General features: G+C 64.6%; 55 protein-coding genes (2 of these 55 only partly in view). 33 read left to right on the forward strand and 22 right to left on the reverse strand.

The genetic code is table 11. The annotated features are described in order from the left end of the window. The 8 genes from phnK to phnE (RFM98_RS18895) form a co-directional block, all read left to right on the forward strand. A protein-coding gene (gene phnK, locus RFM98_RS18860) for a phosphonate C-P lyase system protein PhnK (RefSeq protein ID WP_320310288.1) crosses the window boundary here: on the forward strand, positions 1–23 show its end. Its footprint begins 754 nt before the window's first position; the window shows 23 of its 777 coding nt (coding positions 755–777); its start codon lies off the left edge, out of view; it ends in the stop codon at positions 21–23. Positions 24–231: 208 nt separating this feature from the next. Then, complete coding sequence (gene phnL / locus RFM98_RS18865; RefSeq protein WP_320310289.1) at positions 232–939, forward strand: phosphonate C-P lyase system protein PhnL; 708 nt, start codon at positions 232–234, stop codon at positions 937–939. Beyond that, on the forward strand, positions 936–1,550 hold the full coding sequence (locus tag RFM98_RS18870; RefSeq protein ID WP_320310290.1) for a DapH/DapD/GlmU-related protein: 615 nt from the start codon (positions 936–938) through the stop codon (positions 1,548–1,550). The genes phnL and RFM98_RS18870 overlap by 4 nt, the downstream gene beginning before the upstream one ends. Positions 1,551–1,616: 66 nt before the next feature. Next, positions 1,617–2,327: a DUF1868 domain-containing protein gene (locus RFM98_RS18875; protein WP_320310291.1), complete on the forward strand. Its 711-nt coding sequence runs from the start codon at positions 1,617–1,619 to the stop codon at positions 2,325–2,327. Between the two features lie 176 nt (positions 2,328–2,503). Then, entirely contained in the window at positions 2,504–3,361 is an 858-nt protein-coding gene (phnC, locus tag RFM98_RS18880; protein WP_320310292.1) for a phosphonate ABC transporter ATP-binding protein, read from the forward strand. A 141-nt stretch (positions 3,362–3,502) separates the two neighbouring features. Beyond that, positions 3,503–4,411, forward strand: a complete 909-nt coding sequence (gene phnD, locus RFM98_RS18885; RefSeq protein WP_224518348.1) for a phosphonate ABC transporter substrate-binding protein — start codon at positions 3,503–3,505, stop codon at positions 4,409–4,411. Between the two features lie 163 nt (positions 4,412–4,574). After that, the gene (gene phnE / locus RFM98_RS18890) at positions 4,575–5,534 is read left to right on the forward strand and encodes a phosphonate ABC transporter, permease protein PhnE (protein WP_320310293.1); all 960 of its coding nucleotides are present in this window, start codon (positions 4,575–4,577) and stop codon (positions 5,532–5,534) included. 1 nt (position 5,535) lies between these two features. Next, on the forward strand, positions 5,536–6,900 hold the full coding sequence (phnE, locus tag RFM98_RS18895) for a phosphonate ABC transporter, permease protein PhnE (protein ID WP_320310294.1): 1,365 nt from the start codon (positions 5,536–5,538) through the stop codon (positions 6,898–6,900). 208 nt (positions 6,901–7,108) lie between these two features. Here phnE (RFM98_RS18895) and RFM98_RS18900 read toward each other — a convergent pair whose 3' ends face one another. The 3 genes from RFM98_RS18900 to RFM98_RS18910 form a co-directional block, all read right to left on the reverse strand. Further along, positions 7,109–7,960 carry a sugar phosphate isomerase/epimerase family protein gene (locus RFM98_RS18900; RefSeq protein ID WP_320310295.1) on the reverse strand — a complete coding sequence of 284 codons (852 nt, stop codon included), beginning with the start codon at positions 7,958–7,960 and terminating at the stop codon, positions 7,109–7,111. A 224-nt stretch (positions 7,961–8,184) separates the two neighbouring features. Further along, positions 8,185–9,372, reverse strand: a complete 1,188-nt coding sequence (locus tag RFM98_RS18905; protein ID WP_320310296.1) for a Gfo/Idh/MocA family protein — start codon at positions 9,370–9,372, stop codon at positions 8,185–8,187. A 132-nt stretch (positions 9,373–9,504) separates the two neighbouring features. Next, on the reverse strand, positions 9,505–10,560 hold the full coding sequence (locus tag RFM98_RS18910) for a sugar phosphate isomerase/epimerase family protein (RefSeq protein ID WP_320310297.1): 1,056 nt from the start codon (positions 10,558–10,560) through the stop codon (positions 9,505–9,507). Positions 10,561–10,960: 400 nt separating this feature from the next. Here RFM98_RS18910 and RFM98_RS18915 point away from each other — a divergent pair, with 400 nt between their 5' ends. From RFM98_RS18915 to RFM98_RS18930, 4 genes are all read left to right on the forward strand, one after another. Then, entirely contained in the window at positions 10,961–11,848 is an 888-nt protein-coding gene (locus RFM98_RS18915; RefSeq protein ID WP_320216913.1) for a sugar phosphate isomerase/epimerase family protein, read from the forward strand. Positions 11,849–11,905: 57 nt separating this feature from the next. Then, positions 11,906–13,075 carry a mandelate racemase/muconate lactonizing enzyme family protein gene (locus RFM98_RS18920; RefSeq protein WP_320310298.1) on the forward strand — a complete coding sequence of 390 codons (1,170 nt, stop codon included), beginning with the start codon at positions 11,906–11,908 and terminating at the stop codon, positions 13,073–13,075. A 2-nt stretch (positions 13,076–13,077) separates the two neighbouring features. Then, complete coding sequence (locus RFM98_RS18925; RefSeq protein WP_320310299.1) at positions 13,078–13,794, forward strand: FadR/GntR family transcriptional regulator; 717 nt, start codon at positions 13,078–13,080, stop codon at positions 13,792–13,794. Between the two features lie 168 nt (positions 13,795–13,962). After that, positions 13,963–14,943 (forward strand): hydroxyacid dehydrogenase, encoded by a 981-nt coding sequence (locus RFM98_RS18930; protein ID WP_320310300.1) that lies wholly within the window; start codon positions 13,963–13,965, stop codon positions 14,941–14,943. Positions 14,944–15,026: 83 nt separating this feature from the next. On the opposite strand, the gene RFM98_RS18935 is transcribed toward RFM98_RS18930, so the two are convergent. Continuing rightward, positions 15,027–16,322, reverse strand: a complete 1,296-nt coding sequence (locus RFM98_RS18935) for an amidase (RefSeq protein WP_320310301.1) — start codon at positions 16,320–16,322, stop codon at positions 15,027–15,029. Between the two features lie 173 nt (positions 16,323–16,495). Between RFM98_RS18935 and RFM98_RS18940 the strand changes: the two genes are divergently transcribed. Next, positions 16,496–16,843 carry a GFA family protein gene (locus RFM98_RS18940; RefSeq protein WP_320310302.1) on the forward strand — a complete coding sequence of 116 codons (348 nt, stop codon included), beginning with the start codon at positions 16,496–16,498 and terminating at the stop codon, positions 16,841–16,843. Between the two features lie 97 nt (positions 16,844–16,940). Here the strand turns inward: RFM98_RS18940 and RFM98_RS18945 are convergent, their stop codons facing one another. Beyond that, on the reverse strand, positions 16,941–18,155 hold the full coding sequence (locus RFM98_RS18945; protein WP_320310303.1) for an MFS transporter: 1,215 nt from the start codon (positions 18,153–18,155) through the stop codon (positions 16,941–16,943). Positions 18,156–18,327: 172 nt separating this feature from the next. Between RFM98_RS18945 and RFM98_RS18950 the strand changes: the two genes are divergently transcribed. Continuing rightward, a complete protein-coding gene (locus RFM98_RS18950; RefSeq protein WP_320310304.1) occupies positions 18,328–19,299 on the forward strand; it encodes an AraC family transcriptional regulator in 972 nt (323 codons plus the stop codon). A gap of 108 nt (positions 19,300–19,407) precedes the next feature. Then, entirely contained in the window at positions 19,408–19,839 is a 432-nt protein-coding gene (locus RFM98_RS18955; protein ID WP_320310305.1) for a DUF4437 domain-containing protein, read from the forward strand. A 41-nt stretch (positions 19,840–19,880) separates the two neighbouring features. Here RFM98_RS18955 and RFM98_RS18960 read toward each other — a convergent pair whose 3' ends face one another. The 7 genes from RFM98_RS18960 to RFM98_RS18990 form a co-directional block, all read right to left on the reverse strand. Beyond that, positions 19,881–20,966: an ABC transporter ATP-binding protein gene (locus tag RFM98_RS18960; protein ID WP_320310306.1), complete on the reverse strand. Its 1,086-nt coding sequence runs from the start codon at positions 20,964–20,966 to the stop codon at positions 19,881–19,883. Then, the gene (locus tag RFM98_RS18965) at positions 20,966–22,069 is read right to left on the reverse strand and encodes an ABC transporter ATP-binding protein (protein WP_320310307.1); all 1,104 of its coding nucleotides are present in this window, start codon (positions 22,067–22,069) and stop codon (positions 20,966–20,968) included. Before RFM98_RS18965 ends, RFM98_RS18960 begins: the two co-directional genes overlap by 1 nt. Then, positions 22,066–22,287, reverse strand: coding sequence for a hypothetical protein (locus RFM98_RS18970; protein WP_320310308.1), 222 nt, complete (start codon positions 22,285–22,287; stop codon positions 22,066–22,068). Before RFM98_RS18970 ends, RFM98_RS18965 begins: the two co-directional genes overlap by 4 nt. Then, positions 22,284–23,240, reverse strand: coding sequence for a carbohydrate ABC transporter permease (locus RFM98_RS18975; RefSeq protein WP_320310309.1), 957 nt, complete (start codon positions 23,238–23,240; stop codon positions 22,284–22,286). Before RFM98_RS18975 ends, RFM98_RS18970 begins: the two co-directional genes overlap by 4 nt. 3 nt (positions 23,241–23,243) lie before the next feature. Then, a complete protein-coding gene (locus RFM98_RS18980; RefSeq protein WP_140820817.1) occupies positions 23,244–24,149 on the reverse strand; it encodes a carbohydrate ABC transporter permease in 906 nt (301 codons plus the stop codon). Between the two features lie 66 nt (positions 24,150–24,215). Continuing rightward, positions 24,216–25,532 (reverse strand): ABC transporter substrate-binding protein, encoded by a 1,317-nt coding sequence (locus RFM98_RS18985; protein WP_320310310.1) that lies wholly within the window; start codon positions 25,530–25,532, stop codon positions 24,216–24,218. 352 nt (positions 25,533–25,884) lie between these two features. Continuing rightward, complete coding sequence (locus RFM98_RS18990; protein WP_320310311.1) at positions 25,885–26,580, reverse strand: helix-turn-helix domain-containing protein; 696 nt, start codon at positions 26,578–26,580, stop codon at positions 25,885–25,887. 155 nt (positions 26,581–26,735) lie between these two features. Here RFM98_RS18990 and RFM98_RS18995 point away from each other — a divergent pair, with 155 nt between their 5' ends. From RFM98_RS18995 to RFM98_RS19005, 3 genes are read left to right on the forward strand one after another with little or no spacing between them, the layout of a single operon-like run. Then, positions 26,736–27,932 carry a Tm-1-like ATP-binding domain-containing protein gene (locus RFM98_RS18995; protein ID WP_320310312.1) on the forward strand — a complete coding sequence of 399 codons (1,197 nt, stop codon included), beginning with the start codon at positions 26,736–26,738 and terminating at the stop codon, positions 27,930–27,932. A gap of 11 nt (positions 27,933–27,943) precedes the next feature. After that, entirely contained in the window at positions 27,944–28,807 is an 864-nt protein-coding gene (locus RFM98_RS19000; RefSeq protein ID WP_320310313.1) for a phosphoenolpyruvate hydrolase family protein, read from the forward strand. A 3-nt stretch (positions 28,808–28,810) separates the two neighbouring features. Then, complete coding sequence (locus RFM98_RS19005; RefSeq protein ID WP_320310314.1) at positions 28,811–29,227, forward strand: cupin domain-containing protein; 417 nt, start codon at positions 28,811–28,813, stop codon at positions 29,225–29,227. Positions 29,228–29,400: 173 nt separating this feature from the next. On the opposite strand, the gene RFM98_RS19010 is transcribed toward RFM98_RS19005, so the two are convergent. Continuing rightward, the gene (locus RFM98_RS19010) at positions 29,401–30,591 is read right to left on the reverse strand and encodes a M24 family metallopeptidase (protein ID WP_320310315.1); all 1,191 of its coding nucleotides are present in this window, start codon (positions 30,589–30,591) and stop codon (positions 29,401–29,403) included. 332 nt (positions 30,592–30,923) lie between these two features. Between RFM98_RS19010 and RFM98_RS19015 the strand changes: the two genes are divergently transcribed. The 6 genes from RFM98_RS19015 to RFM98_RS19040 all read left to right on the forward strand — a co-directional run bounded on the left by RFM98_RS19015 (position 30,924) and on the right by RFM98_RS19040 (position 36,951). Beyond that, positions 30,924–32,534, forward strand: coding sequence for an ABC transporter substrate-binding protein (locus tag RFM98_RS19015; RefSeq protein WP_320310316.1), 1,611 nt, complete (start codon positions 30,924–30,926; stop codon positions 32,532–32,534). Between the two features lie 273 nt (positions 32,535–32,807). Then, positions 32,808–33,794, forward strand: coding sequence for an ABC transporter permease (locus RFM98_RS19020; RefSeq protein WP_320310317.1), 987 nt, complete (start codon positions 32,808–32,810; stop codon positions 33,792–33,794). Then, positions 33,791–34,621 (forward strand): ABC transporter permease, encoded by an 831-nt coding sequence (locus RFM98_RS19025; protein ID WP_320310318.1) that lies wholly within the window; start codon positions 33,791–33,793, stop codon positions 34,619–34,621. Before RFM98_RS19020 ends, RFM98_RS19025 begins: the two co-directional genes overlap by 4 nt. Beyond that, on the forward strand, positions 34,618–35,610 hold the full coding sequence (locus RFM98_RS19030) for an ATP-binding cassette domain-containing protein (RefSeq protein WP_320310319.1): 993 nt from the start codon (positions 34,618–34,620) through the stop codon (positions 35,608–35,610). The genes RFM98_RS19025 and RFM98_RS19030 overlap by 4 nt, the downstream gene beginning before the upstream one ends. After that, on the forward strand, positions 35,607–36,383 hold the full coding sequence (locus RFM98_RS19035; RefSeq protein ID WP_320310320.1) for an ABC transporter ATP-binding protein: 777 nt from the start codon (positions 35,607–35,609) through the stop codon (positions 36,381–36,383). Before RFM98_RS19030 ends, RFM98_RS19035 begins: the two co-directional genes overlap by 4 nt. A 64-nt stretch (positions 36,384–36,447) precedes the next feature. After that, positions 36,448–36,951, forward strand: coding sequence for an L-2-amino-thiazoline-4-carboxylic acid hydrolase (locus tag RFM98_RS19040; protein ID WP_320310321.1), 504 nt, complete (start codon positions 36,448–36,450; stop codon positions 36,949–36,951). 11 nt (positions 36,952–36,962) lie between these two features. On the opposite strand, the gene RFM98_RS19045 is transcribed toward RFM98_RS19040, so the two are convergent. The 8 genes from RFM98_RS19045 to RFM98_RS19080 all read right to left on the reverse strand — a co-directional run bounded on the left by RFM98_RS19045 (position 36,963) and on the right by RFM98_RS19080 (position 45,685). Beyond that, entirely contained in the window at positions 36,963–37,751 is a 789-nt protein-coding gene (locus tag RFM98_RS19045; protein WP_320310322.1) for a DeoR/GlpR family DNA-binding transcription regulator, read from the reverse strand. A gap of 68 nt (positions 37,752–37,819) precedes the next feature. After that, entirely contained in the window at positions 37,820–39,118 is a 1,299-nt protein-coding gene (locus tag RFM98_RS19050; RefSeq protein WP_320310323.1) for an NAD(P)/FAD-dependent oxidoreductase, read from the reverse strand. A 2-nt stretch (positions 39,119–39,120) separates the two neighbouring features. Further along, positions 39,121–40,491 (reverse strand): glutamine synthetase family protein, encoded by a 1,371-nt coding sequence (locus tag RFM98_RS19055; protein ID WP_320310324.1) that lies wholly within the window; start codon positions 40,489–40,491, stop codon positions 39,121–39,123. A gap of 387 nt (positions 40,492–40,878) precedes the next feature. Then, positions 40,879–41,640 carry an SDR family NAD(P)-dependent oxidoreductase gene (locus RFM98_RS19060; RefSeq protein WP_320310325.1) on the reverse strand — a complete coding sequence of 254 codons (762 nt, stop codon included), beginning with the start codon at positions 41,638–41,640 and terminating at the stop codon, positions 40,879–40,881. Between the two features lie 11 nt (positions 41,641–41,651). Then, positions 41,652–42,464 carry an ABC transporter permease gene (locus tag RFM98_RS19065; protein ID WP_320216941.1) on the reverse strand — a complete coding sequence of 271 codons (813 nt, stop codon included), beginning with the start codon at positions 42,462–42,464 and terminating at the stop codon, positions 41,652–41,654. Then, entirely contained in the window at positions 42,464–43,327 is an 864-nt protein-coding gene (locus tag RFM98_RS19070) for an ABC transporter permease (RefSeq protein ID WP_320310326.1), read from the reverse strand. The genes RFM98_RS19065 and RFM98_RS19070 overlap by 1 nt, the downstream gene beginning before the upstream one ends. A gap of 77 nt (positions 43,328–43,404) precedes the next feature. Then, the gene (locus RFM98_RS19075; protein WP_320310327.1) at positions 43,405–44,568 is read right to left on the reverse strand and encodes an ABC transporter substrate-binding protein; all 1,164 of its coding nucleotides are present in this window, start codon (positions 44,566–44,568) and stop codon (positions 43,405–43,407) included. Further along, the gene (locus RFM98_RS19080; RefSeq protein ID WP_320310328.1) at positions 44,549–45,685 is read right to left on the reverse strand and encodes an ABC transporter ATP-binding protein; all 1,137 of its coding nucleotides are present in this window, start codon (positions 45,683–45,685) and stop codon (positions 44,549–44,551) included. Before RFM98_RS19080 ends, RFM98_RS19075 begins: the two co-directional genes overlap by 20 nt. A 118-nt stretch (positions 45,686–45,803) precedes the next feature. Here RFM98_RS19080 and RFM98_RS19085 point away from each other — a divergent pair, with 118 nt between their 5' ends. Further along, positions 45,804–46,616 (forward strand): helix-turn-helix transcriptional regulator, encoded by an 813-nt coding sequence (locus RFM98_RS19085; RefSeq protein WP_320310329.1) that lies wholly within the window; start codon positions 45,804–45,806, stop codon positions 46,614–46,616. Here the strand turns inward: RFM98_RS19085 and RFM98_RS19090 are convergent. Next, entirely contained in the window at positions 46,594–47,247 is a 654-nt protein-coding gene (locus tag RFM98_RS19090; RefSeq protein WP_320310429.1) for a GntR family transcriptional regulator, read from the reverse strand. The two genes, RFM98_RS19085 and RFM98_RS19090, sit on opposite strands and share 23 nt — an antisense overlap. Positions 47,248–47,586: 339 nt before the next feature. Here RFM98_RS19090 and RFM98_RS19095 point away from each other — a divergent pair, with 339 nt between their 5' ends. The 8 genes in view from RFM98_RS19095 to atzF are tightly spaced (at most 42 nt apart) and all read left to right on the forward strand, a layout consistent with a single transcriptional unit that may run on beyond the window. Then, entirely contained in the window at positions 47,587–48,714 is a 1,128-nt protein-coding gene (locus RFM98_RS19095; protein WP_320310330.1) for a BMP family ABC transporter substrate-binding protein, read from the forward strand. 21 nt (positions 48,715–48,735) lie between these two features. Next, on the forward strand, positions 48,736–49,860 hold the full coding sequence (locus RFM98_RS19100) for an ABC transporter permease (protein ID WP_320310331.1): 1,125 nt from the start codon (positions 48,736–48,738) through the stop codon (positions 49,858–49,860). After that, positions 49,860–50,786, forward strand: coding sequence for an ABC transporter permease (locus RFM98_RS19105; protein WP_320310332.1), 927 nt, complete (start codon positions 49,860–49,862; stop codon positions 50,784–50,786). The genes RFM98_RS19100 and RFM98_RS19105 overlap by 1 nt, the downstream gene beginning before the upstream one ends. A gap of 42 nt (positions 50,787–50,828) precedes the next feature. Then, the gene (gene biuH, locus RFM98_RS19110; RefSeq protein WP_320310333.1) at positions 50,829–51,530 is read left to right on the forward strand and encodes a biuret amidohydrolase; all 702 of its coding nucleotides are present in this window, start codon (positions 50,829–50,831) and stop codon (positions 51,528–51,530) included. A gap of 10 nt (positions 51,531–51,540) precedes the next feature. Further along, on the forward strand, positions 51,541–53,073 hold the full coding sequence (locus RFM98_RS19115) for an ABC transporter ATP-binding protein (RefSeq protein WP_320310334.1): 1,533 nt from the start codon (positions 51,541–51,543) through the stop codon (positions 53,071–53,073). After that, complete coding sequence (locus RFM98_RS19120) at positions 53,073–53,741, forward strand: cysteine hydrolase family protein (RefSeq protein WP_320310335.1); 669 nt, start codon at positions 53,073–53,075, stop codon at positions 53,739–53,741. The genes RFM98_RS19115 and RFM98_RS19120 overlap by 1 nt, the downstream gene beginning before the upstream one ends. Then, positions 53,734–54,084, forward strand: coding sequence for a cupin domain-containing protein (locus RFM98_RS19125; protein ID WP_320310336.1), 351 nt, complete (start codon positions 53,734–53,736; stop codon positions 54,082–54,084). The genes RFM98_RS19120 and RFM98_RS19125 overlap by 8 nt, the downstream gene beginning before the upstream one ends. Further along, positions 54,081–55,808, forward strand: partial view of an allophanate hydrolase gene (gene atzF, locus RFM98_RS19130; protein WP_320310337.1) — the 5' portion only. Its footprint extends 105 nt past the window's final position; 1,728 of the gene's 1,833 nt are visible here — the first part of the coding sequence; the start codon lies at positions 54,081–54,083; its stop codon lies beyond the right edge, outside the window. The genes RFM98_RS19125 and atzF overlap by 4 nt, the downstream gene beginning before the upstream one ends.

A 55,808-nucleotide genomic window follows, 5' to 3' on the forward strand; every position in this document is an offset into this window, starting at 1 on the left:
TTTCTTCGATTTTGCAGGTGTGATGATGGCGCTTGAGCACCCCCCTCTGGCCTGCCGGCCATCTCCCCCTCAAGGAGGGAGATCAGCAGCTTTCATGCCCCGCTCGTTCTGCAACGCGGGCGAGTGGCGAAACCGAATGCGACAGCCGATCTCCCCCCTAGAGGGGGAGATGCCTGGCAAGGCAGAGGGGGGTGCTGTCCTGCCAACGAATGACGATTGGAGGACCTTCTGATGGCTACGCCTCTTGTCGTTTCAGACGTCGCAAAGAGCTTCACCATGCATCTGCGCGAAGGTGTCACGCTGCCGGTGGTGGCGGGTGTCTCCTTCTCGATCCGCGCCGGCGAATGCGCCGTGCTCGGCGGTCCGTCCGGTGCCGGAAAGAGCTCGATCCTGAAGATGCTTTACGGCAACTACGCCGTCGATGAAGGCCAGATCATCGTCCAACATGGCGGCGGCTTGATCGACCTTGCTTCCGCCAGCCCGCGCACCGTGCTTTCCGTGCGCCGCCACACCATAGGCTATGTCAGTCAGTTCCTGCGCACCGTGCCGCGCGTCTCGGCGCTCGACGTCGTCGCCGAGCCTCTGGTCGAGCGCGGCGAGGACAGGGAAATCGCGCGGGCCAAGGCTCGTTCCTTGCTGGCGCAGCTCAATTTGCCGGAAAAGCTCTGGGCCCTGCCGCCTGCGACCTTCTCCGGCGGCGAGCAACAGCGCGTCAACATCGCGCGCGGCTTCATCACCGAGCATCCGATCCTGCTGCTCGACGAACCGACCGCCTCGCTCGACGCGAAGAACCGCGATGTCGTGATCGAACTCATCGCCGCCAAGAAGGCGGCGGGCGTTGCCCTGCTCGGCATCTTCCATGATCTCGATGTGCGTGACGCGGTCTCCGATCGCGTCATCGACGTCACCGCTTTCGCGGCGGGCAAGGTAGCCGCATGATGAAGCTTTCGGAGACGCCGCTGATCCATCCGACGGCCCAGGTCGAAAACTCGACGCTCGGCCGCTGGACCGAAATCGCCGAGCGCAGCCGTGTCGCCGAATGCGAGCTCGGCGACTATTCCTACATGATGCAGGATTGCGCCGTCTGGTGCGCGACCATTGGCAAGTTCTCCAACATAGCGGCAAGCGTGCGCATCAACGCCACCAACCATCCGACCTGGCGGCCGACGCTGCACCACTTCACCTACCGCGCCTCCGACTATTGGGACGACGCCGAGCATGAGAGCGAGTTTTTCGCTGAGCGCCGCGCCAAACGCGTCACGATCGGCCACGACACCTGGCTCGGCCACGGCTCGACCATCCTGCCCGGCGTGACGGTCGGCGACGGCGCCGCGGTCGGCGCGGGCGCGGTGGTGTCGAAGGACGTCGCGCCCTATACCATCGTCGGCGGCGTGCCGGCAAAGCCGATCCGTGAACGCTTCGACCGCCGCACCGCCGAGCGCTACCAGGCGCTCGCCTGGTGGGACTGGGATCATGCAAGGCTGCGCTCAGCGCTCGACGATTTTCGCGAGTTGTCGGCCGAAGCATTTCTCGAAAAGCACGGCGGCTGACAGGGCTTGCGTTCATACCCTTGACACATGACTCGGACAGTAGGCGATCTCCCCTGGGAGATCGCCATGCTCGACACAGTCAGATCCTCGCTCGCCGCCTTCTTCGAAGGATCCAATCCGACGCCGCCGACGCATCTCGGCACCCGATATGACACGTCAGGCGACTTCCTGCTCGAACCCGGCAACACGGTGGTCTGCCATCTTGTCGAGGGTTCGCCCTCGGAAGCCGCCGTCATCGAAGTGCGCGAACGCATGCTGGCCATGCCCGACGCGGATCGCCTCGCCTTCACGCCGATCTCCAGCCTGCACATGACGCTGTTCCAGGGCATCATCGAATACCGGCGCCGTCTTCCCTACTGGCCGTCGGACGTGCCGCTCGACACCGGCATCGACGACATGACGCGCCTCTATCTCGAACGCCTGCAAGGCTTCGAGGACCACGGTCCCTTCAAGATCAAAGTTGTCGAAGTCGTGCCGACCGGCCTGACCGTCGCCGGCGCTTCCGAACAGGACCGCCAGACCCTGAAAGCCTGGCGCGACGCCCTTTCAGCGCCGCTCGGCTACCGCCACCCGGACCACGACGCATACGTCTTCCATATTACCTTTGCCTATCAGGTCCGCCGCCTCGCCGACGAGCGGGCCGGAGCCTGGCAGACATTGTTCGATGACTGCCTGTCGTTCCTCGAGCGCGAGGCTCCGGTGATCGAGCTGAAGGCACCGGCCTTCTGCAATTTCAAGGACATGAAGCATTTCGAGGAATTGCTCTTGCTCGAATGATACCGATGCATATCGCCCAAAAATGCGCAGCGGTTTTGGGATGACGACATCCATCAACGAGAAATCCAGCCTGTGGGACGTAACAAAACTGACATCAATCCGACACCCCAGCTTCATCGGCCTGCGATAGCGAAGGTTAACAGACCTTCAAAACCGCGACGGACTGGAGCTTTGGTATGTCAGCATCATCGGCCACGCTGGAAATCCGCGGCGTAACCCGACGATTTGGCAAGAACACCGCTGTCAGCGACATCAACGTCTCGATTCCGCGCGGTCAGATGGTCGGCATCATCGGCCGCTCCGGCGCCGGCAAGTCGACGTTGCTGCGCATGATCAATCGTCTCATCGATCCCAGCCAGGGGTCGATTTTTTTTGACGGCGCCGAGGTCTCCAGCCTGCATGGTTCGCCGCTGCGCCGCTGGCAGCGCGACTGCGCCATGATCTTTCAGCAGTTCAACCTCGTGCCGCGCCTCGACGTTTTGACCAACGTCCTGCTTGGCCGCCTCAATCACCGCTCCACGATGTCCAATCTGCTCGGCATGTTCACCCGCACCGAATGTGCCGAAGCGGTGGCCGCCCTCGAACGCCTCGACATCGCACGCACCGCGCTGCAGCCGGCCGGCACGTTGTCCGGCGGTCAGCAGCAGCGTGTCGCGATCGCCCGCGCCATGATGCAGCAGCCGAAGGTGCTTCTGGCCGACGAGCCGATCGCCTCGCTCGATCCGCTCAATGCCAAGGTGGTGATGGACTCGCTGCGCGACATCAACCTGCGCGAAGGCATCACCGTCGTCACCAACCTGCACACGCTGGACACCGCCCGCGCTTATTGCACCCGCATCATCGGCATGGCCGCCGGCAAGGTCGTCTTCGACGGCGGTCCGGACGACCTCGACCGCAACGCCGTGCGTACGGTCTATGGCGCCGATGCCGGCGGCGCCGAGATCTCCGAGGCCATCACGTCGACCAGCGTCACCATCAAGCCGAAGATCACCGCATCCGCCGGACCGCTCGAACCAGCATTCCCTGGCTACTGAACCCACCCCCCGGCCCCAGGCGGTCCGGGCAAATCGTGGATGTCAGCAGAGCAACCCGGATCGCCCGCCAGCGTCAAAGGCAAGACTTGAAAAATCAGAACGCCGCCGGCGCGCAGCCGGAACAACAGGAGAGAGATCAAAATGTTCAGGAAGATGGTTTTTGGGGCGGTTTCGCTGCTCGCCATGGCGGCAAGCGCCGCGCACGCCGCCGACATCAAGGAATTCCGCGTCGGCATCCTCGGCGGTGAGAACGAGACCGACCGCCTGCGCAACTACCAGTGCCTCGCCGACCACCTGAAGTCGGAATTCGGCTTCGAGAAGGTTTCGCTGTTCCCGGCCGCCGACTATGACGGCGTCATTCAGGGCCTGCTCGGCGGCACGCTCGACTTCGCCGAGCTCGGCGCATCGGGTTATGCCAGCGTCTATCTCAAGGATCCGAAGGCCGTCACCCCGATCCTCACCACCAAGCAGACCGACGGCTCCACCGGCTACTATTCGATCGGCCTGGCGCTCAAGACTTCCGGCATCACCGACATCAAGTCGGCCAAGGGCAAGAAGCTCGGCTACGCCGATCCGGATTCGACCTCGGGTTACCTGATCCCGCTGACCCAGATTCCGAAGGACACCGGCGCTTCCAACGAGACCTACTTCGCCTCGACCCAGTTCAACGGCGGCCATGAGAACAACGTGCTGGCCGTCCGCGACGGCAAGGTTGATGTGGCGGTGGATGATTCCTCGGGCATCGGCGACTTCAAGAACGGCTACACCTCGGGCACCTTCCACAAGGAAGTCGCCAAGGGCGCCGTCGACCCCAACGACTTCGTCGAAGTCTGGCGCTCGGGCCTGATCCCGAACGGCCCGCTGGTCGTTCGCACCGCGCTCGGCGACGACATGACCGCCAAGCTGACCGCCTTCTTTACCGCTCTGCCGGCCAAGGACAAGGCGTGTTTCGAAGGCGTCGAAGGCGGCGATTTTACCGGCTATGTGCCCGTGAAGCCGGACTTCTACAGCGTTATCGTCGAAGCCCGCAAAGCCGCTATCGGCGGCTAAAAGGCAAGATCAGAAAGGGCGGTGTGCCTCTAAAGCGACGTGCGTCCACTTGGACGCACAAACTACGCTTTAGCACTTGGGATGGCCGCATCGGTCATTCCCGAAAATCGGACTTCGATTTTCGGGCAGATGCGGCGCACCGCCTTTTTTGCATGTTCCGATCATGACAGCCTCAGCGACGATCCTTTCCAACGCCACCCGCCAGCAGGCGGAGGCCTGGCAGCGCCAGACATCGCTGCGCCGGCTCTACACGGTGCTCGGCGTCGGCCTGCTGCTCGCGGCGATGGTCGCCAGCATGTGGTTCGCCGACGAAGCCAATGCTGGCCACTTCTTCGAGCGCCTGCCGCATCTCCTCGATTTCCTGAGCTGGTTGGTCCCGAAGGACTGGAACGACGTGTGGCGGGCGCTGTTCGATATTGCCTCGCCGAACGACAAGGGCACGCAGGAATTCAACTTCCCGCTCGGCCGTGTCCATGTCTGGGGCGGCTTCTATATCCCCGAATATTTCGAGCTCATGCTGACCACCGTCAACGTTGCGCTGGTCTCGACCTTCATCGGCTTCGTCTTCGCCGTACCCTTCTCCTTCATCGCCGCGCGCAATCTGACACCGCACCCGGCTCTGAGGCTCGTCGTCAAGCGCTTCATGGAACTGCTGCGCGCCTTCCCCGAGATCGTTATTGCCGGCCTGTTCGCGGCAATCGTCTCGACCGGCCCGATAGCCGCCATCATCGCCATCGGCCTGCATTCGATCGGCGCGCTGGGCAAGCTGTTCTACGAGATCAACGAGAACATCGATATGCGGGCCGAGGAAGGACTGCGGGCCGTCGGCGCCAACTGGTTCGAGCGCGTGCGCTTCGCCGACTTGCCGCAGGTGCTCCCCAATTTCATGTCCTACACGCTGCTTCGCGTGGAGATCAACGTACGCGCTTCGACCATCATCGGCGCCGTCGGCGGCGGCGGCATCGGCGAGGAGTTGAAGCTGTCCATCTCGCGCGGCTTCGGCGCCAAAACGCTGGCGCTGGTGCTGCTTCTGTTCACGACCATCTTCCTCATCGACCAGTTCTCCGCCTGGCTGCGGCGCAAGCTGGTCGGCGAGCAGGCTTTCCTATTGGGAGCCGCCTGACATGGCTATGACTGCTGACGAAGTACGGGCGATAGAGGAACGCTTCCCGCAGGTGTTCCAGCGCCCGGCCTACAAGCGCTTCTGGCCGCTGTTCCTGGTTGCCGGCACCATTTTGTACCTCATCTACGCCATGTGGTTCTTCAGCCTGCCGCAGGTGCTGCGCGAGTCGCATTGGGAGCGCCTGCCGCTCTTCCTGTCGCAGTGGATCAGCTACGACCTGCAACCGGAATTCCGCCTCGACCAGCCGCAGATCACGCCGAAATATCCACGCTTCTCGGCCCTTGGCGAAAACCCCAATCCCGATTGGGTGATCAAGAATCCCGACGGCACTTTCACGGTTCAGATCGACGGCGACGCAAAATCCATCACCTTCGACAAGACCAGGGCGACGATTGCGGCCAATGGCGTGACCGTGCCGATATCGCTGACCGGCGGCAAGCCGGTGGTGACCGGTCCGGTACCCGATTGGGTGACCGTCCATGACGACGAAATCGTCGCCAAGATGGGCTTTGCCGGCGAGGTGCGCGTCACCGTCGACCGGGTCAAGGTGCGCAAGCGCTTCCTCGGCTGGGCCAATTTCGTCTTCGACACCCGCTCGCCCTTCTTCGGCAAATCGGCCGGCGAGGTGGTCTCGCTGATCGTCTCCGGGCCCGAGCTTCAGCCGGGCACATCGAACCTCGCCTTAGCCGCCAACAACATCTGGAACAATGCGCAGTGGCAGCATGGCGACGTCTGGACGAAGCTGTTGCAGACCATCGTCATGGCCTTCCTGGGCACATTGCTCGGCGGCATCGTCGCCTTCCCGCTCGCCTTCTTCGCCGCCCGCAACATCACGCCGAGCGGCCTGCTCAGCCAGGTGCTGAAACGCTTCTTCGATTTCATGCGCTCGGTCGACATGCTGATCTGGGCGCTGTTCTTCACCCGCGCCTTCGGCCCTGGACCGCTGGCCGGCAGTGCCGCGATCTTCTTCACCGAGATCGGCACGCTCGGCAAAACCTATTCCGAGGCGCTGGAGAACATCGACGACAAGCCACGCGAAGGCGTGCTTTCGACCGGCGCCAACGGCCTGCTGGTGCAGCGCTACGGCGTGCTGCCGGAAGTGGTGCCGATCTTCATCAGCCAGACGCTCTACCAGTGGGAATCGAATACCCGCGGCGCCACCATCATCGGCGCCGTCGGCGCCGGCGGCATCGGCCTGAAACTCTGGGAAGCGATGCGCACCAATTCGAACTGGGCCAACGTCTTCTACATGGTGCTGCTGACGCTGCTCGTCGTCTTCGTCTTCGACAACATCTCGAACTTCCTGCGCCGCCGGCTCAGCCGCACGCTGCACGATTACAACAGGCTGCAGGCTGCGCAGGGTTGATTGGCCCCCCGCGCCTTCGTCATCCACGGGCGGAGCAAGGAGCGAAGCGACGCGGCGCAGACCCGAGGATCCATTCCGTTACCTGAGCCGTGGAACACAGCGGTGCAGAATTCTGACTCGCCGCGGGGCATCGACGTCACGGAATGGATCCTCGGGTCTCCGCGTCCGCTTCGCTCCCGCTCCGCCCGTGGATGACGAAGGAAGGCGTCTAAGCCGCCTTCCTCCACCCATCCCTGATATGCCTGTACCCGTCCCGATAGACCGCCTCCGGGCTCTCGGCAAAATCGCGCCACACCTTGGTCGCCGCCGCCAGGTCCTTCAGCGAGCGGCCGAAGGATTCGATGGTCAGCCAGTCGTCATAGCCGCTCTTGCGGATAGCGGAAAAAGTTTCCTTCCAGGGGATGTTGCCGCGTCCCGGCACGCCGCGGTCATTCTCCGAAATATGGATATGCACGACATTGCGCCGGTTGCTTGTATAGGCGCCGATCGGGTCGGCCTCCTCGATATTGGCATGGAAAGTGTCGTACATCGCCTTGATATGCGGCCGGTCGATCGCGTCGATATGCTCCGACAGGTCGGCCATGGTGTTGACCAGATAACATTCGAAGCGGTTGAGCGCTTCGAGTCCGATGGTCACACCCTTCTTGCCGGCATGGTCGCCGATGGCGCGCTGCGAGGCGACCGAACGCTTCTTCTCGGCCGCCGTCGGGCCACTGCCGGAAAAGGAGCCGAGCGTCGAATGCAGCGGACCGCTCAGCCTGTCCGCGCCGAGGGCTGAGCTGCAGTCGATCGCCCATTTCATATAGTCGATGCCGGCCTTGCGCGTTGCTGCATCTGGCGAAATCAGGTTCATCGCCGGATCGCCCATGGCCGAGACCGCGGTGCGCTCAAGGCCGATACGGTCGAGCATTTCGCCGAGTTTCTTGTAGTCGTCAGGGGCTCCGGCGAAGACCGGGATCTCGACGCCGTCGAAACCGGTCGCCCTGATGTCCTTGAGCAGCGCCTCGTGCTTCTTCGAGACGCTGGTCGTCCACAAGAACATGCACATGCCGATTTTCATCGACACCCCTCCCCAGCTTGGCGGCCAACCGCTTGCGCTAGCGGGCCACACTCCCCCTCATCCGGCCGCTTCGCGTCCACCTTCTCCCCAAGGGGAGAAGAGACGAGCGCCAACGTCGGCGCCATCCTCTCCCCTTGGGGAGAGGTCGGATTGCCCCGAATTGCCCTTGCAATTCGGCTGGCAATCCGGGTGAGGGGGACTTCCCGCTCGCCGGCCGACGCGACCTACAATTTGGTCCACGCCCCATTCTTCTTCGACGACTTCACGCAGGCCTCGATGAAGGCCATGCCTTCGACACCGTCGGCGATCGTCGGGAAGACCACATCCTTGGCCGGCTTGCCGCCCTTCCTGCGCGCCGCGCGGATAGCCCGGGCCGCTTCCTGGTAGATGTTGGCAAAACCTTCGAGATAGCCCTCCGGATGGCCGGACGGCACGCGGCTGACGCGCGCCGCCACCGGCATCGCGCCGGCGCCGGCGCGCGTCAAAAGCTGCTTCGGCTGACCGAACGGCGTGTACCAGAGATAGTTCGGGTCGGCCTGCACCCATTCCAGCCCACCCTTGGAGCCGTAGACGCGCAGCTTCAGCCCGTTCTCGTGGCCGGGCGCCACCTGGCTTGCCCAGATCATGCCCTTGGCCGGATGCGCCTTGCCGACCGGCTTGAAGCGCAGCATGACATTGACATTGTCGTCGAGCTGGCGGCCCGGCACGAAGGCGTCGAGATCGGCCGACAGCGTATCCAGCTCCAACCCCGACACGAAGCGGGCAAGGTTATAGGCATGCGTGCCGATGTCGCCCAGCGCGCCGCCGGCGCCGGCCTGCTTGGGATCGGAGCGCCACGATGCCTGTTTCTGGCCGGTGGCGGCGAGATCCTCGGTCAGCCAGTCCTGCGGATATTCCGATTGCACGATGCGGATGTCGCCGAGCTGGCCCTTGGCCACCATCTCGCGCGCCTGCCGGATCATCGGATAGGCGGTGTAGTTGTGAGTGAGCACGAACACCTTGCCGGTCTTTTCGACGAGGGCGGCAAGCTTCTTGGCCTCCGCCAGCGAGGTCGCCAGCGGCTTGTCGCAGATGACATGGATGCCGGCCTCGAGGAAGGCCTTGGCTGCCGGCACATGCACGTTGTTGGGCGTGACGATCGCCACCGCCTCGATGCCGTCGGGCCGCTTGGCTTCTGCCTTTGCCATCTCGGCATAGGAGCCGTAGCTGCGCGCGGGATCGAGCCCGAGTTCCTCGGCCGAAGCCTTCGCCCGCGCCGGGTCCGACGACAGCGCGCCGGCCACCAGCACGAAGTCATTGTCCATGCGCGCCGCAATGCGATGCACCGCGCCGATGAAGGCGCCCTGCCCGCCACCGACCATGCCGTAGCGGATCGGGCCGCCTCCCGCTTCCGACTTCGATGCGCCGACCATTTTTATCCTCTCTTTTGCTCCTCACCTCCCCCTTGTGGGGAGGGTCGACGCGCAGCGTCGGGGTGGGGGTATAGGAGTCTGCTGCAACTTGTGATTCAACCCCACCCGAACCTCCTCAAGGAAGTTCGTAGGTCAAATCCCCATCATCGCGCGCAACAGCTTCTTGTCCGTTGTACCGGCGGCGAAGTCGTCGAAGGCCTTCTCCGTCACCCGGATGATGTGGTGCTGGATGAAAGGCGCGCCTTCGGCGGCGCCGTCCTCGGGATGTTTCAGGCAGCATTCCCACTCCAGCACCGCCCAGGAATCGTAATTGTACTGGGTGAGCTTGGAGAAGATGCCGCTGAAATCGACCTGTCCGTCGCCCAGTGAACGGAAACGGCCTGCCCGGTTCACCCAGCCCTGGTAGCCGGAATAGACGCCCTGCCGTCCGGTCGGGTTGAACTCGGCGTCCTTGACGTGGAACGCCTTGATCCGCTCGTGGTAGATATCGATGAACTCGAGATAGTCGAGCTGCTGCAGCAGGAAATGCGACGGATCGTAGTTGATGTTGCAGCGCCTGTGGCCGCCGACCGCGTCGAGGAACATCTCGAATGTCGCGCCGTCGAACACATCCTCGGAGGGGTGAATTTCGTAGCCGACGTCGACGCCATTGTCCTCATAGACATCGAGGATCGGCTTCCAGCGCTTGCCGAGTTCGCCAAAGGCTTCCTCGATCAGGCCGGCTGGCCGCTGCGGGAAGGGATAGAGGTAAGGGAAGGCCAGCGAGCCGGTGAACGACACCGAAGCGTTGAGCCCGAGATTGCGCGATGCCTTGGCGCCGAACTTCATCTGTTCGACAGCCCATTTCTGCCGCGCCTTGGGATCGTTGTGCACCGATGGCGGCGCGAAGCCATCCATCTGCGCGTCATAGGCGGGATGCACCGCCACCAGTTGCCCCTGCAGGTGCGTCGACAGCTCGGTGATCTCGACACCGGCGTCGGCACAGATGCCTTTCACCTCGTCGCAATAGGCCTTCGACGACGCCGCTTTCTTGAGATCGAACAGGCGTCCCTCCCAGGTCGGGATCTGCACGCCCTTGTAGCCGAGGCCGGCCGCCCATTTGGTTATCGAAGCCAGCGAATTGAACGGCGCCGCGTCGCCCGCGAACTGCGCCAGAAACAGGCCGGGGCCCTTCATTGTCGTCGGCATCGGCATCCTTCCTCTTTGTTTTCCCGACCAAAGCATAGCGCCGATTGGAGTGAGGGCCAGCCTGTTTGGTCAATCCTAGCGGCATCAAAATGCTATGCCATTCTGGTATTACCAAATCCCATAGTTCGGTCAAGCACCCGAAAACCTCGAAGAAGTGGGAAACTCGCGGTCAGGTGTCAGAAATTACCTTATAAAATCATAGTATTGACCACACAGCCAGGCCTCCCATATCCACTTCTTGCTGCGCACGAAAATTTGCTGTAGAGGTCATGAAAGGCCCAATTGGTCGAACCAGTTTCGAAGAAAATGCTGGCAACCCCTTGGGGAGGAAACGTGCGGCTGCCTCAACCGGAGGCATCGCGGGGTAAATGTGACAGGCGAATTCTGGGAAGGATAGAGCATGCATCTTTCGACGCACAATTGGATGCGGGCCGAGCCGCTGGAGGTGACGCTCAAGCGCATCAAGAAATTCGGCTATGAATCGATCGAGATCTCCGGCGAGCCCGAGCAGTACAAGACCAAGGAGACGCGTGCGCTCCTGAAGGAGCACGGCATCCGCTGCTGGGGTTCGGTGACGCTGATGCTCGGCGAACGCAACCTCGCCGCCAAGGACCAGGGCCAGCGCGAGCGCTCGGTCAAATACGTCAAGGACGTGCTCACCATGGTCAGCGAGCTCGATGGCGAGATCATCACGCTGGTGCCCGCGACCGTCGGCAAGGTTGTGCCGGACGGGACCGAGGCGGAGGAATGGGGCTGGGTGGTCGACGCCACGCGTGAGTGCTTTACCCATGCCAAGAAGGTCGGCGTCAGGATCGCCGTCGAGCCGCTCAACCGCTTCGAGACCTACCTCTTCAACCGCGGCGCCCAGGCGCTCGCTCTCGCCGATGCGGTGAGCCCAGACTGCGGCGTCTGCCTCGACGCCTATCACATCCACATGGAGGAATTTAACGTCTATGACGCGATCCGCCAGGTCGGAAAGCGCCTGTTCGACTTCCATGTTGCCGACAACAACCGCTTCGCCGCCGGCCTTGGCCAGATCGACTGGCCGAAGATCGTGCGCACGCTGAAGGACGTCGGCTATGACGGCGCGCTGACCAACGAGTTCGTCGCGCCCGTCGACCGCACGCCGGCCGCGCCCTATCCGGAGATGGTCGAGCGTAATCCGGTCGACATCTCGCCCGAGCAGCTCAAATTCATCCAGGACCACGGCTCCAGCGTGCTCACGGAGAAATTCTACACCGACCAGATGCGCATCACCGCCGAAACGCTGCTGCCGCTGATCAAGTAGGCCTCCGATCGAAGCTTACCCCTTCCGCCTGGCAGGCGGAGGAGCCGAAGGGAAAACATGCGCATCAAAAGCGTCCAGGCCTGGTGGGTTCGTATCCCGATCGAAGTCGCGAAGCAGCATCGCAGCGACTTCGGTCAGGTGACGACGTTCGACGCCGCCATTCTGCGCATCGAGACCGACGACGGCCTGGTCGGTTGGGGCGAAGGCAAGAACGCCGCCGGCAGCGCCGGCAGCTATGGCGCGCTCGTCCATATGCTCAACCACGAGATCGGCCCGCAGCTCATCGGCCGCGATCCCGCCGATATCGGCATCATCTGGGAAATGCTCTATAACGGCGTGCGGCATGAGACGGCGGCGCATGCCGGCCATGCCATGCCGCAGCTGGCGCGGCGCGGCATGAGCGTGGCGGCGATCAGCGCCATCGACATCGCGCTCTGGGACATTCTTGGCAAATCGCTTGGGCAGCCGGTGTGGCGGCTGCTCGGCGGCCGCAAGGTCGAGCGCATGCAGGCCTATGCCTCGGGCGGCTGGGCCTCCACTGGGGCCATTGGCGAGCAGTTGAAATCCTACATCGCCAAAGGCGGCTTCAAGGCGCTGAAAATGCGCGTCGGCGCCATGGACGGCGCCCCGCATGTTTCGGCCGCGCGCGTGCGTGCCGCAAGGCAGGCGATCGGGCCGGATGTCGAACTGATGGTCGACGCGCACGGCACCTATACCGTCGCCGAGGCCAAGCGCTTCATCAAACTCACCGCCGATCTCGACCTTGCCTGGTTCGAGGAACCGGTGATCGCCGACGACAAATCGGGCATGGCTGAAGTGCGCGCCTCAGGCTCGACGCCGATCGCGACAGGTGAAAGCGAGGCGACGCGCTACGCCTTCCGCGATCTGGCGGTGCTCAAATCGGCCGACATCTTCCAGCCGGATCCCGCCTTCTGCGGCGGCATCAGCGAGGCGATGAAGATCGGCACCATTGCCAGCGCCTTCAACCTGCGCTTCGCGCCGCATTTGTGGGCTGGCGCGCCTTGCTTCTTTGCCGGGCTGCATGTGTGTGCCGCCTCGCCCGCCAGCTTCATCATCGAATATTCGCTCGGCGCCAATCCGATGATCCACGACCTTGTCGAGGAGACTGTCGAAGCGAAGAACGGTATGATAGCGATCCCTGAAAAGCCTGGATTGGGTTTCACCATCTCCGAGCGATTCCTGGAGGCGCACGCGCAACGTATTTGACGATGAAAGAAAAGAACCTTCTCGCGGAACTTGCCGCCTATCTCTTCTCCAATTCGGACAAGGAGTCCGGCCGCACGCCGTCAGAGCGCGAGCTGGCGGAGCATTTCGGCGTCAGCCGCGGCCAGATCCGCGAGGCGCTGGCCATCCTCGAGGCCATGCGCATCGTCGAGCGGCGCGCCAAGTCCGGCATCTATATCGACACCAAGCAGGCGAGCGTCGAGGCGCTGGCCCTGTTCGCACGCGCCGGCCTGCCGCTCGATCCGGTGCAGATCTACGAAACCGTCGAGCTGCGCAAGATCCACGAGATCAAGGCGGCCGAGCTCGCCTGCTCGCGCGCTACGGAAGAGAATTTCGAGCGGCTGCGCGAGATCCTGAAAGCTTCCGAAGAGCGCATCGCCGCCGGCGAAGGTCTCGCCAAGGAGGACCGCGAGTTCCACCTCGAGATCGTGCGCGCGACCAAGAACAGCGTCTTTCACAACATCTGCAGCGTCTATTACCTGATGGGCGAGCAGCGCCTGCCGATCTATTTCAACGACCCCGAACGCAGCGTGCGCTCGCATGCCGAGCACATCCAGATCTACGAGGCGCTGCTGCGCCGCGACGGCAATCTCGCCCAGGCCTTGATGAATGCCCATTTGCAGGGCGCCGAGAGCTATTGGAAAGGGATCATCGAAGGCCGCGGAACGGAGCCGAAAGGCGCGGCGCTCGAAAAGGCCTGAGCATGTCGCCCAAAAGTGCGTAGCGGTTTTGGGAAAACGACATGCGCAAAAAACAAAGAGACTAAGCGCGCCGCCTGAACCCGTTCAGCGCGACGCGCTTGGGGGCATGTCGCCGCCAGGCGGCATCGCCTGGCGTCGCGGAAATGCGGCTAAGACAAACGGGGGCTCATGCGCAAGATTCTGTCCACGCATCCGCTGCACCCTCGCGCCACGGCCATGCTGGCCGGCGCCGGGCGGCTTGCAATCGCTTCCGCGCTCGATCCCAAAACGCTGACCGCTGAAGCCCGCGACGCCGACATCGTCATCGTGCGCGCGCCGCTGCCGCCGGAGCTGTTCGCAGGTGCTTCGAGCCTGCGCGCGGCGATCCGGCATGGTGCCGGACTGGACATGATCCCGGTCGAGGCCGCGACCGCCGCCGGCGTGCTGATCGCCAACGTGCCCGCGGTCAATGCCCGCTCGGTCGCCGAGCATGTGATGCTCACCGCGCTCGCGCTCTCGCGGCGCTTCCGCATGATGGACCGCGACCTGCGCGCCAAGGGTTGGCTTGCTGGGCGCGAGCATGCCAATTCGACCAGCGAGCTTGCCGGCAAGACGATCGGCATTGTCGGCCTCGGCGCGGTCGGTCAGGCCGTCGGCCATATCGCCGCCCATGGCTTCGACCTCAATGTCGTGGCGACGACCCGCAGCCTGCGCCCGGCGCCCGAGCGTGTCGGCTTCCTGTCGATCGACGCGCTGGTCGAGCAGAGCGACATCATCGTGCTCTGCTGCCCGCTGACAGAGGAAACGCGCGGCCTGATCAGCCGCGAGCGCATCGCCCGCATGAAGCCCAACGCGCTGCTGATCAATGTCTCGCGCGGTCCGGTGGTCGACGACGAGGCGCTGATAGATGCGTTGCGGAGGGGCCGCATCGGCGGCGCCGCCCTGGACGTCTTTTCCACGCAGCCGCTGCCGTCGAACCATCCCTATTTCGGCTTCGACAATGTCATCGTCACCCCGCATATGGCCGGCATCACCGAGGAATCGATGATGCGCATGGGCGTCGGTGCGGCGAGCGAGGCGTTGCTGGTGCTGGCCGGCAAGCTGCCGGTCAATCTGCGCAATGCGGAGGTGATCGAGCATTACCGGCGACGCTTTCCGGCCGACGATTAGTTCCTGGCGACCATCGCGACGGTGCAGACCTGAGATTCCGGCGGGACAGCGTTTCAGGATTTGCATCCTGATGGCCGCCGCGGTTAACGGCCAAGCAATGCCTCCACCGTGGCGGCAATCGCTAGCAAACGACGATCAAGCCCATGCCTGCCCACCACCATCAATCCGGTTGGCAGCTTCGTGCCGGGTATCGGCAACGAGATCGCGCAAAGGCCGAACTGATTGGCGACCTGCGTGTTGCGCAAGAGCAGCCCTTCCGTCTTCTCGCGCAGCGCTTCGTCGCCGGCCACGGCGGCAATCGACGGCGCGACCATCGGCACGGTCGGCAATGCCAGCACATCGACCGTCTCCAGCCGTTCCGCCATGGCGGCCACGAGCTCGCCACGACGGCGGATCGTGCGGATATAGGCCGAGGCGGGAACGGCCAGCGCGCGCGACAATGGCCCGGTGACATGGGGGTCGACCGGCACCGAGGCGCCACTCGCCAGCCAGTCGGCGTGCACTTCGGCACCTTCCATGGACGCGATCGTGCCGCGTTTGGTTGCGGCGCGCATCTCGCGGATGAGATCGTCGATCGACAAATCGGCAACACGGGCGCCGGCCTGCCCGATCCTGTCGATGCAGCGCTCGAAAGCTGCGGCGACCTCGGCTTGCGTCTCGCCGAACAGCATGCCGCGTGGAATGCCGATGCGCAGGCCGGCGAGCGGGACCGGCTGTAGGGCTGCCGGCTCTTCGCCCGCCATGATCGCATCGGCGATCGCGCAATCGGCGACGCTGCGGGCAAGCGGACCGATCGAATCCAGCGTCATCGACAGCGGGAAGGCCCCCGTCAAAGGCACCCGTCCCGCCGTCGGCTTGAAGCCGACGACACCGTTGAGCGAGGCCGGGATGCGCACCGAGCCGCCGGTGTCCGAACCGATCGAGATGTCGCTTGTGCCCTCGCCGACCGCAACGCCCGCTCCCGATGACGAGCCGCCCGGGATCAGGCTGGCATCGGCCGCATTGCCCGGCATGCCGTAATGCGGATTGTCGCCGATCGCGGTGAAGGCGAACTCGGTCATGTTGGTCTTGCCGAGGATGACGGCGCCCGCCTGGCGCAGCCTCTGCACGATTATTGCATCCCGCGTCGCCGATGCGCCGCCGGCGTGGATCAGCGACCCGGCCGCCGTCGGCTCGCCGGCGACGTCGAACAGATCCTTGATCGAGACGATGCGCCCGTCGAGCGGCCCCAGGCTCACACCGGCTTTCCGGCGAGCATCGGACGCGTCGGCGGCGCCCCGCGCGGCCTCGGTATAAAGCTTGCTGTAGACCTTCTCGTCGGCGGCGCGATTGGCAAGACGTGACAGGATGATTTCGAGACGGTCGCGGATGGATTGCATGTCGATGTCGGACTCCGCAAGGATGCAACGTCTTTAAAGCAATTCCAGGAAAGGTGTGGAGCGGTTTTCCGTCCGGAATTGCGCAGAAACAAGGACTTTGGACTGGCAAAGCCAGCGCAAGACATAAACCGGCAAGCGTGCCTTTGCACCCTGCCAGCGATAGGAAGATACTGATGCTGTACAAAGGCAGCTGCCACTGCGGCAAGGTGGCCTTCGAGGTCCAGGGCGAGCCCGGCATGGCCGTGCGCTGCAACTGCTCGATCTGCAGGCGCAAGGGCGCGCTGCTGTGGGCCGTGCCGCATGAGAAGCTCAATCTGGTCGCCTGGGGCGACGACCTCGGCCGCTACACCTTCGGCAAAGGCTCGATCGCGCATCGCTTCTGCCGGACCTGCGGCATGCATCCGTTTGCGGAAGATGTCGGCCAGGTCAATGAACGGTCCGCCTATATCAACATCAACTGCCTCGACGGCGTCGACCTCACGACCATCGAAGTCTTCGAGTTCGATGGTCGCTCCGCATGAAACCGCAGACGGCAAGTCGTGTCGGCCATCATGACGGCATCGGCCCAGCGCCCCTGAGAGCCGCCGGGCCGATGCTTGAAAGGGCGACCAGATTTGCCTACTCAGCCTGCCTCGGTCCCATCAGGAAAGCCACCAGCGCCGCGAGCAAGGTCGCCACGCCGCTATAGGCGAAGGCGGTGGCGACACCGGCATGATCGACCAGGAGGCCACCGACGATGGCGCCGAGCGCGATCGCCACCTGGAAGGTCGCGACCATCAGGCCGCCGGCGCTCTCGGCCTGATCGGGCGCGGCCCGCACCAACCAGGTCTGCAGGCCGACCGGCACGGCGCCGAAGGCAAAGCCCCAGGCGGTGACGGCGACTGCCGCGGTTATCGGTGAGGCGCCAAGCACAAGCAGAGCCACCGCCGACAAGGCGATCAGCAGCGGCGCCAGGCCGACGGCCATCTTGAGATTGCGCTCGGCCAGGAACGCGCCGGCGAAATTGCCGAAGAAGCCGCCAATGCCATAGGCGAGCAGCACCAGGGAGATGGTCTCGATCGGCATCGCCGGGACCGTCTCCAGGAACGGCCGCACATAGGTGAAGCCGGCAAACTGTCCGGACGCGACCAGCAGCACGACCAGCAGGGCGATGCGGATCATCGGCCGCTTCAGCACCGCAAGCAGGGTGCGGAAGCTTGCAACGGTTGTGGGCGGCAGGCTGGGAAGCGTGGCGAGCTGCACCAGCAGCGCCAGCGCGCCGACGACCGCCGCGATCATGAAGGCGGTGCGCCAGCCCCAGATATCGCCGACATAGGCGCCGACGGGCGCCGCGGTGACGGTGGCGACCGAGACGCCGGTCAGGATGATCGACATGGCGCGCGGCATCAGCCGCATCGGCACAAGCCGCAGCGCCATGGCGGCCGACATCGACCAGAAGCCGCCAAGCGCCACGCCCAGAACGACGCGGGCGAGAAGCAGCATTGTGAGCGAGGACGCGAAGGCGGCGAGCAGGTTGGAGACGATCAGGAGCACGGAGAGGATCCACATCACCAGCCGGCGGTCGAGCCGCTTGGTGATGATCGCCATGGTCGGCGCCGCAATCGCGCCGACAACCGCCGTCGCCGTCACCGCCTGGCCGGCCGCGCCCTCGCTGACGCCGAGGTCCTGCGCCAGCCGCGTCAGAAGGCTGGCAGGCAGGAATTCGGCGGTGACCAGGCCGAAAACGCCGAGCGCCAGCGAGACCACCGCGCCCCACGCCGGCTCACTTCGTTCCTCCGGTTCGGTTCTGTCGAGAACGGCGGCGTCGATGGCGCCCGTTGCGGGTTCGGTCATGGCAAATTCTCCGATCTGTCTATGGCGCCACCTAGGGGATGACCAGCTCGGGCTCCGCCCGTTACATGCCTGGCGGGCGGCTCGGCCGGTTCGATCTGGTTGCGGCGCAACATTTAGCTGCAATGCAACATAGGGAGTGACGGACTGGAGTTTCCATGCTAGAAACGCCGAAATGAATTACAATTCGTCCAAAACCGTTCTGCAGGCTTCTGGCGACCCGCTCACCGATATGCTGCGCGGCTTGCGCCTCGACGGCGTCGATTACGGCCGCTGCGTGCTGGGGGAACCCTGGGCCGTTTCTTTTCCCGCGCAGAAGGCGGCACGGTTCCATTTCATCGGACAGCAGGGTTGCTGGCTGTTTACGCCGGCGAAGGAATGGACCCAACTCTCCGTTGGCGACGCGCTGCTGATCCCGCGCGGCGACGAGCATGTGCTGGCGAGCGCGCCCGGCGTGCCGCCCGTGCCGATCGGCCGCTACACCATCGAGCCTGTGTGCGAGAACATCTACGACGTCTCCAATGGCTGCGACGGCTGCAAGACCCTGCTGTTTTGCGGCTCGATGCATTTCAACCTCGACGGCTCGCATCCACTGCTGGAGATGATGCCGGACCTGATGCAGGCGCATAAGCTCATGGCGAATGCGCCCGGCATCCAGCATCTGCTCGACGCGATGGCCGGCGAGGTGACGATGGACCGTGTCGGCTCCGGCGGCATCCTCGCCCGCCTGGCCGACGTGCTCGCCGCCACCATCATCCGCTCCTGGGTGGAAAATGGCTGCGGTGACGCCACTGGATGGATCGCCGCCGTGCGCAACCCGGATGTCGGCAAGGTGCTCGCCGCCATCCACCTGCAGCCGGAGCGCGACTGGACGGTCGAGGCGCTGGCCAGAATGATGGGCGCCTCGCGCTCCGCCTTTGCGCAGCGCTTCGCCAGCGTGGTCGGCGAGACGCCGGCTAAATATGTGCTGCGCGTGCGCATGCACCAGGCGCGGCAATGGCTTACCCGCGACGGCATGCGGGTTTCGGTGGCGGCATCGAGATTGGGCTACGATTCGGAAGCCTCCTTCAGCCGCGCCTTCAAGCGGGTGATGAGCGTGGCGCCGAGCCATTTCCGCAACGCCGCTGGCGCCGAGGAGCAATCCTGACATCCAGCGGGCAGCCGCTGCCCGCTGGATGAATTGCCAAATCTTTTGGACGACGCGCCATTCCCCGCCAACTGCGGCCGCCTAAGCTGGCTGGCGGAGGAAACCGCTATGTCCAATCATCTCGCATCGCTTGCGCTTGCCGCGGCCGCCATGTTGCCGGGCCGGGCCTTCGCGCTCGAAGACAGTTACCTGCCCGCCGACAAGATCCCTTACGCCGTCGAAGCCCCGGGCCAGCCGCAGCGCCTTGGTCCGCTATGGGGCGAACGGGCAAAAGGGCCTGCCGGCACGCTGCTGAAAGTTCCGGGCAACTGGCGCGCGCCCGTGCATGCCCACACCGCCGATTACCGCGCCGTGGTCATCAAGGGTCTCTGGGCACACTGGCAGATGCAGGGCGGCGAAGCGACCAAGACCGAGTTGCCGCCAGGTTCCTACTGGACGCAGAAGGCCGACGAAATGCATGACGATGCCTGCTTGTCGGACACCGAATGCGTGATCCTTCTGATCAACGACACGCCCTACGAGACTTACCTGCCGAAATAGGTGCAGGCCGACAGCAAACAACCGGCACGCCGGACGCTACGCTATCCGGCGTGCCGCAGGCTCACCCCGCTGCCCTTGTCGAACATCACCACCTTGTCCGGGTTCCAGGCAAAGCGCACCGGCTGTTCGATCGCGACATCGGTCCTGGCCGGCACGGTGGCCCGCAGCATCGTGTCGCCGACCCTGAGCGTCAGGATCTTTTCCACGCCGTGATTCTCGACATCGTGGACGCGCGCTTCGACCGGCGCGCCGCTCTCCAGGTAGACATCCTCCGGACGGATGCCGAAGACGAGCGGCCGACCGTCGGTCGCGCCGCCCGCCTTGGCTCCCCCTGAGAGCGGCAGTTCGAAATTCATCGGCGCCATCACCGCGCGGTCATCGACCAGCTTGCCGTCGATGAGGTTCATCGGCGGCGAACCGACGAAGCTCGCGACATAGGTGTCACGCGGATTGTTGTAGATCTCATGCGGCGTGCCCGTCTGGATGATGCGGCCGTGGTTGAGCACGCCGACCTTGTCGCCCATCGACATGGCCTCGATCTGGTCATGCGTGACGAACAGGAATGTGGCGCCGAGTTGCATCTGCAGGTTCTTCAGCTCCGTGCGCAGCGCCTCGCGCAGCTTGGCGTCGAGCGCCGAAAGCGGCTCGTCCATCAGGAACACGCGCGGCTTGCGCACGATGGCGCGGCCGATCGAGACGCGCTGCATCTCGCCGCCGGAAAGCCGGTCGGTCTTGCGGTCGAGCAGATGTTCGATCCTGAGCGTACGGGCGGCGCGCGCGACACGGTCCTTGATCTCGGCATCCGGCAGCCGGCGGATCTTCGGCTTCAGCGGAAATTCGAGATTCTGCCGCACCGTGTAGCGCGGATAGAGCGAATATTGCTGCAGCACCAGCGCCACGTCGCGTTCGGCCGCGCCCCAGTCGGCGACGTCGACGCCGTCGATGAAGACCTGGCCCTCGGTCGGCTTCTCGAGGCCTGCAATCAAACGCAACGCCGTCGTCTTGCCGGCTCCGGTCTCGCCGAGCAGCACGAAGAACTCGCCGTCGGCAATGTCGAGGTTGAGGCCGGTCAACGCGGTGTGGCCGCCGAACTTCTTGGTGATGTTCTTCAGTTCGATATGGGCCATTACAGCCTTACTCCGAGTGACTTGCCGCTTGCCGTGTCGAAGAAATGCGCCTGCTCCGGATCGATGCGGACATGCACCTTCTCGCCGGGACCAGAAACATAGCCAGCCTTGGTGCGCGCGCGCAGCATCTTGGAGCCGACCTTGAGATCGACGATGTCGAACGATCCCAGCGGCTCGATGATGTTCGCCTCGACCGGCATGTAGCCGGGCGCCGCATCGTGCCGGACGAGCACGCCCTCCGGGCGGATGCCGAGCGTCAAGCCACCGTTGGAATGCCCGTTGAGCTTGGACAGGAGCTGGCGCGGAAACTCGAAGCCCGCTTGCGCGTCGCCGACCGTGACAGTCGCGGCGCCGGCCTGATCCGCGACGCTGGCCTCGGCGATGTTCATCACCGGGCTGCCGACGAATTGCGCCACGAACAGGTTCGCCGGGTGCGAATAGACATCGTCCGGCGTGCCGACCTGCTGGATGAAACCCTCATGCATGATGACGATGCGGTCGGCCAGGCTCATCGCCTCGATCTGGTCGTGGGTGACGTAGATCGTGGTCGAGCCCTGTTTGACGTGCAGGCGTTTGATCTCGGCGCGCATTTCCTCGCGCAGCTTGGCGTCCAGCGCGCCGATCGGCTCGTCCATCAGCATCGCCTTCGGGCGCCGCACCAGCGCGCGGCCGATCGCCACGCGCTGCATGTCGCCGCCCGAGAGCGCAGAAGGTCTCTTGTCGAGCAGGTCGGTGATGCGCAGAACCCGGGCGACCTCGCGCACAGACTTGTCGACTTCGGCGCTGCTCATGCGCGTGGCGCGCAGCGGAAAGGCGACGTTCTCGAACACCGTCATATGCGGATAGAGCGAGAAGGACTGGAACACCATGGCGATATCGCGGTCGGCGGCCTTGAGGTGCTGCACCGCCTTGCCGTCGATCAGGATGTCGCCCTTGTCGATCGTCTCCAGCCCCGCTATCGCGCGCAGCGTCGTGGTCTTGCCACAGCCCGACTGTCCGAGCAGCACGATGAACTCGTTGTCGGCGATGGCGAGGTTCAGATTGTGAATGACCTGAACGGCACCGAAGAATTTCTCGATGCCGCGAAGTTCGATCTGCGTCACTGCCGGGCTCCCTCATGCATCGCGGCGCCGGTTTCCTCGCCGCGCTCCGGCGCAATCTTCGATGTGATGTTGAAGCCGATCAGTCCGGCCAGGATGATCGTCACGCCGTAGGAATGCAGGGTGAGGCTCCATGGCTGGCAGAGCGCAACGATGCCCAGCACCATGAGGATCTGCGATGCCGGCAAAAGGTATTTCTCGTTGACGGCGCGAAAGCTCATTTGCGGATCGCTCCGAACGTGACGCCGCGAAGCAGGTGGTTGCGCAGCAGGAAAGTGAAGATCGCGACCGGCAGCAGGAACAGGAAGGTACCCGCCGCGATCGTTGTCCAGTCCGGCAGGCCGGAGCCTATCTGTGAAGGAATGAAGGGCGGCGCCGTCTGGGCGCGCCGGTTGGTCATGATCAGCGCGAAGGCATATTCGTTCCAGGCAGTGATGAAGCAGAACACAGCGGTGGCGGCAATGCCGGTCGCCGCTTCCGGCAGCACGATCTTGAAGAAGGCCTGCATGCGGGTGTAGCCGTCGACGAGCGCAGCCTCCTCATACTCCTTCGGGATCTCGTCCATGAAGCCCTTCATCAGCCAGACCGAGAAGGACAGGTTGAAGGCGACGTAGAGGATGATCAGGCCGATATGCGAATCGTTGAGGCCGACCACCCGGTACATCAGGAACATCGGGATGGCGACCACCACAGGCGGCAGCATGCGTGTCGACAGGATGAAGAAGAGAAGATCGGCCTCGCCGGCGATCTTGAAGCGCGAGAAGCCGTAGGCGGTGAAGGTTCCCATGCCCACCGCGAGCACGGTGCTGATGACCGCCACGATCAGGCTGTTCATGAACCGGTCGGGATATTGCGAAAGCTGCACGTCCTTGCCGACCTTCAACACCCGTTCGCCGCCGTCATAGATGCGTTTTTCCCACCAGGGCGCGGCCTCATAGACTTGCGGGTCGACGGGTTTCTGCATCTGCACGCGCTTGGTGAAAAGCCGGATGAACGGCGTCACCTCCGGCTCGAACAGCACGGTGGGCGGCACGCTGACGGCGAGCTCCTTCGGCTTGAACGCCGTCGACGCGATCCAGTAGATCGGCGCCAGGAAGATCAGCGTCGCGATCAGCACCGCGGCGATGGCGATGCGGTTGAAAGCGACCTCGGAGGAAGTGCGGACGGCGGCCATCTGTCAGCGCTCCTTCACCTTGTTGAGATACTTCACGTAGAGGTTGGTGATGGCCAGCACCATGATCAGCACGATGTAGGCGAGCGCGCAGGACTTGCCCGTATCCCATTGCTGGAAGGCCTGCTTGTAGAGCCGGATCGCGATCAGCTCGGCGGTCGGCTGGGTCGTCATCGTGTAGGCGATGTCGAAGGTCTTGAAGGCTTCCATGGTGCGGAAGATCAGCGCGATCAAAAGGATCGGCGAGACCAGCGGCAAGGTGATGCGGGTGAAGGTGTACCACCACCCGGCGCGGTCGATCGCGGCGGCCTCGTAGAGATGCTGCGGCACGGCCGAGAGACCGGCGAGCGACAGCAGCATGACGAAGGGCGACCACATCCATATGTCGGTGATCGCGACCGCGTAGAGCGCACTGTCTGGGTTGGAAAGCCAGGCGAAGTCGCCAAGGCCGAAGACGTAGTTGATCGGGCCCCAGGACGGGCTGTAGAGCAGCTGCCAGAACAGGCCGACGACCGCCGCCGACATCATCATCGGCAACAGCAAGAGCGTGGTGATCAGGCCCTTCATCGGAAAGCTGCGGTTGAGCAGAAGCGCAAGGCCGAAGCCGACGATCATCTGTCCAGCCACCGAAACGATCACGTATTTCGCCGTGATGACGAAGTTCGACCAGATGTGGTCGTCGCTGAGCAGCTCGCGATAATTCTGCAAGCCGACGAACTGCCAGGGCTCTGTGCGGTTCGCGGCGAAGTTGGTGAAGGAATAACCGAGCGAATAGATCAGCGGAAAAATGTTGAAGACGATCAGAAAGACCAGCGTCGGGATGATGAACAGGTTGCGGATGGTCAGATCGGACCAGCCGCGAGCGGCGGCCCTGGACGCAGGATCAAGATGGGTGAGGGCTACCGAAGCCAAACGGTTGTCTCCTGAAAACAGGAATGCCGGAGGGGAAACCCTCCTCCGGCATTCTGCCTGTGGTGCTTACTTGTAGCGGTTGTACTTGGTGAACGTCGCCTTCCAGTCGGCGGCGGTCTTATCGAGCGCCTCCTGGGCGCTGCCCTTGCCGCCGACCACGAACGGATAGATGTTCTGGTTCAGCTGATCGAGCACTTCGGCGTATTCGGGCGTTGCCCAGAAGTCCTTGACCATGAACATCGTGTCGTAGAACGCCTTGTTGTACGGCGTTGCGTTCTGGAAGGCTTCCGACTTCAGCACGGCCTGGCTGCAGGTATAGCCGCCGAGCTCGGCCCACTTCTTTTGGGTCTCGTCCTTGATGAACCACTCGAGGAACTTCATCGCCTCGTCCTTGTTCTTCGAGTACGAGATGACCGAGATGCCCTGGCCGCCGAGAGCGGCGAAGCGCTTGCCGTCCGGACCGGCCGGGTTGGCGAAGAAGCCGGTGACGTCGGCATAGGGGTTGGAGGCCTTGTTCACCAGCGGCGGGAAGAAGGCGAAGAAGTTCATGCTCATCGCGGCGAGACCGCCGGTGATCGCCTGGTTGTCCTCCACGAAGAAGGTCTTGCCCCAGCCGGGAGGCGTGAACTTGTAGAGTTCCTTGTACATGTCGAGGCCGGCTACGGCCTCCTTGGAATTGATGACGCCATCGACCTTGTAGGTTGCGTAGTCGCCGAGATCGCCGCCATAGCTGAAGATGGCGCTTTCGACGCCCATCGCCATCGCGTCGTAGGAGTTGTCGGTGTAGATGGCGACACCGTAGCGCTTCTGGTCCGGACGGTGGAAGAACTCGGCGATGTCGCGCAGCTGCGCGTAGGTCTTCGGAATGTCGAGGTCGTAGTTGTATTTCGCCTTGAATGCTTCCTTCTCCTTCGGGTCCTCGAACCAGTCCTTGCGGTAGGACCAGCCGATCGCATCACCCTCCAGCGGGATCGCCCAGTACTTGCCGGACCCGCCAGGGTATTCGGCATAGTATTTGATGGTCGCGGGCGCCATCACGTCATTGAGCTTGTGCTGGTTGAAGAAGTCGGTGAGGTCGACATAGTGACCCTGCGTCGAACCGGCGCCGAGCCATTGCGAGTCGCCGACGACCAGGTCATAGGCATCGCCATGCGCGTTGAATTCGGTGAAGGCCTTGGTCTGGAAGTCCGGCCAAGGCGTGGTCTGAACCGTGACCTTCACGCCGGTTTCGGCCGTGTAGTCGTTGACGAGTTCCTGCAGATAGTTCGCCGGATCCCATTCCGCCCAGAAGATGGTGAGTTCCTTGTCCTGCGCGCGGACGGATGTTCCGCAGGCAAGCGCCAGCCCGATACCAGCGATCACGCTGGTCACTATCTTGCGCATAGTTTTCCTCCCTTGTGCGCATTCTACCGTATCATGCGAGCCGGCGGCGAAGCCGGCCCTGGTAGTTCCTCCTGTGATGGCACCTCTCCGGTTCCAGGCCTCCTCGCCCTGCCGGAAATGGATCGCAGCCTTCACTCTTGATCCGCTTTATCAGTCTTGATCTGGTATTACCAATTCCAGCGTGGCGTCAAGCGCTTTCTTGAGGCGCCAGCGATAGTTAGACAAGCCGAACATTGCGATATCTGTCTGTTTTGCCTCGTTTTTCCTACTCCTTGATATGTATACCCATTGCCATGGGTGGCTCACCGCATCTAATATTCAAAACTGCTTGCGCAATCTGGTCGAACCAGATTTAGGCGGTTGCCGCCTTCGACGTCGCCGACATTCCTGCTGATTTAGCCTCCGATTCCGCCATTGCGGCGCGCACCAGCGCGCCCGCCGCCCATTGCGCCACGGACATCATCTCGGCGCTGTCCAGCCCCCATATGTCCTTCAGCACGGTGACCACCTCGACGCCGAACATCAGCGACAGCGCCTGGGCCAGGCGCCTGAACTGGCGCGGCTTCAAGCGGCCCTTGAGCGGCGCGATCGCATCCTTCAGCAAGTCGACGCGATGGCCGCGAGTAAAGGCCGGCTCGGATCCGAGCGTGCCCGCCTGGCGCCGCGCCCATTGGTCGAGGGAGAGTTTCAGCGCCGCCTTGAACGTCGCTTCGAAGGCCTCGATGCGCGGCATGGCGGTGGCGAACAGATCCGCCACGCGACGCTCGGCATCGTTGGATGCGGACTTCCAGGTGAGGATCGGGCCGAGCCCTTCATCGACCACAGCCTGCACCAGCGCCGCCTGGCTGGGGAAATAGCGGTAGGCGGTCGCGCGCGACACCCCAGCCGCCTCGGCGACCTCGCTGACCGAAGGGGTCATGCCGGACTGCATCAGCCTTGTCGCCGTTTCCAGCATCAGTCGCATGGTGCGGGCGCGCGGCCCCTTCTCGATGACCGGCGCCTGGACGGCATCATCGTTGGCGGCGGCTTGTTGACGTGAGACATCCATATCAATACGATACGCGCGTCTCAAAAATTTGCAATGGCGCATTGCCGGGCAATAATGGGGTCCCCACCAGCGACGAGGCTTTTGCCGAGGAGCTTAAGGGTGGGGCAAAAAGGCGGGCGGCAATGCCGAACATGCCGGGTGACGGGGAACCGCCGATGAAGCGCATCTATGTGGTCGGCACCGCCGACACCAAGGGTGAGGAACTCGCCTTCCTGGCCGATGCCGTCGCCGCGGCCGGCGGCGTGGTGGCTCGCGTCGACATCGGCACGCGCGGCGCGACTGTCCCGGTCGATATCCCCGCAGGCGAGGTCGCCGAACACCATGCGAACGGAGCCGGCGCCGTTCTCGGCATCGATGATCGCGGCACCGCCGTTGCCGGAATGGGCGCCGCCTTCGCCAATTTCATCCAGTCGCGTGACGACATCGCCGGCGTGATCGGCATCGGCGGCGGCGGCGGCACCTCGATTATTACCGCCGGCATGCGCGCGCTGCCGCTCGGCCTGCCGAAGATCATGGTCTCTACCCTCGCATCGGGCGATACCGCGCCTTACGTCGACGTCTCCGACATCATCATGATGCCGTCGGTGACCGACATGGCGGGACTGAACAGGCTCTCCCGCACGGTGCTGCACAATGCCGCCCAGGCGATCGCGGGCATGGCGGCGACGCCCGCATCGGCCACTGCCGGCAAGCCGGCGCTCGGGCTGACCATGTTCGGCGTCACCACGCCCTGCGTGACGGCGATCGTCGGCCAATTGCGCGCCGACTATGACTGCATGGTGTTCCACGCCACCGGCACCGGCGGACGCTCGATGGAGAAGCTCGCCGATTCAGGCCTGCTTGCCGGCGTCCTCGACATCACCACCACCGAGGTCTGCGATTTGCTGTTCGGCGGCGTGCTGCCCGCGACCGAGGATCGTTTCGGCGCCATCGCACGCACGAAGCTGCCTTACGTCGGCTCGGTCGGCGCGCTCGATATGGTGAACTTCTGGGCGCCGCCGACGATCCCGGAGCGCTATCGCGGCCGTCTCTTCTACGAGCACAATCCCAACGTCACGCTGATGCGCACCACGGCCGACGAATGCCGCCGGATCGGCGAATGGATCGGCGGTCGTCTCGCCCGATGCGACGGCCCGGTCCGCTTCCTGATCCCGGAAAAGGGCGTCTCGGCGCTCGATACCGAGGGTGGCGCCTTCTTCGACGCGGAGGCTGATCGAGTGCTTTTCGACGCGATCGAGCGCACCATCAAGCCGACGAAGAACCGCACGGTGACGCGCCTGCCGCTGCACATCAACGACCCCGCATTCGCCACGGCCGCGGCCGAGGCGTTCCTCGACATCGCCGAGAAGTGAGACAGGCAAGCATGGCCGCAATATCGCGCAAGGAAATCCTCGAAAAATTCCGCAAGATGATCGCTGACGGCGTGCCGATCGTCGGCGGCGGCGCCGGCACCGGCCTGTCGGCCAAGGCCGAGGAAGCCGGCGGCATCGACCTGATCATCATCTACAATTCCGGCCGCTACCGCATGGCCGGACGCGGTTCGGCCGCCGGCCTGCTCGCCTATGGCAACGCCAACGAGATCGTCAAGGAAATGGCCTATGAGGTGCTGCCGGTGGTGAAGAAGACGCCGGTGCTGGCCGGCGTCAACGGCACCGATCCGTTCGTCATCATGCCGCTGCTGCTGGCCGAGCTGAAGACGATGGGCTTTTCCGGCGTGCAGAATTTTCCGACCGTCGGCCTGTTCGACGGCACCATGCGCCAGAGCTTCGAGGAGACCGGGATGGGCTTCGGTCTCGAGGTCGACATGATCGCCGAGGCGCACAAGCTCGACCTTCTGACCACGCCCTACGTTTTCAATCCGGACGAGGCGCGCGCCATGACGAACGCCGGCGCCGACATCGTCGTCGCCCATATGGGCGTCACGACAGGCGGCTCGATCGGCGCCACCTCGGCGAAAACGCTCGACGCCTGCGTGGCGGAGATCGACGCCATTGCCGATGCCGCGCGCTCGGTGCGCAAGGACGTCATCCTGCTTTGCCATGGTGGACCGATCTCGATGCCCGACGACGCGCGCTACATTCTGGAGCGTTGCGAGGGCTTGCACGGCTTCTATGGCGCGAGTTCGATGGAGCGGATGCCGGCCGAAGCGGCGATTACCAGGCAGACGGCGGATTTCAAGGCGGTCGCGCTTCACAACCAGACAACGCCGAAGAAAAAGAAGGGATGAGAGATGGCCGACAGGAGCAAGGTTTTCGTCTATCCGAAGGACGTCAGCGCCTTCGGCTTCGACTGGGGCAGGCTGTCGCTGACCGTCGCGCCGGAAGTGAACGGCTCGGAGCGGTTTTCCGGCGGCGTCGTCGACCTGCCGCCCGGCAAGGGTCACACCCGCCACAATCATCCCGGAGCCGAAGAGATCATCTTCGTCATCTCCGGCAATGGCGAGCAGATGGTCGAGGACGAGAAGGGCAATCCGGTGGTCGCGAAAGTCGGTCCCGGCTGCACCATCTACGTGCCCGAAAGCCGCTTCCATTCGACGCTCAACACCGGTGACCAGCCGATGCAGCTTTTCGTGGTCTACTCGCCGGCAGGACCCGAGCTTGCGCTGCGCGACCTGCCGGATTTCAGGTTGCTGCCAGTGGGCAAGTGATCTTCAGCGTTGCTGCCCCCTCATCCGGCCGCTTCGCGGCCACCTTCTCCCCGAGGGGAGAAGAGACGAGCGCCAGCCCTGACGCCCTCCTCTCCCCACGGGGAGAGGTCGGATTGCCCCGAATTGCCCTTGCAATTCGGTTGGCAATCCGGGTGAGGGGGAGCGCCGCCGCGCTAAGCCGCCCCACCCCTGTTCCACCCCCTGCCCCGGTCGCCGAACATCACATAGCCGGCGTCGGTCACCGCGACGGTGTCTTCCAGCTTGATGAAGCCGCGTGTCGGGTGAAGCATGGTCGTCTCGACCGAAAGCACCATGTTCTTTTCCAGCGGCCTTGCCGCATAGGTACCCTCATACGCGACCGGATGATTGGTCATCAGGAACGGCGCCTCATGCGTGATCAGCCCCATGCCGTGCGCGAAGAAATCCGTATAGGCCGCGACCTTCGAGGCCTTTAGAACGCTCTCCGCATGCGCGATCATGTCGCCACCCGGCGTGCCGGCCTTGACGTTGGAGAAGGCCGCCTGCTGCACGGTTTCGACTTCGGCCAGAAGATCCTCCAGCTCGGCATCCGGCTCGCCAAGCACGCCCATACGGCAAAGGTCGCCGATATAGCCGTGATAATTGCCGCCGGAATCGATCGACATCACCTCGCCCTTCTTCCACGCCTGGCTTGAAGCGGCGCGGTTGTGGCTGGAACCCAGCGTCAGCAGGCAATATTCGAAATGCGCGCCGCGATTGGTCTCCTCGCGCCTGAGCCGCTCGATTATGTCGGTCTTGCTCGTGCCTTCCCGCGCCCAGGCAATCGTCGCCAGCATGGAATCGGTGATGAGTTCGGAGGCGATGCGCAGCTGTTCCAGCTCGGCCTCCGTCTTGATGGCGCGCATGCGCTCCAGCATGTCGGTCGCGTCGACCAGCTTGGCATCCGGCAGCGCTTTGCGGATCAGCATATAGGCGTCCGACGGCAGGAAGCCGGGTTCAATGCCGATGCGGGCAGCGCCCTTGCCGATCTTACGCAGATGCTCCACCGCAAGATTGGCGGCATCGAGCGTGCCCCAGCAGGCGGCATGCAGCGTCGGCGTCCAGAACGGATGGTTCTGGTGCTCGCCGCCTTCCATCTTGTTGCCGATATAGGCGGCATGTTCCGGCCCGCCCTTCTCGTAAAGGACAATCGGCAGGTAGCGGCTGTGGCCGATCGCATCCATCGCAGCAAAGAAGATGAACTTGTAGCCGCCGAGCAGATACTGCGTGTTGTGCTTTGAGGTGGCGAAAAGCACGTCGATGCCGGCCTCTTCCATCAGCCGGTCCACCCGCGCCTGGTCGAACGGTACGCTGCTGACCTCGGTTTTGCCCGGAGCGATGTTCATCTGCCTCTCCCTGTTTTTCATCGGCCGCGAGGGCGCCGAACGTCATGATCTACGGCTGTCAGCCAAATCTGCATCATTTCGGCCGCTCTGGTCTAGCCAGAACTGATCACTTTCGCTTCAAAGGCACTCGGCCATCTCAATCTTGGTTCAGCTTTGTCATTATCTGGTCCTACCAGATAATGATAGTATGCCTCTTTCGGCTAGCTGGTCCAGCGGACGGAAATTTCAAAGCCAAGCCATGATGCGCCAAATCCGTCTCTGGCGAAACCTCTGACGAAGGCCATAATCACCGGTTGCCGCGCCTGCCACGGCGCGAAGAGGGGAGTTGAACGATGTCCGAATTGACGATTTCACGCCGCCGCCTGCTGACCGGCTCGGCGTTGCTTCTGGCCTCGACCGCGCTGCCGACCATCGGTTTCGCGCAGACGCCGAAGAAGGGCGGCCGGCTGATCGTCGCCGCCGATTCCGAGCCGCGCAACCTCAACCCCGCGATCGTCGCCTCCAACGGTGTCTTCTTCATCTCGAGCAAAATCGTCGAGACGCTGGCCGAGGCCTCCTTCGGCGGCAAGGACGGGCTTGAGCCGCGCCTGGCGCTTTCCTGGGAAGGTGCGGCCGACGGGCTGTCGGTGACCTTCAAATTGCGCGACGGCGTCAAATGGCATGACGGCAAGCCCTTCACCTCGGCCGACGTCGCCTTCTCGGCGCTGCAGGTCTGGAAGCCGCTGCAGAATCTCGGCCGCACCGTGTTCAAGGATCTTCAGGCCGTCGACACGCCGGACCAGCTGACGGCGGTCTTCAAATTCGCCAAGCCGACGCCGTTCCAGCTGATCCGCAACGCGCTGCCGGCGTTGTCGAGCGTCGTGCCGAAACATGTCTATGAGAACGGCAAGATCGAAGAGAACCCGGCCAACAACGCCCCGGTCGGCACCGGGCCGTTCAAATTCGCCGAATACAAGGCCGGCCAGTATTACCGGCTGGCGAAGAACGATTCCTACTGGGGCAAGGACGAACCCTATCTCGACGAGATCGTCTACCAGGTGCTGCCGGACCGCACGTCGGCCGCGGCGGCGCTCGAAGCGGAAGAAATCCAGCTCGCCGCCTTCTCCGCCGTGCCGCTCGCCGACCTCGACCGCATCTCCAAGGTGCCCGGCCTGAAGGTCATCACCAAGGGTTACGAGGGGCTGACCTACCAGCTCGTCGTCGAGATCAACCACCGCCGCAAGGAGCTCGCCGATCTGAAAGTACGGCAGGCGATCGCGCATGCCATCGACAAGGATTTCGTCGTCAAGACGATCTTCCTCGGCTACGCCGCAACCGCCACCGGCCCGGTGCCGAAGAACGATCCGCAATTCTACACCGCCGACGTGCTGACCTATGCCTTCGACGTCTCCGAGGCCAATGCGCTGTTGGACGAAGCCGGCTACAAGCGCGCCGACGACGGCAAGCGCTTTGCGCTGAAGCTGCTGCCGGCGCCCTACTTCAACGAGACAAAACAGTTCGGCGACTATCTGCGCCAGGCACTTGCCGCGATCGGCATCGACACCGAGATCGTCAACAACGACTCTGCCGCGCACATCAAGGCGGTCTACACCGACCACGCCTTCGACCTTGCCGTTGGCCCGCCCGTGTTCCGCGGCGACCCGGCGATCTCGACCACCATACTGGTGCAGAGCGGCATTCCCGACGGCGTGCCCTTCTCCAACCAGGGCGGCTACAAGAACGCCGAGCTGGATGCGCTGATCGCCAAGGCATCCGAGACGCTCGACACATCGGCCCGCACCGAACTCTACAAGGAGTTCCAGAGACAAGTCGCGGCCGACCTGCCGCTGATCAACGTCGCCGAATGGAGCTTCATTTCCGTCGCCCGCGATAGTGTCGGTAATATCGCCAACAACCCGCGCTGGGCGGTGTCAAACTGGGCGGACACCTATTTGGAATCGTGACACACTCGCGCGGATGAGAGTTCGCGAGACAATGGGGGCTTGGGCAAAGGCCGAGTTCCCGCCCACCCCCCTCTGTCCTGCCGGACATCTCCCCCGCAAGGGGGGAGATCAGCAGCCTCTCTGTCCCGCCAATTCTGCAACGTTGGAGATTGGCGACGCCAGTGATGACATCCAATCTCCCCCCTTGCAGGGGAGATGTCCGGCAGGACAGAGGGGGGTGCTCAAGCTCGGCATTTCCTATAGTCGGCATACCTCCAACCCACCGAGGCGCGCATGACCCGCGCCCTCCGCCTCCTCCGCCGCCGTCTCGTCGGCAGCATCTTCGTCCTGCTCATCGTCGTCATCGGCAGCTTCCTCTTGCTCGAAGCCGCCCCCGGTGACGCCGTCGACGCCTACATCGTTTCGACCGGCGGCGATGCCGGCATGATCGAACTGCTGCGCCATCGCTGGGGCCTGGACCAGTCGGAGCTGACGCGGCTAGCAAACTATCTCTGGGCCCTGCTGCATCTCGACCTCGGCCAATCCGTCACCTTCTCGCGGCCGATCCGCGAGATCATCCTCGAGCGCCTGCCGACCACACTGATCCTGATGGGCAGCGCCACCGCGCTCTCCTTCGGCCTTGGCTCGGCGCTCGGCATCTATGCCGGCGCCAGGCCCGGCAGCGTCCGCGACCGCTTCCTCTCGATCGGCTCGCTGGCGCTCTATGCCGTGCCCGGCTTCTGGCTCGGCCTCGTGCTCATCGTCGTCTTTGCCGTCGACCTGCGCTGGCTGCCGATCGGCGGCATCGAAACGATCGCGTCGGCCAAGACCGGGCTGGCACGGGCCGCCGACATCACCACCCATCTCGTGCTGCCGGTCTCGGCGCTCGGTTTCATCTATCTGGCGCTCTATCTGCGCATGATGCGCGCCGGCATGGCCGAGGCCTGGCGGCAGGATTTTGTCCTCGCCGCCCGCGCCAGGGGCCTGACGCGCCGCCGCATCGTGCTTGGCCATGTCGCCCGCAACGCGCTTCTGCCGTTGGTCACCATGCTCGGCCTGCAGTCGGCGCAGATGCTGGGCGGCAGCGTCGTCATCGAGAGCGTCTTTGCCGTGCCGGGCCTCGGCCGACTGGCGCAGGAAGCCGTCGCCGGACGCGACACGCCGCTGCTGCTCGGCATCATCCTGGTCAGCGCCGTCCTGGTCGTCGCCATCAACCTTCTCGTCGACCTCGCCTACGCCTTCCTCGATCCGCGCGTCGGCGCCAGCGAGGCAAGCGCATGAACCGCCTGCGCCGTTTCTTCCGCACGCCGGAAGCAATCGCCGGAGCAGCAATCCTCGCCTTGCTCATCGTGATGGCGCTGGCGGCGCCGCTGCTGTTTCCGGGCGATCCGCAGGCGATCGCCGGTCCGGCGCTGCTGCCGCCGTTCCAGGACTGGTCGCTGCCGCTCGGCACCGATCGGCTCGGCCGCGACGTGCTGGCCGAACTCTTTCACGGCGCCCGCACCTCGCTCGCCGTCGGGCTGGCGGCCGCCGCCGCGGCGCTCCTCATCGGCGCCGTGGTCGGCACATTAGCCGGCTTCGCTGGCGGACTGACCGACGAAGTGCTGATGCGCATCACCGATGCCTTCCAGACCGTTCCGAGCTTCCTGCTCGCGCTCGCCTTCGTCAGCATCGTCGGCCCCTCGCTTGGCGTCGTCGTCGCGGCAATCGCGCTCGGCGCCTGGACTGGACCGGCGCGGGTGGCGCGCGCGGAAGTCCTGTCGATCCGCGAACGCGACTATGTCGCCGGCGCCCGTGTCATCGGCATGCATCCGCTGGAGATCGCCTTTCGCGAGGTGCTGCCCAATGCCCTGCCGCCGGTGCTGGCGCTATCCTCTGTGATCGTGGCGGCGGCCATCCTCACCGAAGCAGCGCTTTCCTTCCTCGGTCTTGGCGATCCCAACCGCGTCACCTGGGGCGGCATGATTGCCGAAGGACGTGCGGTGCTGCGCACCGCACCGTTTCTGTCGATCGTTCCCGGTGTTGCTCTGGTGCTGACGGTGCTCGGCGTCTACCTCGCCGGTGAAGGTGTGGTTGAAAGCACCGCGGTGCGCAGGAGCCTGTCTTGAGCGCGCTGCTTTCGATCCGCGATCTTTCGGTGCGTTACCGCGGTGACGGTGTGGCGGCGCTGAAAGGTGTGAGTGTGGACGTCGAAGCCGGCGAGCGCCTGGCGATCATCGGCGAAAGCGGCTCGGGTAAGAGCACGCTGGCGCTGGCGGTTGCGGGGTTGCTGGCGGCATCGGCTAAGATTGAAGGGCGTATCGATTGGTTCTTGCAAGCGGGCGCTGGCGCCAAGGCACCCCCCTCTGTCCTGCCGGACATCTCCCCCTCAAGGGGGGAGATTGGCAGTTCCGTCGCTGGCGCTCACCTTGCGGCCTCGAAAATTGGCGAAGGCGCAGATTACGAGCTAATCTCCCCCCTAGAGGGGGAGATGTCCGGTAGGACAGAGGGGGGCGCGACGGAACGCCAACGTCTCCGGCCAAGCGACAAGACGCCTATCGGCGGCCGCGACATCGGCTTCGTCTTCCAGGACCCCTCCTCCAGCCTCGACCCGGTGATGCCGGTCGGCAAGCAAATCGCCGAAGTTGCCCGCACGCATCTCGATCTCAGCTGGCGAGACTCCTACGCGAAAGCCGCAACCCTCCTCGAACGCGTCCGCCTCCCCGACGCCACCCTCCGCGCCTACCCGCACCAGCTCTCCGGTGGCCAGAAGCAGCGCGTGGCCATTGCCGCCGCAATCGCCGCCGGGCCGAAGCTGCTCATCGCCGACGAGGCGACCAGCGCGCTCGACACCATCGTCCAGGCGGAGATTGTTGCCCTGATCCGCCGGCTGGTGGCCGAGGACGGCATGACGCTGCTCTTCATCAGCCACGACATCGCCCTTGCCGCCACGCTTGCCGAGCGCATCGCGGTGCTGCGTCACGGCGAGTTGGTCGAGCTTGGCGACACCGATCAGATCCTCAACGCCCCGCGGCATGCCTATACGCGCGCCCTGCTCGACGCTCATCTCGGCCTCGACGCGAAGCCTTTGCTTGACCGGCAAGGCGCTTCGGCATGACCGTGCTGGCCGTCTCCGATCTCGCGAAGCGCTACCGTCGCGGCGGCAAGCCTTTCGCGGCAGTCGACGACGTCTCCTTCGAGATCGGCCCGGCGGAGACGCTGGCGCTGGCCGGCCCGTCCGGCAGCGGCAAATCGACGATCGCAAGGCTGGTGTTGCGGCTGATCGAGCCCGATGCCGGCCGTGTCGACTTCGAAGGTGAAGACTTCCTCGCATTGTCGGGTGCTGCGCTGCGCGCGCGCCGCGCCCGCCTGCAGATGGTGTTCCAGGACCCGCTCGCCGCCTTCAATCCGCGCGCTACCGTAGCGCGCGTGCTGGACGATCCCTTACGCATCCACGACATTACTTCGCGCGCCGAGCGCCCGCGCCGGATCGCGGCGTTGCTGGAGCGTGTCGGCCTCGATGCCAACCTCGCCGCGCGCGCCATCCATGAGATTTCCGGCGGCCAGCGCCAGCGTGTGGCGATCGCCCGCGCCATTGCCTCGCGGCCCTCACTGATCGTGCTCGACGAGGCGGTTTCAGCACTCGACGTATCGGTGCGCGGGCAGATCCTGGAATTGCTACTCGATCTGCAACGGCGGGAACGGATCGCTTATCTGTTCATTTCCCATGACCTCGGCGTCATCCGGGCCGTAGCGCATCGTGTCGTCATCCTCGATGCCGGCCGGATCGCCGAGAGCGGCGACGCCCGCGCCGTTATCGGCAACCCGCAATCGGCGATCGGCAAGGCGCTTGTAGCGGCAACGCCCAAGCTCATCAGAAACCGACCATGATCTCGCAAAGTGGCAACCGGTTTGCGGACAAGATCATGGTCAAACAACAAGATCAGGACGTCTCATGACCGACCCCGCAGCCAGAGCCGAAAAACTGTCGCGAGAGCTCGATTCCGCTTTCCGCAACAGGGCCGACCTCTACCGCCTCTTTCTCGATGAACTGACCGCCGAGCTCGGCGCGGAGAGGGCCGAAGCGGTGATGATCCGCACCATCGAAAAGCGCGGCCGGGAGGTCGCGGCGACGGCTTTCGCCGATTTCGGCCCCAACGACGCGCCGGCGATCGGCGAGGCGTTCCTCGCCGTCAGCCCTGATGATGGTCGCATGTACCCGACCCATGTCGAGCGCGGACCGGATCACATCGCTTTCAAGGTGAAGCGCTGCCCGCTGAAGGACGCCTGGGTCGAGGCCGGCGTCGGCGAAGAGAAACTCGCCACGCTCTGCCGCATCGCCGGCGCCTTCGACCGTGGCCTTTTCGAGGCCACCGGCGTGCGCTTCGCCAATGTCACCTGGACGCCGGGCCATGGCTCCGGCTGCTGCCACATCGCGCTCACCAACCGGGACGCTTAGCCAGCTATGCTTCAGCTTGCCGGAAAGACGTGCAGCTCACCGCCCGCTTCGTCGATCGCGGTGCGCAGCGCCGCTGCCGGCTCGCTATCGGTGACGACATCGGAAATCTCGTTCAGCGCGCAGACGCGTTCGAGGCCGCTGCGGCCGAACTTGTCGTTGGTGACGACCAGCATCGTCGACAGCGACCGCCCCATCATCGCCCGCTTCACCGCTGCCGCGCCCGAGATCATGTCGCTCGGCCCCTCGATGTTCAGCGCCGATGCGCCGATGATGGCGACGTCGGCATTGTAGCGTCGCACGAATTCGACCGTGTCCTCGCCGAGCACGGCGGCCTCTCGGCTGTCATAGGTGCCGGGGCAAAGGATGACGCGGAAGCTGGGATTGGCGCCGGCCACCGAGGCGACGCCGATGGAGTTGGTGATGATCGTCAGGTCCCGGCCGAGTTGCGAAAGGCTGCGCGCGACCTCGTAGGTGGTCGATCCGCCATCGATCATCACGATGCGGCCTTTCTCGATCAGCCCGGCCGCGCCGCGGCCGACACGGGCCCGCTCCTCGACCATTGTGAGGCCGCGTTCGGCAATCACCGGTTCCGACGTCACCAGCGAGATGGTCGCCCCACCATAAGTGCGGTTGAGGAGCCCTGCCTCGCCGAGCTCGATGAGATCGCGACGGATGGTCTCGCCGGCGACGCCGATGCGCCGCGCAAGCTTCGAGATGCGGATCGATGCCGAGCGCCGGACCTCCGACAGGATCAACTCATGTCGCTCTTTTTTGGTCAGTCGGCCCGGCTCGATATTCATTGCCCTTCCTTCTCGGGATTCCTTCCCGGCGTGGCGACATTAGCCACGCCGGGAAAAGGAAACCAGCGTCAGTGCCGCAGCCGGTCGCGCATTGCGTACCACAGCATGCCGAGCACATAGAGCGGGCCGCGCAGCGCCGTGCCACCGGGGAACGGCAGCGGCGTCAGCGTCGAGAACAGGTCGAGCCGCGAGGCATCGCCCGTGATTGCTTCCGCCAAGAGCTTGCCCGACAATGTCGACAGGATGACGCCCTTGCCGGAATAGCCATGCGCGAAATAGACCTCGCCATAATGCCCGACATGCGGCAGGCGCGACGTTGTCACCGACACCAGCCCACCCCACGCATGGTCGATGCGGCAGCCCTTGAGTTGCGGAAAGGTCTTTTCCATATGCGGCCGCACGAAGCCGGCAATGTCGGCCGGCGGCGACGGCGTGTAGCGCTCGCCGCCGCCGAACAGCAGACGGCCGTCCGCCGACATGCGGTAGTAGTTGACCACGAACAGCGTGTCCGAGACGGCGACATTCGCCGGGATGACATTGCGCTCGCCCAAAGGCTCGGTGGCGACGATATAGTTGCCGACCGGCATGATGCGGCTGTTGACACGCGGCTCCAATCCCTGGAGCAGCGCATCGCCGGCCAGCACCACATGCCTGGCGCGGACTGACCCCTTGTCGGTGAACACCCGGATGGAGGGCTCCCGCTCCAGCCGGACGGCAACCGAGTTCTCATGGATGACGACCCCGGCCGCGCAAGCAGCGCGGGCGAGCCCCAGCGTGTAGTTGAGCGGATGCATGTGGCCGCCGAGCCTCTCGAACACCGCGCCCTGATAGGGCGTGTCCACCCTCTGCCGCGCCTCAGCCGCCGACAGGATCTCGACATCGGTAAACTTCATCACCTCGGCGAGGCACTCGGCTTCTTCCTCGAAGTCGCGCAAGTCGGAACCGTTGACGGCGCCGACCAGATGACCGGTCTGGCGCAAGTCGCACGCGATGCCGTGGCGCTCGATGATGTCGAGCACCAGCCCGCGCGCCTCGAAGGCGAGGTCGAACAGCGCCTTTGCCCGTTCCGGCCCGAAGCTTTTGACCAGGCCCCTGGCGCCCTTGCGCAAGCCTGGGATCATCTGGCCGCCATTGCGCCCCGAAGCACCCCAGCCGATCTTGCCGCCTTCGAGCAGCACCACTTTCAGGCCGCGCTCGGCCGCATGCAGCGCCGCCGACAGACCTGTGCAGCCGCCGCCGACGACAACCAGATCGGCCTCGACATTGCCGGCTAAAGCCGGATGGTCGGGCGCCGGGTTTGCGGTGGCGACATAGTAGGATTTGCCGATACCGAGACCGGAATTGAAACCTGTTGAACGCAAAGCCATGGTCACACCTTGAGCAGCAGATGGTCGCGCTCCCAGGACGTCACGACGCTCTGGAACAGGTCGAGCTCGACGCTCTTCACGCGCAGATAGGTCTGGAAGAAATCCTCGCCGAGCAGCGCCCGGACGGGCTCGCAGGCGGCGAAGCGGTCGAGCGCCTCCTCCATGGTTTTCGGCAGCGTGCTCTGGCTGCGATAGGCGTTGCCGAAGGCCTCTTCCGAGCGCGCAAGCTTCTCCTCGATGCCGAGATAGCCGGCGATCAGCGAGCCGGCCATGGCAAGATAGGGATTGGCGTCCGCTCCGGGCAGCCGGTTCTCGATGCGGCGCGCGGCGCGCCCGCCCATCGGCACGCGCAGTCCGCAGGAACGGTTGTCATGCGACCATTCGATGTTGGCCGGCGCGCTGTGGTTTGGCCGGACGCGCCGGTAGGAGTTCACGTTGGGCGCGAACAGCGGCATGATTTCGGGGATGTATTTCTGCAGGCCGCCGATGAAATGCGCGAACATCCTGGTGTCCTCGCCGTCTTTGCCGGCAAACAAGGGCTCGCCCGCCTCATCGACGATCGACATGTGCAGATGCATCGAGCTGCCGGCCTGTGCGGCGATCGGCTTGGCCATGAAGGTGGCGTGCATACCGCTCGCCTGCGCCGCCTGGCGCGCCAGGCGCTTGAACAACAGCACCTTGTCGGCAAGCGCCAACGGATCGCCATGCAGGAGATTGATCTCGAGCTGCGCCGTGCCGGATTCATGGATCAGCGTCTCGACCGGCAAGCCGGCTATTGCGGCATGTTCGTAGAGCCGCCGCGTCACCGCCTCGAATTCCTCGAGTGCCTGCATGTCGTAAGGATGCTGCACGCTTTCAGGCCGGCCGTTGCGCCCGATCGGCGCGGTCAAAGGCTGGTCCGGGTTGGGGTTGGGCGCCGTGAGATAGAACTCGAGCTCCGGCGCCATCACCGCGCGCCAGCCGCGCTGGCGGTAGAGGTCGAGCACGTCTCTCAGCACGTGGCGTGGCGAAGCCATCCACGGCCGGTCGTCCATGTGGAACGTGTCGGCGAAAACATAGGCTCTGCCGGTGCTGCCGGGCGCAAGGCATAGGCTCGAAACGTCCGGCACCATCCGCATGTCGGGATCCGAGTAGGCAAAGCCCTCGTCGATCGAGCCGGAATAGCGGCCATCTATGGCGACCAGGAAGGCGCTGCTCGGCAGGTATAGCGCGCGATCGTCGAGCGACTTCAAGAATTTGGCCACGGGTAGTGTCTTGCCGCGCAGCACGCCGTTGACGTCGGGCACGAGGCACTCGACCTCGCTGATCGCATGTGTCTTCAGCCAGCTTTGCGGGTCCGCGCCGGCGATCGAGGAGTCGTGATTGTCAGGCATTGGTCATGTCCGTACGAAGGAGAGATCGCTTCGGCGGGCATATCCGTTCCGGGTAGGGCGTTATCTAAGCTGCGTTATCCGAGGACGGACGCCCGCCTGATGACCGGCCGAAGGGCCGGGTTCAGCGCGCCCTGCACCCCTTCGGTCCAGCCGTCACGAACGACATGCGAGCCGACCTTGGTCTCCTCCGCACGCTGCAAATTCTCGTGGCGGCAGCAGCGCATGATCAGTGGTGCCCTGCGCGCGCAAACGAAATACCGCTGGCAAAAATCCAATGCCTTGCGCGGTATCGCTGTTTTGCAGTTTGCATGACGGGTCTCGTCGAAAACGGGACTTGAAGGTTTGACCGATCATCGGTCCCGGCGCAAGGCCGTTTGCCAAAGTGTCTCAGCCGATGCTCTCGCCGCCATCCACGACCAGCGCCTGTCCGGTCATGAAAGATGAACGGTCTGAGACGAGGAACAGGATCGCTTCGGCGATCTCTTCCGCACTAGCCCAGCGCCCCATCGGGATCTTGGTGCGGACATAGTTTTCGATCGCATCACGCCCGCCCATCTGGGCGATGAACGGCGCGTTGAACGGCGTGTCGACCCAGCCGGGGCAGAGCGCGTTGATGCGCACATTGTGCCTGGCGTAATCGAGCGACATCTGCCGGGTCATCGCCACCACGGCGTGCTTGGAGGTGGCATAGGCGATCATCTCGCGATCGTAGAAAACCCCGGAATTCGACGCGGTGTTGAGGATGACGCCACCGCCTTGGGCGATCATCGCCGGCATGACGGTCTTCGCCGCAAGGAACTGGGCCCGCACATTGATGCGCCACGAGGCATCCATCCCGTCCGTGCCCACTTCGGTCAGCGTGCCGCCGACCTGGATGCCGGCGTGGCTATGCAGGATATCGATCCGGCCGTGCTTGCCGAGCGTTCCCTCGATGAGACCCTCGACGGCAGTATCGTTGCCGACATCGGTGGCGACCGCCTCGGCGCGGCCGCCGGTCTCGCGGATATTGGAGGCCGTGGCTTCGCCCGCCGCCGGATCACGGTCGGCGATGACCACGACCGCCCCTTCCCTGGCCATGATCATCGCGCCGGCACGTCCGATGCCCGACCCGGCGCCCGTCACCACGGCGATACGGTCTTTCAAAATCATGGATCTGTCTTTCAAGGCGATGGCTTTCGCCGGCCGAGCTGCCATTGGGCGAGCAGGACGAGCAGGACCGACGCGGCGAGCACGATCGTCGCGATGGCGTTGATTTCCGGCGTCACGCCGCGCCGGATCGAGGCGAAGACATAGATCGGCAGCGTCGTCTGCGCGCCGGCGACGAAGAAGGCGATGATGAAGTCGTCGAAGGAGAAGGTGAAAGCGAGCAGGAAGCCCGCGATCACCGCCGGCATGATCTGCGGCAGCACGATCGAGCGGAACGTCGTCAGCGGCGTGGCGTAGAGATCGCTCGAGGCCTCGACCAAATTGCGGTCGAGGCTCGCGAGCCGCGTGCCGACGATCATCGTCACCAGCGCCATCGAGAACAGGCCGTGTGCGGCGATGATCGAGCCGTAGCCGAGTGAAAGCCGCGGCGGCTGGTCGGTCGGCCACAACGAGGCGAGGAACGGATTGACGACCGCGAAGAGTTGCACCAGAGCGACCAGCGTCGAGATGCCGATGACGACGCCCGGAACGACAATCGCCGCGCCCAATAGCGCGTCGAAGAGCGCCCGCGTCCGCGCACCGACCCGTTGCAGCCCGAGCGCCGCGGCCGTGCCGCAGAAGGCCGCGAGCAGCGCGCTGGTGGTGGCGATGAACAGGCTGTTCTTCAATGCCTCGACCAGGAAGGGATTGGACAGCGCCTTGCCGTACCATTGCACCGAAAAGCCGGTGAACTCGCTGGCATGGTGGCCGGCATTGAAGGAGAACAGCACGACCAGCGCGATCGGCAGATAGAGGAAGGCGAAGACGGCGACGACGAAGGCGCGCATCAGATCAGGTCCACCCGGCGTGCGCCCGAAAGCCGCGTCGAGATACGGTTGGCGGCGATCAGCACCACGACCGAGACCAGCACCAGCGTGATGGCGATGGCTGATCCGAAGGGCCAGTTGCGCGATTGCAGGAAGAGGTCGACCAGCGCGTTGCCGATGAAGAACACCTTGCCGCCGCCGAGCAGCGTCGGGATCAGGTATTCGCCAAGCAACAGGATCATCACCAGCGAGAAGCCGGTCATGACGCCGGGCAGCGATAGTCTGAGCGTCACGCCGAGGAAGGTCGACACGGGCGTCGCGCCGAGATCGGCAGAAGCCTCGAGCAGCCGGCGGTCGAGCCGCTCCAGGCTGACATAGATCGGCAGGATCATCAGCGGCAGATAGCCGTAGACGATGCCGAGCAGCACCGCGCCCGGCGTGTTGATCAGCCTGAGATCCTCGATGCCGACATAGGCGAGCAGCGCCGGGATGCCGCGCCCGCCGAGGATGTACATCCAGGCATAGGTGCGCATCAGAAGGCTGGTCCAGAACGGAATGACGATCATCGCGAGCAGGATCAGCCGCCAGCGCTGCGGCGCACGCAGCGCCAGGTAGTAGGCGACCGGATAAGCGACGAGCAGGCAGGCCAAAGCGCCGACCGGCGCCAGCACCATCGTGTTCCAGAAGGCGGTCGCCCGCGCCGGCAAATTGGCATATTGCGCGAACGTCAGCGCTGCCTGATAGCCGCCTTCCGGCGCTCGCTCGCCAACGCTGAAGATGGCGATGGCGACGAAGGGCAGCACCAGGAACACGACCAGCCACAGTGCCGCCGGGGCGAGCAGCAGCGCCGTCACGAGGTTTTTGCGAAAGAGACTGCCGCGCATCGGGAAAACCGGTTGGGCGCCGGCGGACTTTCGTCCACCGGTCGCATTGTCTGGTTCTGGTTTGTGGGCGGTCTCGCTCAAGCCGACTTGAAGCGAGCCATCAGCTCGGCGCGCCCGGGATCCGTCAGCGTCGCGGCGGCGCCGAATTCCAGCGGCTTCAAAAGCTCGGCCGCTGGATAAAGGATCGGGTTGTCGAGCACTTCCTTGGGCAGCAGCGCGTTGACCCGCGCGTCGGTCGAGGGCGCGCCATTGGCCAGATGCTCCTTCACCGCCACCTTCGGGTTCATCAGATAGTTGAGCAGCGCATAGCCGGCCGGCTTGTTCGGCGCATCCTTCGGAATGGCGTAGAAGTCGGTCCAGATCTCGCCGCCTTCCTTGCCGAGCACATAGGCGATTTCGGGGATGTCGCGATGGAGCTGCGCGCCGTCATTGGTCCAGCACATCGTCATCCAGGCATCGCCCGCACGCATTCCCGGCTGGTAGTCACTCGACACCGCAAACAGATGCGGCTTGACCTTGAGCAGCAGTTCCTCTGCCTTGGCGAGCTCGTCCTGCTTCAGCGAGTTGAACGAATAGCCGTAATATTTCAGCGCGTTGCCGATCGTGGTGAGCTGATAGTCATGCACCATGGCGCGGCCGTCGGCCTCAGTCATGGCCGTGTCCCAGAACTCCTTCCAGCTCGACATCGGCTTGGCGAGCTTCTTGGTGTTGACGGCAAAGCCGGTCGTGCCCCAATTCTTCGGCACGGCGTAGATCGTGCCGTCGATCGTGCCTTCGGCGGTGAAGCGCGCATCTTCCGACTTGCCGTCGAAATTGCCGAGCTTGGCCATGTCGAGCGCTTCGATGATGCCGAGCTTCTTGTAGGTCGAGATGGTGTAGTTGGTCGGCACGAACAGGCTCCAGCCCGAGCCGCCGGCCTGCAGCTTGGCCAGCATCTCCTCGTTCGACCCGAAGACGTTGACCTCGACGGCCACGCCTGTCTCGGCCTTGAAGTTCTCGAAGGTCGCCGGATCGTGGTAATTCGGCCAGGTAGCGATCGACATCCGGTCGCCCAGGCTCTCGGCGGCGAGGGCCGGCGTCGGCATGATGCCTAGCTCGCGCGCCATGACCGCGGTGGCGACGCCGAGGCCGGTGAGGCCGAGGAAGTCGCGACGGCTGATCGAGCCGCGCTTCAGGCGCATCAACTGGTCGACGAATTTATCAGGGCTTATCGGCAGTCCGTCACGATAGGATTTCGGCATTTTGGTCTTCCCTCTGGTTTGTCCCGTTGTTCTTGGCGTGCGGAAACGCCAGCGGCGCTCCGGCGGCAAAGCCGATGGCGACGGGTTCGCCCGGCTTGAAGAGATTGCCCTGGCCGATCACGTGGTCGGCCTTGGCGAGCAATGATCCGATGCCCTGGACCTCGATCGCGTATTCCGCCGTCGAGCCCAGGAAAATCCGGTTGCGCACGATGCCTTTCAACGCGCCGCCTCCCGGCGCCGAGAGGCTGAGCGATTCCGGCCGCAGGCTGACGGATACGGCCGCGCCGCGATTGAGCGGCACCCGCTTGCGCGCCGAAATCACCGTGCCGTCGGCAAGCGCGACATCGACCAGGTCGCCGGAAAGACCGGCCACCTTGCCGCTGATGAGATTGGTTTTGCCGACGAAATCCGCGACGAACAGATCGGCCGGCTCGTCATAGATCTCGCTCGGCTGGCCGAGCTGGACGACGCGGCCGCCATTCATGACGCAGACGAAGTCGCTCATCGACAGCGCTTCCTCCTGGTCGTGCGTGACCAGCACGAAGGTGATGCCGATCTCGCGCTGCAGGTTCTGCAGCTCGATCTGCATGTCGGTGCGCAGCTTCTTGTCGAGCGCGGCCAGCGGCTCGTCGAGCAGCAGCACCGCCGGCTTGTTGACCAGCGCCCGGGCGAGCGCGACGCGCTGCTGCTGGCCGCCGGAAAGCTCGTGGATCTTGCGGCGGCCGTAGCCGGCGAGCTGCACCATCGAAAGCGCCTCGCCCGCCCTCTGGCTGATCTCGCGCGACGACAGCCGCGGCCTCGCCTGGCGCAGCCCGTAGGAGATGTTGTCCTCGACATCGAGATGCGGGAACAGCGCATATTGCTGGAACACCATGTTGACCGGGCGCCGGTAGGGCGGCGTTCCGGCCATGTCGCGGCCGCGGATCAGCACCTGGCCCTCGCTCGGCTGCTCAAAGCCGCCGATCATGCGCAGGCACGTCGTCTTGCCGCAGCCGGACGGGCCGAGCAGCGCGACGAAGGCCGAAGGCGGGATGGCAAGGTCGATGCCGCTGACCGCCGTGACGGCGCCGTAGCGCTTGGTGACGGCGCGAAACTCGATATCGGGCACAGCAGTCAAGCCACGGGCTCCAGCGACAGCGTGAGGCAATGTCTTGACGCTAGCAGAGCCAATGGCGCCTAGTATATACCTCGCGGGTGGTATATTTGGATGATTTTATCGTTTAGAGGGGTATGGATTGGCCGCCTCCCGCAGTGACGACTACAACGCGTTAGCCGCCGTGATCGCCGCGTCGCGCGAGACCGGCGGTGACCATTTCGGCAAGGCGATCGTCGGCTGGCTGCGCGGACATGTCCGTTTCGATCATTGCGTGATCTTCGGCTATCGGGGTGCCGGGCGGCCGCCGCTGCTGTTCGAAACCTTCTCGCCGGCGGAGAGCCACATCTTCGTCGCGCTTTACCAGGAAGGGCCCTATCTGCTCGACCCGTTCCACCACGCCGCGGTCGAGCGCAAGGAAGGTTTCTGGCGCATGCGCGAGCTTGCCCCGGACCGCTTCTATGCCAGCGAATACTACCGCTCTTATTACAGCCAGACCCGCCTCGCCGAGGAGGTCGGCTTCTTCGTGCCGCTGGCCGGCAAGGATGCGCTGGTGCTGTCGCTGATGCGGCTGCGCGCCACCGGGCCATTCGGAACCGCCGACGCCCGGCTGCTGCGCGATATGGCGCCCGCGGTGATCGGTTTGTGCAAGCAGCGCTGGCCGGCTTTGCCCGCCGACGAGGTTGCGGCCCAACCCTCCGGCGAAACCGTCGCGATGGCCAACGAGCTCGACCGCGCCCATATCTGGAAGAGCCTGTCGCTGACGTCACGCGAAAAGCAGGTGGTCGACCTGGTGCTTCAGGGCCATTCCACGGAATCGATCGCCAGGGCGCTCAGGATCGTGCCGGGGACCGTCAAGGTCCATCGCCGCAACATCTATCGCAAGCTCAAGATCAAATCCCAGGCCGGTCTCTTCGCGCGCTTCGTCGAGATTATCGACGGGCGGATTGGCTGACTTCGGGATGCACCGGGTCGACAGCCGCAAACACCGCGCTCGCCTCGCTGACGATGGAGACGTGGTCCCTGGCGGCCTTGCCCGCAGCCGCGCCGTCGCCGCGCATGATTGCGGTGACGATCACGTCATGTTCCTGCCAGGATTTGGCCAGTCGGCCCGGCAGCATGAACTGCGCGCGCCGGAACGGCGCTAGCCGGCTGCGCGTCATCACGGTCAGATCATGGACATGCGTGTTGTGGGCGCCGCGATAGAGCCGGGTGTGGAACTCGGTGTTGAAATACTCATAGTCCTCCTCGGCGCCCATCTGCACCAGCCGCGCCGAGGCCAGATGCTCGATCTCCAGCGAGCGGCGCTCGCCGCCGGTCATGCGCTCGGCCGAGAAGCGCGCGCAGATCGCCTCCAGCTCGGCCATGCTTTCGAACATCGAGGCGAGATGTTCCTGCGTCACCACGGCAACGATGGCGCCCCGGTTGGGCCGCCTTTCGACCAGCCCCATGGCGCTCAAATGCCCGAGCGCCTCCCGAACGGGCGTCCGCGAGACGTCGAAGCGGGCGGCAAGCGAGCCCTCGTCGAGCCTTTCGCCGGGGCGCAGATAGCCGGTGACGATGCGATCCGCGATCGCCCTCACCATCTGATCCACGGTCGTGCCCGACCTGACCAAGCTGCGCTTTCCAGACACGTCTCCTCCGTCCGGTTTATTGCAGGCAGGCCCGCGACGCGGATTGCTCACGGGCTGGTTTCGACTCAGGCTGTGTCCCTGTATGCCTATATTTTAAACTCGATGTCAAATTGATCACTTTTAGGGCAAAAAGTGCATGCACTTGCCTCGCCTTTATGCAGAACTTCTAAAATCACACATTGATTTTATTACAAAAAATAAGCCATTTAAACTGGCACAGCGATTGCATGCACTTTCTTGACGAGACATCAACCGACCCGGAGCCGGGTCCAAGAAAGGGGAGCATTCGATATGATCGACAAATTCATGCTTAGCCGCCGCGATCTGCTCAAGACCTCCGCCGCCGGAGCGGCGCTCGGCCTGGCCTCGGCAGCCTTTCCGATCCGCAGGGCACGTGCCGCGGCGGCGACCGTCGGCTTCATCTATGTCGGTCCGAAAGACGACTACGGCTACAACCAGGCGCATGCCGAGGGCGCCGCGACCCTGAAATCCATCGAAGGCATCTCCGTCGTCGAGGAGGAAAACGTTCCCGAGACGGTCGACGTGCAAAAGACGATGGAATCGATGATCAATCTCGACGGCGCCTCGCTGATCTTCCCAACCTCCTTCGGCTATTTCGACCCGCACATGCTTGCCATGTGCGCGAAGTTTCCCGACGTGCAGTTCCGTCATTGCGGCGGCATGTGGAACAAGGACAAGCACCCGATGAACGCCGGTTCCTATTTCGGCTATATCGGCATGGGCCAGTACCTGAACGGCGTCGTCGCCGGTCACACCACCAAGTCGAAGAAGCTCGGCTTCGTCGCCGCCAAGCCGATCCCGCAGGTCCTGCTCAACATCAACTCCTTCTTGCTCGGCGCGCGCTCCGTCGATCCGGCGATCACCTGCCAGGTGATCTTCACCGGCGAATGGTCGCTGGCGGTCAAGGAAGCCGAGGCCACCAACGCGCTGGTCGACCAGGGCGCCGACGTCATCACCTGCCATGTCGACAGCCCCAAGGTCGTTGTCGAAACCGCCGCCGGCCGCGGCGCCTTCGTCTGCGGCTATCACGCCAATCAGAGCCCGCTGGCGCCTGAAAAATACCTGACCGGCGCGGAGTGGAACTGGGGCAAGGTCTACAAGATGTTCGTCGACGACCTCGTCGCCGGCAAACCGCTGCCCAATTTCACGCGCGGCGGCCTGGCCGACGGCTTCGTCAAGATGAGCCCGCTCGGTCCCGCCGTCGGCGAGGCGGCCCGCAAGCAATTCGACGCAACCCTGGCCGAAATGATGAAGGGCGGCTTCTCTGTCATCAAGGGCCCGCTGAAGAGTAACAAGGGCGCCGTCGTGGCGACGGAAGGCCAGGCCTTCGCCGAGACCGCCATCGAGCTCGAAAGCATGGACTATCTCGTCGAGGGCGTCGTCGGCTCGACGGCCTGAGCAGGCCGGGGAGACGGGACGATGACGGATACCGTGAGCGGCGCGGATGCGCCCGCCATTCTCTCCGCGGGGGGATATCGGGCGATGCTCGAATGGACAGCCAGGCGGGCGGAGGCTTTCGTCATTCCACTCGCGGCGCTGATCGCCGGCATGGTGCTGTTCAGCCTGTTCATCTTGGCTGTCGGCAAGTCCCCGGTCCAGCTCTACGAAACGATGTGGCGGGGCGGCTTCGGCTCCTGGTTCTCGATCCAGAACTCGCTGTCGCGCGGCGCGCCGCTCTTGCTTACGGCGCTCTGCGTGGCGCTGCCCGCGCGCCTCGGCCTCGTCGTCATCGGCGGCGAAGGCGCCATCGTGCTGGGCGGCGTCGCTGCTGCCGCCATCGGCACGGCGTTGAACGGCGCTCCATCCTTTCTCGTTATCCTTCTCATGGGCGTGGGGGGCGTAGCCGCCGGCGGCATCTGGATTGGTGCCGTCGGCGCGCTCCGCCACTACCGCGCCGTCAACGAGACCATCTCCAGCCTGCTGATGGCCTACATCGCCATCGCGCTGATGAACCACCTCGTGGAAGGGCCGCTGCGCGATCCGGCCTCGCTCAACAAGCCCTCGACCCAGCCCCTGGCCGACATCTACCGCATCGGCAACATTCCGGGCATGGAGGTGCATTGGGGCCTCGTCGTGGGCATCCTCGCCTGCATCCTCTCCTGGCTGCTGATCGAAAAGACCCGGTGGGGCTTCGCCGCCCGCATCGCCGGCGGCAATGTCAGGGCGGCGCAGGTGCAGGGACTTGCGGTGGGCCCGCTGATCGTCGGCTTCACCGCGCTCGCCGGTGGTTTCGCCGGCCTTGCCGGTATGCTGGAAGTCGCGGCCGTGCAAGGCAGCGCCAACGGCTCGCTTGCGGCCGGCTACGGCTACACCGGCATCCTCGTCGCCTTCCTCGCCCGCCACAATCCGCTTGCCATCATCCCCGTCGCCATCCTGCTTGGCGGCATCGATGCATCCGGCGGCCTGATCCAGCGCCGCATGGACCTGCCCGATGCGACCGTGCTGGTGCTGCAGGGCATGCTCTTCATCGTCATCCTGTTCAGCGAAACCTTTTACGGCCGCTTCAAGCTCTTCAACCCGGACCTCTGGCAGAGGAGCACCTGATGGAAACGACCGATATCGGCCTGTGGGGCGTTCCGCTTGCCATGCTGGGCGGCGCCATCCGCGTGTCCACGCCCTTCATCTTCGTCTCGCTCGGCGAAGCCATCACCGAACGTTCCGGCCGCATCAATCTCGGCCTCGAGGGCACTCTGGTGTTCGGCGCCATGAGCGCCTACGCGGTGGCGGTCATGACCGGCTCGCCATGGCTCGGCCTAGCGGCCGCGGCGGTCGCCGGCCTCTGCTTCGGTCTCTTCCATGGCTGGATCTGCAAATTCCCAAAGGTCAACGACATCGCCATCGGCATCGCCCTGATGCTGTTCGGCACCGGCCTCGCCTTCTTCTTCGGCAAGCCCTTCATCCAGCCCTCGGCGCCGGACCTGCCGGCAATCCCCTTCGGCGCATGGTCCGACATTCCGCAGGTGCAGGCGGCGCTCAACGTCAACGTGCTGTTCCTGATCGGCGCCGCACTCGCGGTCTGCCTCTGGTGGGCGTTTCGCAACACGCGCATCGGCCTGATCGTGCGCGTGGTCGGCGACAGCGCCGATGCCGCGCGCGCCATGGGTCTCAACCCGAACATGGTGCGCCTCCTCGCCACCGGTGTCGGCGGCGCGCTGGCCGGCATCGGCGGCGCCTACCTGTCGCTCTATTATCCCGGCAGCTGGACCGAGCGCATCTCGTCCGGCCAGGGGCTGATGGCGGTTGCGCTCGTCATCTTCGCCCGCTGGAACCCGCTCGGCTGCTTTGCCGCCGCCCTTCTATTCGGCGGCGCCGGCGCCTTGGGTCCAGCGCTGCAGTCGGTGGGCGTGACGCAAGGCTACTACCTCTTCTACGCCGCGCCTTACATCCTCACCCTCATCATCATGATCGCCACCTCGTCGCCGAGCCGCACCCTCGCCGGCGCGCCCGGCGAGCTCTCGATCACCAAATGACTGTCTTCCCACGAACCGCTCCCGAGACCGGAGTTTTTTGCAATGGACGCCAGAGCCGAGATCACCCAGCGCTACATCGACGCCGATCCTTATCCCTGGCCCTACAATGGCGAGCTGAGGCCGGACAACACGGCGCTGATCATCATCGACATGCAGACCGATTTCTGCGGGCCGGGTGGCTATGTCGACCATATGGGCTATGACCTGTCGCTGGTCAGGGCGCCGATCGAGCCGATCAAGTCGGTGCTCTCCGCCATGCGGGCCAAGGGGTATACCATCATCCATACGCGCGAGGGCCATCGCCCCGACCTCGCCGACCTGCCCGCCAACAAGCGCTGGCGCTCGCGCCGCATCAATGCGGGCATCGGCGATCCCGGCCCATGCGGACGCATCCTGGTGCGCGGCGAACCGGGCTGGGACATCATTCCCGACCTTTACCCGATCGAAGGCGAGCCGATCATCGACAAGCCCGGCAAGGGCTCGTTCTGCGCCACCGATCTCGAGCTGATCCTCAACCAGCGCGGCATCGAAAACATCGTGCTCACCGGCATCACCACCGATGTCTGCGTGCACACCACCATGCGCGAGGCCAATGACCGCGGCTTCGAATGCGTGATGCTGGAGGATTGCTGCGGAGCGACCGACTACGGCAATCATCTGGCGGCGATCAAGATGATCAAGATGCAGGGCGGCGTTTTCGGCGCGGTCTCGAACTCCGCCGCGCTCATCGCCCGGCTGCCATGAGGAACCAGCGATGAGCAGCAGCTTCCACGGCAAGGCGATCGGCGTCCAGACCATCGGCATGACCATGCGTTTCGGCGCCTTCATGGCGCTCGACGACGTCTCCATCAAGGTGCCGGCGGGCTCCTTCCATGTCCTGCTCGGCGAGAACGGCGCCGGCAAGTCGACGCTGGTCAAATGCATGATGGGTTTCTACCACCCGACATCAGGCGAGATGCTGGTCGACGGGCGCGAGGTGGCGATCGCCAGTCCCAGGGATGCCTCGGCGCTCGGTCTCGGCATGGTCTATCAGCATTTCACGCTCGTCCCGTCGCTGACAGGCGCCGAGAACCTGGTCATCTCGCGCGAGAAGGTGCCCGGCGTCATCGACTGGCGCCAGGAGCGCACAGCGCTTGCCCAATTCATGGAACGCATGCCCTTCAAGCTGCCGCTCGACGTCAAGGTGGCCGAGCTCGCCGCCGGCGAGAAGCAGAAACTGGAGATCATCAAGCAGCTTTATCTCGGCCGAAATTTCCTGGTGCTGGACGAGCCGACATCCGTGCTCACCCCGGGCGAGGCGCAGGAAGTGCTTGGCCTGGTGCGCGGCATGACCAAGGCGGGCGATCTCACCGCGCTGATGATCTCGCACAAATTCCACGAGGTCACCGCATTCGCCGACGACATCACCGTGCTGCGCAAGGGCAGGCTCACCGGAACCGGCAAGGTCTCCGACCTCTCCCACAGGGAGATGGCGGCGATGATGATCGGCGACCAGCCGATCGCCGCGCTCGACAGCCGCGCCGAGCCGAAGCCGGACGCCGAGATCGTGCTCAAGGTGAAGGCGCTGAAGGCACCGGACCGCACCGGCCTCAAATCGATCAACATCGCGGATCTCGGCGTGCGCTCCGGCGAGATCGTCGGCATCGCCGGCATCTCCGGCAATGGCCAGAAGGAGTTCCTGGAAGTGCTGGCCGGGCAGCGCGCCCGTGATCAGGGCGAAGTCATCGTGCGCGGCACTGCCTATGCGGCGACACGCGCCGAGGCGCGCGCGCTCAATGTGCGCCTGATCCCGGAAGAGCCGCTGAAAAATGCCTGCGCGCCAAGGATGACGGTGGCCGAGAACATCGCCTTCCGCATCTTCGACGTGGACGGCAACGGCAAGCCGGTGAGCTGGATCAGCGCCGGCGCCATCAAATCCTTCAGCGCCCGCCTGGTCGAGCAATTCAAGGTCAAGACTGCATCGCTCTCCTCGCCGATCGCCTCGCTCTCGGGCGGCAATGTTCAGCGGGCTGTGCTCGCCCGCGAGCTGACGGGCGAGGTCGACCTGCTGATCGTCTCCAACCCTTGCTTTGGCCTCGACTTCTCCGCCGTCGCCGAAATCCGCGCCCGCATCATGAAGGCGCGCAACGCCGGCGCCGCGGTGCTCCTGATGTCGGAGGATCTCGACGAACTCCTGGAGCTTTCGGAGCGTATCCTCGTCATGTCCGACGGCGCGCTCGTCTACGAGACCCCGATCGCGCAAGCGAGCGTCCGGACGATCGGCGAGCACATGGCGGGGCATCACTGATGGCCGAGATCGCGGCACAGCCGTTCGCCTTTACGTTCAAGCCCGAAACGACAGCGCTCATCGTGATCGACATGCAGCGCGACTTCGCCGAGCCGGGCGGCTTCGGCGCCAGCCTCGGCAACGACGTCAGCCGGGTAGTGGCGATCGTGCCGACGGTGAAGCGGCTGATCGAAGGCTTTCGCGCCGTCGGCCTGCCGGTGATCCACACCATGGAGTGCCACAGGCCGGACTTGTCGGACCTGCCGCCTGCCAAGCGCGATCGCGGCAACCCGTCGATCCGCATCGGCGATGCCGGTCCGATGGGACGCGTGTTGATCGCGGGCGAGCCCGGCACCGCGATCCTCGAGGAGCTCGCACCGGCGCCTGGCGAGATCGTCATTGAGAAACCCGGCAAGGGCGCCTTCTACGCGACCCGCCTCGGTGACGACCTCAAGCGGCTCGGCGCGCGGCAGCTGGTCTTTGCCGGCGTGACGACCGAGGTCTGCGTGCAGACGACGATGCGCGAGGCCAACGACCGCGGCTATGAGTGCCTCGTCGCCGAGGATGCGACGGAAAGCTACTTTCCCGAATTCAAGGCGGCTGCGCTTGCGATGATCAGGGCGCAAGGCGCCATCGTCGGCTGGACGGCGACGACCGACCAGGTGCTCGAGGGAATCGCGAATGCCTAATCTTGCCTTTGCCGGGCTGCTTGACGGCGGCTGGCGCGATCTGGTGTTCGAGCCCTTCCGCGACGGCGTCACGGTGTACTGGCTTCTCAAGGGCGGCCCGGTGGAACCGTCGGTCGCGCTGCTCAAATACCAGCCTGGCGCCGGCGTACCGCGCCACCGCCATGCCGGGCTGGAAACCATCGTCGTGTTGGAAGGGACCCAGAGCGACGAGAACGGCGACTATCCGGCGGGCAGCGTGATCCTGAACCCCGTCGGCACCGAACACTCGGTATGGGCAAAGGATGGCTGCGTGGTGCTGATCCAGTGGGACCTGCCGGTGAGCTTTGTAGGGGAAGCGAAATGAGCGATATCCAATTCGACATCGGCAGTCTGCAAGCAGCCTACCAAGCCGGCGCTGGCATAGCCGACGTGATCGATACCGTGCTGGCCCGCATCGGGGCGGCTGGCGACCCCGGCATTTTCATCCATATCGCGACGCGCGCCGAGCTCCTAGCCGAGGCCGAGACGCTCGGCCCGTTCGATCCTGTGGCCAAGCCGCTCTGGGGCATCCCTTTCGCCGTCAAGGACAATATCGATGTCGGCGGCATGCCGACGACGGCTGCCTGCGCCGAATACGCCTATACGCCGGACAGGGACGCCACGACCGTGGCGCGCCTGAGGGCGGCCGGCGCGTTGGTTGTCGGCAAGACCAATCTCGATCAGTTCGCCACCGGCCTCGTCGGTGTGCGCACGCCCTGGCCGATCCCGAGGAACGCGGTCGATCCGAAACTGGTGCCGGGCGGCTCCTCCTCCGGCTCGGCTGTAGCGACGGCGCGCGGCATCGTCTCTTTCGCGCTTGGCACCGACACCGCCGGCTCCGGCCGCATTCCGGCCGGCCTCAACAACATCGTCGGGCTGAAGCCCACGGTCGGCGCGTTATCCACGGCAGGCGTCGTGCCGGCCTGCCGGACGCTCGACTGCGTCTCGGTGTTCGCGCTGACCGTCGACGATGCCTATGTTGTGCTCGGCGCCGCCTCCGGTTTCGATCCGGGCGACCCCTATTCGAGGTCGGTCCCCATCGCACCGCCGGCAAGCCGCCCGCCCGTGTTGACCGTCGGTGTCCCCGCCGGGCCGGACCGGAAATTCTTCGGCGATGTCTCGATGCAATCAGGTTTCGAGGCCGCGCTTGCCACTCTGGAGGCGCTCGGCGCCAGGCTTGTCGAGATACCGTTCGGCGACTTCTACGCCACCGCCGATCTTCTCTATGAAGGCGCCTGGGTGGCTGAGCGCTACGCGGCGATCCGCGACTTCTTCGAGGCAAATGAAGCATCGCTTCATCCGGTGACGCGCAAGATCATCGGCGGCGCCAGAAACCTGTCGGCCGCCGACGCCTTTCGCGGCCTCTATGCCTTGCAGGCATACAAGGCGCGGCTCGCCCCGGTCATCGCCTCCGTCGACCTTTTCTGCGTGCCGACCGCGCCGACCCACTACGCGGTCGATGCCGTGCTTGCCGATCCGATCGTCACCAACAGCCGGCTGGGCACCTACACCAACTTCGTCAATCTGCTCGACATGTGCGGCATCGCCGTGCCTACAGGCACGCGCGACGATGGCCTGCCGATGAGCGTCACCTTGCTGGCGGCCGCCGGGCGGGACGCCCTCGTCGCCTCGGTCGGCCGCGACTTGCACGCCGCGAGCGGCTTGGCTCTCGGCGCGACGGGATGGCGCCAGCCGCCTGCCCGGCTTGACGTTGCGCCGGCCAAGGACGGCATCGAACTGGTGGTGGTTGGCGCGCATCTTTCGGGCATGCCCCTCAATGGCCAGCTGAAGGATCTCGGTGCGCGGTTCTGCCGGGCGGCGAGGACCGCGCCCTCCTACAGGCTCTATGAGCTTGCGGGCCAAACCCCGCCCAAGCCCGGCCTGGTTCGGGTCGGCAGCAGCGGCGCGGCTATCGAGGTTGAGGTGTGGCGCCTCGGTGCCGACGCCTTCGGGCGCTTCGTCGCCGCCATCCCGCCGCCGCTCGGCATCGGCACTATCGACCTCGATGACGGCACATCGGCGAAGGGATTCCTGGCCGAGACCGCTGGC

The organism is Mesorhizobium australafricanum (genome assembly GCF_033977265.1).
Taxonomy (GTDB): domain Bacteria; phylum Pseudomonadota; class Alphaproteobacteria; order Rhizobiales; family Rhizobiaceae; genus Mesorhizobium; species Mesorhizobium australafricanum.

Excerpts from the sequence above, each read along its gene's own strand:
- RFM98_RS19090 (WP_320310429.1), bottom strand. The coding sequence starts at position 47,247 with ATGGTGAGGGCGATCGCGGATCGCATCGTCACCGGCTATCTGCGCCCC.
- phnD (WP_224518348.1), top strand. The coding sequence starts at position 3,503 with ATGTTCAGGAAGATGGTTTTTGGGGCGGTTTCGCTGCTCGCCATGGCG.
- biuH (WP_320310333.1), top strand. The coding sequence starts at position 50,829 with ATGGACGCCAGAGCCGAGATCACCCAGCGCTACATCGACGCCGATCCT.
- RFM98_RS18995 (WP_320310312.1), top strand. The coding sequence starts at position 26,736 with ATGAAGCGCATCTATGTGGTCGGCACCGCCGACACCAAGGGTGAGGAA.
- RFM98_RS18950 (WP_320310304.1), top strand. The coding sequence starts at position 18,328 with ATGAATTACAATTCGTCCAAAACCGTTCTGCAGGCTTCTGGCGACCCG.
- phnC (WP_320310292.1), top strand. The coding sequence starts at position 2,504 with ATGTCAGCATCATCGGCCACGCTGGAAATCCGCGGCGTAACCCGACGA.
- RFM98_RS18960 (WP_320310306.1), bottom strand. The coding sequence starts at position 20,966 with ATGGCCCATATCGAACTGAAGAACATCACCAAGAAGTTCGGCGGCCAC.
- RFM98_RS18955 (WP_320310305.1), top strand. The coding sequence starts at position 19,408 with ATGTCCAATCATCTCGCATCGCTTGCGCTTGCCGCGGCCGCCATGTTG.
- RFM98_RS18875 (WP_320310291.1), top strand. The coding sequence starts at position 1,617 with ATGCTCGACACAGTCAGATCCTCGCTCGCCGCCTTCTTCGAAGGATCC.
- phnL (WP_320310289.1), top strand. The coding sequence starts at position 232 with ATGGCTACGCCTCTTGTCGTTTCAGACGTCGCAAAGAGCTTCACCATG.
- RFM98_RS18925 (WP_320310299.1), top strand. The coding sequence starts at position 13,078 with ATGAAAGAAAAGAACCTTCTCGCGGAACTTGCCGCCTATCTCTTCTCC.
- RFM98_RS19035 (WP_320310320.1), top strand. The coding sequence starts at position 35,607 with ATGACCGTGCTGGCCGTCTCCGATCTCGCGAAGCGCTACCGTCGCGGC.
- RFM98_RS19100 (WP_320310331.1), top strand. The coding sequence starts at position 48,736 with ATGACGGATACCGTGAGCGGCGCGGATGCGCCCGCCATTCTCTCCGCG.
- RFM98_RS19010 (WP_320310315.1), bottom strand. The coding sequence starts at position 30,591 with ATGAACATCGCTCCGGGCAAAACCGAGGTCAGCAGCGTACCGTTCGAC.
- phnE (WP_320310293.1), top strand. The coding sequence starts at position 4,575 with ATGACAGCCTCAGCGACGATCCTTTCCAACGCCACCCGCCAGCAGGCG.
- RFM98_RS18910 (WP_320310297.1), bottom strand. The coding sequence starts at position 10,560 with ATGCCGACGACAATGAAGGGCCCCGGCCTGTTTCTGGCGCAGTTCGCG.
- RFM98_RS19065 (WP_320216941.1), bottom strand. The coding sequence starts at position 42,464 with ATGCGCGCCTTCGTCGTCGCCGTCTTCGCCTTCCTCTATCTGCCGATC.
- RFM98_RS19060 (WP_320310325.1), bottom strand. The coding sequence starts at position 41,640 with ATGATTTTGAAAGACCGTATCGCCGTGGTGACGGGCGCCGGGTCGGGC.
- RFM98_RS19005 (WP_320310314.1), top strand. The coding sequence starts at position 28,811 with ATGGCCGACAGGAGCAAGGTTTTCGTCTATCCGAAGGACGTCAGCGCC.
- RFM98_RS19020 (WP_320310317.1), top strand. The coding sequence starts at position 32,808 with ATGACCCGCGCCCTCCGCCTCCTCCGCCGCCGTCTCGTCGGCAGCATC.
- RFM98_RS18930 (WP_320310300.1), top strand. The coding sequence starts at position 13,963 with ATGCGCAAGATTCTGTCCACGCATCCGCTGCACCCTCGCGCCACGGCC.
- RFM98_RS19105 (WP_320310332.1), top strand. The coding sequence starts at position 49,860 with ATGGAAACGACCGATATCGGCCTGTGGGGCGTTCCGCTTGCCATGCTG.
- RFM98_RS18970 (WP_320310308.1), bottom strand. The coding sequence starts at position 22,287 with ATGAGCTTTCGCGCCGTCAACGAGAAATACCTTTTGCCGGCATCGCAG.
- RFM98_RS19000 (WP_320310313.1), top strand. The coding sequence starts at position 27,944 with ATGGCCGCAATATCGCGCAAGGAAATCCTCGAAAAATTCCGCAAGATG.
- RFM98_RS19120 (WP_320310335.1), top strand. The coding sequence starts at position 53,073 with ATGGCCGAGATCGCGGCACAGCCGTTCGCCTTTACGTTCAAGCCCGAA.
- RFM98_RS19045 (WP_320310322.1), bottom strand. The coding sequence starts at position 37,751 with ATGAATATCGAGCCGGGCCGACTGACCAAAAAAGAGCGACATGAGTTG.
- RFM98_RS19075 (WP_320310327.1), bottom strand. The coding sequence starts at position 44,568 with ATGCCGAAATCCTATCGTGACGGACTGCCGATAAGCCCTGATAAATTC.
- RFM98_RS19055 (WP_320310324.1), bottom strand. The coding sequence starts at position 40,491 with ATGCCTGACAATCACGACTCCTCGATCGCCGGCGCGGACCCGCAAAGC.
- RFM98_RS18935 (WP_320310301.1), bottom strand. The coding sequence starts at position 16,322 with ATGCAATCCATCCGCGACCGTCTCGAAATCATCCTGTCACGTCTTGCC.
- RFM98_RS18905 (WP_320310296.1), bottom strand. The coding sequence starts at position 9,372 with ATGGTCGGCGCATCGAAGTCGGAAGCGGGAGGCGGCCCGATCCGCTAC.
- RFM98_RS19025 (WP_320310318.1), top strand. The coding sequence starts at position 33,791 with ATGAACCGCCTGCGCCGTTTCTTCCGCACGCCGGAAGCAATCGCCGGA.
- RFM98_RS19095 (WP_320310330.1), top strand. The coding sequence starts at position 47,587 with ATGATCGACAAATTCATGCTTAGCCGCCGCGATCTGCTCAAGACCTCC.
- RFM98_RS18990 (WP_320310311.1), bottom strand. The coding sequence starts at position 26,580 with ATGGATGTCTCACGTCAACAAGCCGCCGCCAACGATGATGCCGTCCAG.
- RFM98_RS19015 (WP_320310316.1), top strand. The coding sequence starts at position 30,924 with ATGTCCGAATTGACGATTTCACGCCGCCGCCTGCTGACCGGCTCGGCG.
- RFM98_RS18920 (WP_320310298.1), top strand. The coding sequence starts at position 11,906 with ATGCGCATCAAAAGCGTCCAGGCCTGGTGGGTTCGTATCCCGATCGAA.
- RFM98_RS19040 (WP_320310321.1), top strand. The coding sequence starts at position 36,448 with ATGACCGACCCCGCAGCCAGAGCCGAAAAACTGTCGCGAGAGCTCGAT.
- RFM98_RS19050 (WP_320310323.1), bottom strand. The coding sequence starts at position 39,118 with ATGGCTTTGCGTTCAACAGGTTTCAATTCCGGTCTCGGTATCGGCAAA.
- RFM98_RS18940 (WP_320310302.1), top strand. The coding sequence starts at position 16,496 with ATGCTGTACAAAGGCAGCTGCCACTGCGGCAAGGTGGCCTTCGAGGTC.
- RFM98_RS19070 (WP_320310326.1), bottom strand. The coding sequence starts at position 43,327 with ATGCGCGGCAGTCTCTTTCGCAAAAACCTCGTGACGGCGCTGCTGCTC.
- RFM98_RS18900 (WP_320310295.1), bottom strand. The coding sequence starts at position 7,960 with ATGAAAATCGGCATGTGCATGTTCTTGTGGACGACCAGCGTCTCGAAG.
- phnE (WP_320310294.1), top strand. The coding sequence starts at position 5,536 with ATGGCTATGACTGCTGACGAAGTACGGGCGATAGAGGAACGCTTCCCG.
- RFM98_RS18915 (WP_320216913.1), top strand. The coding sequence starts at position 10,961 with ATGCATCTTTCGACGCACAATTGGATGCGGGCCGAGCCGCTGGAGGTG.
- RFM98_RS18870 (WP_320310290.1), top strand. The coding sequence starts at position 936 with ATGATGAAGCTTTCGGAGACGCCGCTGATCCATCCGACGGCCCAGGTC.
- RFM98_RS18975 (WP_320310309.1), bottom strand. The coding sequence starts at position 23,240 with ATGGCCGCCGTCCGCACTTCCTCCGAGGTCGCTTTCAACCGCATCGCC.
- RFM98_RS19125 (WP_320310336.1), top strand. The coding sequence starts at position 53,734 with ATGCCTAATCTTGCCTTTGCCGGGCTGCTTGACGGCGGCTGGCGCGAT.
- RFM98_RS18985 (WP_320310310.1), bottom strand. The coding sequence starts at position 25,532 with ATGCGCAAGATAGTGACCAGCGTGATCGCTGGTATCGGGCTGGCGCTT.
- RFM98_RS18945 (WP_320310303.1), bottom strand. The coding sequence starts at position 18,155 with ATGACCGAACCCGCAACGGGCGCCATCGACGCCGCCGTTCTCGACAGA.
- RFM98_RS19115 (WP_320310334.1), top strand. The coding sequence starts at position 51,541 with ATGAGCAGCAGCTTCCACGGCAAGGCGATCGGCGTCCAGACCATCGGC.